Source organism: Litorisediminivivens sp. KMU-197 (assembly GCF_056858395.1).
Window position 1 is genome coordinate 111252 of the sequence record NZ_JBXEQG010000003.1, and the last position, 54313, is coordinate 165564.

Sequence of the window (54313 nt, forward strand, 5' to 3'; positions counted from 1 at the left end):
CCTGATCAAACCACCATGTGCCGGCCGCGTCGCAGCCGTCGGTGACATGCACCCCGTGCAACCACAGCCCGAGATGGTCCTTGGGCAGGCAGACCGTGGCGATCCGCCGGTGCACCTCCGGCTCATGCCGGGCCAGCCATGCGATCTTCGGTGCGGTGAACCCCGGCGCCGGTCGCACGCCCGCAATGGTGGCCAGTTCGGGGTATTTGCTCTCCAGCTGCTGGCACTCCGCCGCGGCGCGGCTGTCGTTCCACAGCATCGCCGGGCGCAACAGGCTCTGCCCGGCATCCAGCAGCACCGCGCCATGCATCTGCCCCGAAAGGCCCAGCCCCCGCACCCCGCTCAGGTCCTGCGACTCGGCCAGGGTGCGCACCGCCTGGACGGTCGCCGCCTGCCAGTCCGCCGGGTTCTGCTCGCTCCACCCCGGTCGCGGGCTTTGCGTGGTCAGGCGGATCAAGGCGCTGCCCACCAGCCCAAGGTCGTCGCCCACGAGCGACGCCTTGACCGCCGAGGTGCCGAGATCGATACCGAGATACATGGAGGGCCCTGCGCAACCTATCGAGCCACCTTAGCGGCCTGCGCCGGCCCTTCGCAACCGGGCCTCCGGCGGTCGCTGCGGACGCGCCGGACTACTTCCGCAAAGCGTTCGTCTCACCAACCGTCCGGGCAGGCCTGCATCATGGTCTGCAAGTCCAGTTCCGAGCTGAAGGCTTCGGGCGCACGATCCAGAACGTCGCTGATGAAGTCGCGGCGGCACCGCGCGTCCTCGGCATCCTCCGCCGGGGCAGGGGCATCGTGTGTTTGCAGGATCGCGCCGAGGCGCGTCCAGATCGTCGGGGTGAGTGTCAGGGTGGTCATTGCGGGTCCTCCTCAGCCAGGTGCCCTGAAAGCTTACGCTAGGTCACATAATTCTGGAATTCACTGGCGCGTTGTGCTGGTCTTCATGAATGAAGAGCGATTTCGCCAACTGGTCGGACGTGCGGGTGTTTCTGGCCGTGGCCCGCCACGGCTCGACACTGGCCGCGTCGAAGGTGCTCAACATGGCGCAACCCACCGTGGCCAGAAGGATCGAGGCGCTGGAACAGGCGCTGAAGCTCGACCTGTTCGAACGCGACACCCGGGGGTTTCACCTCACAGCGCAGGGGCAACCCCTATTGGCGGCGGCCGAGGCAATGGAGCAGGCCGCGCGCCACCTGTGCGACATCGCCCAGAATGCGCGGCGCGTGGATTTCTGCCCGATCCGCATCACCTTTCCCGCGGCCAACCATTCCGCGAAATTCGCCCCGATCCTGTCGGAATTCAAAGCGCTGCGCCCGGGAACCGAGTTCGAGTTCATCTCGACACACGAGGTGGTCGACCTCTGCGCCGGCAAGGCCGACGTGGGCTTGCGCTTCGCCCGCGAAATCACCGACGAACGCCTGATCTGCACCAAGCTATCGCGCGTGGTTTCAACGCTTTATGCGTCACGGGCCTATGCCGTGGCCCACGGGCTGCCGAGAAATGTGTCGGAATTCGCCGGGCACCGTTTCGTGGTGCTGGATCATGCGAGCCTGACCCATGGCATCAGCGATTGGCTGAAAGACAGGATCGCGCCCGATCAGATTGTCTCTCGCAGCAGCGATCCCGAAAGCCTGGTCGGGCCGGTGCTTGCCGGGCTGGGCATCGGCCCCTTGCCGCTGTTGCTGGCTGCCGACCATTCCGACCTGGTGCCCTGTTTCGACCCGCCCGCTGAGACCGAGGTGTCCGCCTGGTTGGTGATCTCGCCCGAAGCCTACAAGCGCCCCGAGGTGAAGGCCTTTGCCAGGTTCTTCGCGCCGCGGTTCCGGGCCTTATTCGACCGCTCGGAATGAAAGGCCCCGGTCCGGCACTTCTCAGCGCCCTGAGACACGGCAATTGCAGTTCGCACGACCGTCCAGCAGTTCAGCGAGATTTTCTCCGTGTCACAGCCTGCGTACGCCCTGTCGGTCAAGCTCTTTGTGAATGGCACCAAGATCGGCGCCATCCAATTCCGATTTCGACTTCACGGCCTGGGCTGCCGCAATACCCGCACCTTGGCCCGCAACCGCACAGCACGCCATGTTGCGCGTGGCGGCGTGGGCGATGCGGTCCCCTCCGGTGGCACGTCCTGCCACCAGCAATCCCTTGATTTTCTTGGGCAGCAACGATCGATAGGGAATGTGCATGTAGCGCCCCGTCGTCGGCAAGATGAGGATCCCGTAGCCGTCGATGAACTCCGGGTAGATGCCGATACTATCCTCGAACCGCGCCTCATGACGCACATCGGTTTCCGTCATGTTGTAAGCCGCATCGATCTTGCGCGTATCCCGCACCCCCAGCGTCATGCCGAAGTTGCGCAGGCGGACGCCCTCGCATCCGGGTGCAAACCGGCGCAATGCCTCGATGGCCATCATCGCCTGCCGGCGACCTTCGATTTCGAAATGAGTAAGATCCTTGGGGTCGGTCCCATCGCAATTGTCCAGATGGACAAGGTTCATATAGGTCATCTCACCGCTATCGTGCACCGCACCCCAGGTGCCCGCGATGGTGGTCAGATCCGCTGGGATAACCCCGGCCTTGCGCGCGGCTTCAAACGGCTTCTTGAGGAAGGGCGAAAACATTTCGTCTTCCTTACCGTCGGTCTCGACCGTCCATTCGCCTGTTGACCAATCCGAATAGGTTTGCGGGTTCGCGCGCACGTCTTCCATGAACCTTGCCTTGTCCACCCCCGCGACGTGGAACATGACGCTCGCGGCTTGCAGCTCTTCCCGAGGAGGATGCGTCACCGGCGCCCCGGCGCGGTGGGCGATGTCTGCATCGCCTGTTGCGTCGATCACGACTTTGCCAAGGATGGCTTCGCGCCCCGCCTTGGATTCCGTGATGATGCCGATAACCCGGTCGCCCTCCATAATCGGCGCGACGAACAGGCGATGCAGCATCGGCGTTATGCCAGCTTCCTCGACCAGCCGATCTGCAACCACCTTGAACCCTTCGCTGTCGAGCTCGTAGCTCAGGGACTGCGCTTCAGGAACAGCGGCGCCCATCGCCTTGGCCCGCTCTTCGAATTCGCGCCCGATACCGTTTGCTTCCATGGTCTTTTCATGGCGGTACCAGGCAAAGCCCTCGACCCCGACGGTGGTGATGTTGCCACCAAAGCAACCGAAACGTTCCACCAGCGTGACATCCACCCCCGAGCGCGCCGCAGCCAGGGCTGCCGCCAGGCCTCCGGGGCCTGCGCCGACAACCAGGACATCCGTGCGATGTACGACATCAATCTGGCGGGAAGGCTCAGTGATCTGCATTTCTTGCCTCACTCACAAGGATAGGATTTCCGGCTATGCGCCGTGCTCGCGCTTCCCCCACCGTTTAGCAACACCCGGGGTAAGAAACAGCCAAGGAAAGCAGCTGTTTGTGCAGCAGCGGCGAACAGCCGCGTCGCCCCGTACAGTCGACCTCAAAGACAGATGGCTCCCGAAGAACCTTCGGGAGCCATCGTGGGATATGCCGTCGTCCCGACCAAAGGCTGACCAACCGTACGGGGCCCGTTTAAAGTCGGGGTCCTTGCCGTTGGTTGGCCGGTCTCAGGCCGCCACCGCGCCTTCGGGAACCTTGGCGCCGGTCATGTAGGCCACGGCATCCGACATCGTGTGCTCCTTCGGGTCGATCACGCAAAGCCGCTTGCCCAGCCGGTGGATGTGGATCCGGTCGGCCACTTCGAACACATGCGGCATGTTGTGGCTGATCAGGATGATCGGGATGCCGCGCGACTTCACGTCCTGGATCAGCTCCAGCACCTTGCGGCTTTCCTTGACCCCCAGCGCCGCCGTCGGTTCGTCGAGGATGATCACCTTCGATCCGAAGGCCGCCGCCCGCGCCACCGCCACACCCTGGCGCTGACCACCTGACAGCGTCTCGACCGCCTGGTTGATGTTCTGGATCGTCATCAGGCCCAGCTCGCTCAGCTTCTCGCGGGCAAAGCGCTCCATCTCCTTCTTGTCGAGCTTGCGGAACCACTTGCCCATGAAGTCCTTCCGCACGATCTCGCGGCCCATGAACATGTTGTCGGCAATCGACAGCGCGGGCGACATCGCCAGCGTTTGATAGACCGTCTCGATCCCGGCCTTGCGGGCGTCGATCGGCGACTGGAAGTGCACCGGCCTGCCGTCCAGTTCGACCTCGCCCTGGTCGGGGATCACTGCCCCCGACACCGCCTTGATCAGCGTCGACTTGCCGGCCCCGTTGTCGCCGATCACCGCGAGGATCTCGCCCGGATAGAGCTCGAAGTCGCAATGATCCAGCGCGGTCACCTTGCCATAGCGTTTGACGAGGTTCGTTCCCTTGAGAATAGGTTGCATCACGCGGTCACCTTTCTGATCCACTGGTCCACGGCCACGGCCGCGATGATGAGCGCGCCGATCAGCAGGAAGGTCCACTGCGGATTGGCCCCCGCCATGCGCAGCCCCAACTCGAACACCCCGACGATCAGCGCCCCGAAGAACGCGCCAAGGATCGAGCCGCGCCCGCCGAACAGTGAGATACCCCCGATCACCACGGCGGTAATCGCTTGGATGTTGCCGATCACTCCGGTCGTAGCCGAAGGCGAGACCGAACCGAACCGCCCGATCATCACCCAGCCCGCCAAGGCGCAGATGAAACCCACCAGCATGTAGACCGACATCAGCGTCCTGTGCACGTCGACACCGGCCAGTTGCGCGGCCTCGGGGTCATCGCCCACGGCATAGACGTGCCGGCCCCAGGCGGTGGAGCGCAGCGCATAGGCCAACGCCGCCACCAGCCCGATCATCAGGAAGACGCCCAGCGTGAAGCGCGCCCCGCCGACGTCGAAGGTGGTGCCGAGGAATTGCAGGAACGGTGCTTCGGCCTCGATATCCTGCGACCGGATCGTCTCGTTCGCGGAATAGAGATAGGTCGCCGCCAGCACGATCTGCCACATGCCCAGCGTCACGATGAAGGGCGGCAGTTTCATGCGGCTGACCAGCCAGCCGTTCGCCGCGCCGATCCCGGTGCCCACGACAAGGCCCACGATCACCGCGATGAAGGGCGGCATGCCATAGTCGAAGGACACCTTGCCCATCACCACCGTGCAGAGCACCGCGATGGCCCCCACCGACAGATCGATCCCCGCCGTCAGGATGATCAATGTCTGCGCTGCCGCCAGCACGCCCACGATCTGCACCTGTTGCAGGATCAGCGTCAGCGCGAAGGGCGAGAAGAACTTGGAGCCCAGCACCAGCCCGAAGATGACGGTGGCGGCAACCAGCACGATCAGCGGCACCAGCGCCGGGGTAGAGTGCAGGATGTCGTGGAACCGGCCCACGAAGCCCTTGTGCGGCGCATCGAACGAGGCGACGTCGCTCGACGCCCCGCTGGTGGCCGCTTCGTAATTGTCCGCATTGGACATGGATGCCTCCCGGAATGGAATGGAACGCTTGGCGTTCGGAAACAGAAACGGGGACGGGCAGGCAGCGCGCCCCCGGGTTGTGTCAGCTTGCGTGGAATGGTGCCGTTGCGTCAATCGCCGCGTGGCTGCGCCGCGTCCCGGACCTGATCCGGGCCCTCGTGGCCGGCTGCGGGCGATGGCCCCGGATCACGTCTGGGGCGGGTGGGGGTCCGGTGCCGGACCCCCGAACTGCCAGACCGCGCGTGGACGGCCCGGCGGTCCCGTATCAGCCCCAGCAGAGCTCCTTGCCCTCTTCGACCGAGATCGACTCGACGCCGTCCACCGCCTCATCGGTCACGAGCGCGACACCGGTGTCGAAGAAGTCCTTGCCTTCCGAGGCTTCCGGCTTCGCGCCGCTCTCGGCGAAAGCTGCAATCGCCTCGATACCCAGCGAGGCCATCTTAAGCGGATACTGCTGCGAGGTCGCGCCGATCACGCCGGCCTCAACGTTGTCCACACCGGGGCAACCACCATCGACCGAGACGATCAGCACGTCATTCTCACGACCAATCGCCTTCAGCGCCTCATAAGCGCCCGCGGCGGCGGGTTCGTTGATGGTATAGACCACGTTGATCGACGGATCGGTGGCCAGCAAGTTCTCCATAGCGCGGCGGCCGCCTTCTTCGTTGCCCTGGGTCACGTCGTTGCCGACAATGCGGGCGTCGTCCTCGTCACCCCATTTGTTGGGGTCCTTCAGGTCGATGCCGAAGCCCTGCAGGAAACCCTGGTCGCGGAGCACGCCCACGGTGGGCTGGCTGATGGCAAGGTCGAGCATCGCGATCTTGGCATTGGCGGCCTCGTCGCCCAGCTTGGCGGCGGCCCATTTGCCGATCAGCTCACCGGCAAGGAAGTTGTCGGTGGCAAAGGTCATGTCGGCAGCGTCGATCGGATCGAGCGGTGTGTCGAGTGCGATCACCAGAATACCCGCGTCACGCGCCTGCTGCACCGAAGGCACGATCCCCGAGGTGTCGGAGGCGGTGATCAGGATACCCTTGGCGCCGTTGGCGATGCAGGTCTCGATCGCCTGGACCTGGGTCTCGTTGTCGCCGTCGACCTTGCCGGCATATGAGTTCAGCTCGATGCCAAGTTCTTCGGCCTTCGCGGTGGCACCTTCGCGCATCTTCACGAAGAACGGGTTGGTGTCGGTCTTGGTAATCAGGCAGGCCGAGATCGAATGGCTGCCGGCGGATGCCGCGCCGGCAAAGCCCGCACACGTAATGGCTGTACCAATAAGAAGCTTTTTCATTCTGTCCTCCCAAAGACATAATATAGTACCGATCACTGGACCGGTTCTCCCAACTCGCCCATGGTGAGCGAGTACAATGATAAAACACGATTCGCGACGCGGCGTCAATTAATAAGTCAGGTTGATTTATTAATTGACGCGTGTAAAATTTGAGGCAGGAGGACCGGGCATATGACGCAGGAACACAACCGAAGCTTCAGCAGCGGCGTGAACCAAAGCGGGGTGCGGGACTACAACGAGCGCCTGCTTCTCAGCATGATCCAGCGCATGGGGGCCCTGCCGGGAAGCGACATCGCACGGCAGGCGGGTCTCTCGGCACAGACGGTTTCTGTGATCCTGCGCTCGCTGGAAGCCGACGGTGTCCTTATCAAGGGCGATCCGCAGCGCGGTCGCGTCGGCAAGCCCCGCATCCCGATGCAACTCAACCCCGCCGGTGCCTTCTCGGTCGGGCTCAAGATCGGACGCCGCACGGCGGACCTCGCGCTGATGGACCTGACCGGCAAGGTCCGCGCCCAGAAGCAGCTGTTCTACAGGTTCCCCAATGCCACCGCGGTCTTCGATTTCCTCCGCGACGGTCTGGCCGAGATGGTCGATGCTCTGCCATCCGTCCAGCAGACCCGGATCTCCGGCATCGGCATTGCCGCGCCCTCGGAGCTTTGGAAAAGCTACGATGTGATCGGCGCCGACGCCCGCGACTACCAATCGTGGAAGGGCATCGACATGGCGCAGGAAACCGCCCGCTTCTCCGACCTTCCGGTTTCGGTCATCAATGACGCCACCTCGGCCTGCTATGCCGAAAACACCTTCGGCCGCGGCCGCGACTTCCGCGACTACGCGTATTTCTTCATCGGTGCCTTCGCCGGCGGCGGCGTGGTGATGAACCACACGGTCTTCGAAGGCCATCGCGGCAACGCCGGCGCGCTCGGCTCGCTGATGAGCCGCAATGCCAAGGGCGCGGCAACCCAGCTGCTCGACGTTGCCTCGATCTTCCGCCTCGAAAACGCGATCCGCGATGCCGGTGGCGATCCTCGGCAGCTCTGGGCGCAGGGCGCCGACTGGTCCGACTTCGAAGACCAGCTCGGGCCGTGGATCGAAACCGCCTCGCAGGATCTTGCGATGGCGGCGCTCAGCTGCTGTGCCGTCATCGACTTCGAGGCCGTCCTGATCGACGGCGCCTTCCCCGAGGCGGTCCGCGACCGCCTCACCCGGCGCACCGCCGAAAAGGCCGATCAGATCGGCACCGTCGGGGTTCTGCGCCCGATCATCGCCGAGGGACAGGTGGGCGCCAACGCCCGCGTTCTGGGCGCCGCCTACCGACCCATCGCATCGCGATATTTCCTCGGCTCCGGCGGTCTCAGCGGCGCGGCCTGACCCGCGCAAAAGGCTGCCAATACGACATTGGTACATATCGCAAGTTTTCGCGCACCCCTGTAACCTAAGTGCTTTTAAGGGTATTGTTTCGGAACAGGGTATGGGGCGCCAGACTGCCTAGGGGGCACGAGTGCAGGTTGACAATTGGCTGCGCGAGCACGGACTGGAAACCTACGGTCCCCGCTTCGCCGCGCACGACATCGGCCCCGACATCCTCGGGACGCTGACCGAAGACGACCTGCGTGAAATCGGCCTTCCGCTCGGCGCGCGCCGCCGCTTCCTCAAGGCCGCGGCCAACCTCCGCGTCGGCCCGCCGGTGCCCTCTCCCGACGATGGGGAACACCGCCAGATCACCGTCCTGTTTTGCGATATCGTCGGGTTCACCGGCCTGTCGACGATGATGGACCCCGAGGATCTGCAGGCGCTGGTGACCGGCTTCGTCGAAACGATCCGCGCCGAAGTCGGCACATGGGGCGGGGCGCTGGGCAATTACCTCGGCGACGGTGTGATGGTCTACTTCGGCTGGCCGCAGGCCTACGAGGATGCGCCCGAGCGCGCCGCACATGCCGCGCAGGCGCTGCTGTGCGCGGCCGCGAAGATAACCGGCCCATCGGGCAAGCCGCTTCAGGTGCGGGTGGGCATGGCCACCGGGGTGGTCTTCGTTGGCCGCAAGCTGGCTGCCGGCACCGGGTCGGTCGACACGGTCTTCGGCCGCACGCCGATCCTCGCCGCCCGGCTCGAGGAGATGGCTGCTCCCGGTGAGGTCCTGCTCGATGCCGCCACCGCCGCGCTGCTGCCCGCCTCGGGCTTCTCCAGCACCGATGCCGGCGCCCACCGCATCAAGGGCTTCGACGAGCGGATCGGCGTCTGGCGGCTCAACTCCGTTGGGCGTCAGCGCGCTCCGGGCGGGCTGACACCAAGGCAAGCGCCGGCCCTCCCGCTCGAGGGCCGCGAGGCGCAGATGGCGCAACTGGCGGACATCTGGCAGGACGCGGCCACGGGCAAGGGCATGCAGATGGTCAGGCTGGTCGGCGAGGCCGGTATCGGCAAGAGCCACCTTGCCGCCCACTTCCTGCACCAGTGCCGGGCCTCGGGGGCGGCGGCGCATGAACTGCACTGCTGGCCCTACAACGACAACGCCACGCTCTATCCCTTCGTGGCCTGGCTCTGCCAGCGGGCCGGCATGCTGCCAGAGGCGTCGCTCGACAGCCGCCGGGCGGCCTTTTCCGACCTCGCGCAGCGCGTCGGGCTGCCGCCGTCCACCTACCTGGAGGACTTGGGCGACCTGCTCGACCTCGCGCCGCTGCCCACCGGCGAAAGCGGTGCGCGCCGCCGCGCGGCCTGGTTCCGCGCGATCTCCGACGACCTGCGCGCGCTTTGCGCGCAGGGCCCGCAGTTGCTGCTGATCGAGGATGTGCACTGGTGCGATCCGCAGACCGACTGGCTGCTGGCGACGCTGGCCGAAACCTGCGCCGACCTGCCGCTGATGATCTTCGCCACCGCCCGTCCCGGCATCCGCCCGGCCTGGGAAGGATACGCCCAGGCCCGTGAACTGGCGCTCAGCCGCATCGAACGCCCCGCCGCCCTGCGCATGGTCGACCGGCTGGCCGAAGACGGCCTGCCCGATGCGCGGACGCGCGACAGGATCGTCGATACCACGGACGGCGTACCGCTGTTCATCACCGAACTGACCCGCGACGTCATCGAACGCGGCGTCACGGCATCCTCCTCGACCGACACCCTGCAAATTCCCGCCACACTCCAGGGCGTGCTTTCGGCCCGGCTCGATTCGGCTCGCAGCGCCCGGCACGTGGCCCAGGTCGCGGCCTGCATCGGACGGGTCTTCGATGCGGGGCTGCTGGCCGCGGTCATGCCCGCCGGTCCCGGTCGGCTGACGTCCGAACTGGCCGAACTGGTGGCGCTGCGCCTGATCGAACCGCAGGGCGACCGCGCCAACCGCTACATCTTCCGCCACGCCCTGATCCAGGAGGTCGCCTACCAGTCCCAGCCTCGTGCCCGCCGCCGCGAGGTGCACGGCCGCATCGCCGACCGGCTGGCGCAGGACGCGGCCACCGACCCGCGCGAACTGGCCCACCACCTGACCGAGGCCCACCGCTTTCCCGAAGCCATCGCCCGCTGGACCGAGGCCGGCGATCGCGCCGTGAACCGTGCCGCGCTGCGCGAGGCGATGGACCACTACCGCCGCGCGCTCGATCTGCTCGATCACCTGCCCGGCGTCGACCTGCAGGACCACCGGCGCCTGACGCTGCTGCGCGCGCTCGGCCCGGTGCTTTCGGCGCACGATGGCTACGGCGCCGAGGGCGTCGGCGCGCTCTATACCGAGGCCGCGACGCTGGCCGGCCGGGTCGGCGGCCCCGATGATCGTTTCGCGGCACGGCGCGGTCTCTGGCTGTTCCACCATATGAGCGCGCAATATGCCCATGCCGAACAGGACGCTCAGGCGATGCTGGCGTTGGCCCGCGATGCCGACGCGGCCTCAAGGCTCGAAGCCAGTCGCGCGCTTGGTGCCACCGCCTTCATGATCGGCAAGCTCGACACCGCGCGCACCCATCTCGAAACCGCCATCACCGGCTATGCCTCGGGCACCGGCAGCGGGAACGCGGCGCTCTACGGCGACGATCCCGGCCTCGCTTGCATGGCTTACCTCGGCGCGACGCTGTGGTATCTCGGCGATCCCGACGCCTCGCGCCGCTGCTGCGCCGACATGCTGCACACCGCGGCCGAGGTGGGGCACCCGTTCTCGATGGCGCGCTCGCTCACCTTCGCGTCCTTCACCTATCACCTGATGCAGGACTGGGACCTTCTGCTGCCCACCGCCCAGCGCGCCGCGATGCACGCCGACCGCTACGAGTTTCCGTTCCACGCCGGTGTCGGCCGCATCCTCTGGGGCTGGGCGCTCTGCCGTCAGGGCGCCGCCGGCGACGGCTGGAAGATCATCGAGGAAGGCCACCGCCAATATGCCTCCTCCGGCAGCCAGATGCTGCAACCCTTGTACTTCTCGCTGATGGCGGGGATCTGCCAGTCCCAGGGCCGCATGGACGACGCCTGGACCTATTCGCAGACCGCCATGGCCCATCTCGACCGCAGCCAGGAGGATCTCGTCCGCCCCGAGATCCTGCGCGTCCATGGCGAGCTTTTGGCCCATCGTGGCGACCGGACCGGCGCGCTGCGCCTGCTCGACGCCTCGGCCGCGCTGGCGCGGCTGCAAAGCTCACGCTTCTGCCTGCTGCGCACCCTCACCTCGGCCGCCCGGATCGACGCCGCGCGCAAACCGGCGCTCAAAGCGGCCTTGCGGAGCTTGCCCGCCAATCTGCGCGCGCCCGAGGTCGATCAGGCGCGCGCCGCTCTGGAAGAGGTCGTCCGGTCGCGTTAACCACCCCCATGGACAACCGCTTGACGCATGAGATCTGGAACGGCGAGGCCGGCCACGACTGGGCGCGGAATCACGCCGCGCTCGACCTGTTTCTTCGCGATGCCCGCGCCCGGTTGCGCGATCTGTTGCCACTCGCCCCCGGCGCGCGCGTGCTCGAGATCGGCTCCGGCGCCGGCACCTTCGGTCTCGAACTGGCGCAGGCGGTCGGTCCGCAGGGCAGGGTGCTCGGGCTCGATGTCTCGGACCCGCTGCTGGCGCTGGCCCGGCGTCGCGCGGCAGGGCAGGGCGCTCTGAGCTTCCGCAAGCTCGACATCCAGACCGATCCCCTCGACGAAACCCCTTTCGATGCCTGCGCCTCCCAGATCGGCATGATGTTCTTCGGCCAACCGGTGCAGGCGCTCTCCCGCATCCGCGCGGCCCTCAGGCCCGGTGGCGTGATCGCCTTCAACGGGTGGGGCACCGGCGACAATCCATGGTTCTCTCTGCCGATCGCCGTGGCCGAGCGGCACCTCGGCCCGCTGCCCCCGGCCCCGGCGGGCGATGCGCCGCCGCCCGGACCCATGGCCTTCGCGGATGTGACTTATGTTACAGGGATTTTGACCCGCGCAGGGTATACTATGGTGGAAGGATGGCAGGAGGACATCGCCATCCGGCACCCCGACGGTCTGGAGGCGCTCATGCAGTCCATTTCATATGTCGGCCCGATCTCGACCCTCTATCGGCTGAAGGGCCCGGATTCGGAAAGTCAACTTCAGATTGCGCGGGCCATCCGCGACGCCTTTGGCCGCTTCGCCCGCTCCGACGGCTCGGTCTGCCTGCCCGCGTCGATGACCTTCTACCGCGCCGTCGCGTCATGACCGGTGAGGCGCTCTGGCTGCTCGGCCTGTTGCTGGCACTCCAGTGCAAGCATCTCGCCGCCGACTTCCTGTTCCAGACCCGCAACATGCTGGCCCATAAGGGCACCTACGGGCACCCCGGCGGGCTGCTCCATGCCGGCCTGCACGGCGGGCTGAGCCTTGTCATCCTGCTGGCCCTCGGTCTTGGGGCTGTCGCGGCGCTGGCGCTGACGGCGGCCGAGACGCTGGTGCACTACCACGTCGACTGGGGCAAGGAACGCTGGAACCGCCGCCACGAAGCCACCCCGACAGACGCCCGCTACTGGTACGCCTTCGGCGCCGACCAGTGGCTGCATCAGGTGACCTACCTCGCCATGGCGCTGATCGCGGTCGGGCAGGCCGGCTGACGGGGCGACAGGCTTCCCCGAGGTCAAATCGCACTACCAACTGGCGGCGCGGCGTTGTAAAGCCGGGGCCATCCCGTTCCCAAACCCGAAAAGCCCATCATGTCAGACGAATTCTACCGCCTCAGCCTGCTGCCCCCCTATGTCATCGCCGAAGTCACCGCGATGCGCGCGGCCGCCCGGCGCGCCGGCAAGGACGTGATTGATCTGGGCATGGGCAATCCCGACCTGCCGCCGCCGCAGCACGTCATCGACAAGCTGATCGAAGTGGCGCAAAAGCCCGACGCCCACGGCTATTCCCAATCCAAGGGCATCCCGGGACTGCGCCGGGCACAGGCAAACTACTACGGCACAAGGTTCAACGTCGATCTCGACCCCGAGACCGAGGTCGTCGTCACCATGGGCTCGAAGGAAGGGCTGGCCAGCCTCGCCACCGCGATCACCGCGCCCGGGGACGTGGTGCTGGCGCCCGATCCCTCCTACCCGATCCACACCTTCGGTTTCATAATGGCCGGCGCCACCATCCACGCGGTGCCCACCACGCCCGACGACTACTACTTCGAATGCCTCGAACGCGCCGTCGCTGACTGCCGCCCGAAACCCAAGGTGCTGGTGGTCAACTACCCGTCGAACCCGACGGCCGAGACCGTGGACATCGCCTTTTACGAACGCCTCGTGGCCTTCGCCAAGGAAAACAGCCTCTACGTGATCTCCGATCTCGCCTATTCCGAGCTCTACTACGACGGCAAGCCGACCCGCTCGATCCTCGAAGTGCCCGGCGGCAAGGATGTCGCGGTCGAATTCACCTCGCTGTCGAAAAGCTATTCCATGGCCGGCTGGCGGATGGGCTTCGCGGTCGGCAACCCCAAGCTCATCGCCGCCATGACGCGGGTCAAATCCTACCTCGACTATGGGGCCTTCACGCCGATCCAGGCCGCCGCCTGCGCCGCGCTGAACGGCCCTCAGGACATCGTCGCCGAGAACCGCGCCCGCTATCAGAACCGCCGCGACGTGATGGTGGAAAGCTTCGCCCGGGCCGGGTGGGAAATCCCCGCGCCCGCCGCCTCGATGTTCGCCTGGGCACCGCTGCCGCCGGCGATGGCCCATCTGGGCTCGCTCGAGTTCTCCAAGCAGATGCTGAGCAATGCCAACGTCGCGGTCGCGGCCGGGGTCGGCTACGGCCCGCGCGGCGAAGGCTACGTCCGCATCGCCATGGTCGAGAACGAACAGCGCATTCGCCAGGCCGCGCGCAACGTCAAACGCTGGTTCCAGTCCGAGGGCATCAACGCGCCCGCGCAGGGCGGCTAGGGTCCGCAGCGAAGGGTCCGGCCCGCAGGGGGCCGGTCCCTCCTGTCTCAATAGGCGCAGAAGATATCCTGCGGATCGTCCACCGATTGCCAGCAGGCCTGATTGTCGGGCATGCGCTTGAACATGCCGCGCCGGAAGGTCTGGTCCATCTTCTCGTCGCGATAGAACATCTCGCCCAAGCCCGGGCTGTGGATCGACAGCATCATGATGCCATGGGTCTTCGACCGGGCGGTAAAGCTGCCGTCGTTGCCGTCGAACGTGAACTCGCAGTGGTAATCGCCGATAACGCCGGTAAAGCACGTGGCGGATTTCGCGGAAAGCGCGGTCGCCCCAAGCGCTGCGGCGGCGGCGATCAATGCGGTGCCCAGCGGGGCGCGCAGGGTAGTCAAGGCCATTCAGGTCTTCCTTATATGCTCAGACGAAATCAGGGGCGCGCCGCACAGGGCGGTCGGACCACCCCTGGCAGTGTCAGTAATCGATGAAATCGCAAAGGTGCCCGTCGTGGACCCAACCGAACACCTTGATCGGCGTGTTGCGATCCAGCCTTTTGCCTTCCGGCGAGAACGAGCGGTGGGCAGTTCTGACCCAGATCCAGTTACCTTGCCGTTTGTTGGTATCGACAACGACCAGCGCCAGCCGCTTCAGCTTGCGCTTGATCTTGGACTTGCTATTGGGCTTGCTGCGGATCGACAGGTAGCCATCCGGTCCATTGACATTGCAGACCATCGAATGGGCCGTGCCCGGCGCGTTGTAGGGCCAGGACATCTCCCGCGACAGGCCGGTCAATTCAATGCTGCCGTAATCGGCCTCCTCGGCCATTGCGCCACCGGTCAGCGCAAGGGCGAGCACGCCGCCCGCAATCACTTTCTTCAACATTGAAGTCTCGTCTCCCTTGAAATCATTCAGATAGTTCCGCCCTTCCCGACGCATGATTCTGGACAAGCCATTCCATGACAAGCAGTGACCTTGCGTCAGCTCGCGCCGAGGTGAGACCGCGCCGTGACGGTCGGAGCAGCGAACCAGCCGACACTCTGTGGGCTGTCAGCCGATATCTGATAAAGGGAAATGGTGGAGCCTAGGGGAGTCGAACCCCTGACCTCTACAATGCCATTGTAGCGCTCTACCAACTGAGCTAAGGCCCCGGACCGATGACGCATCGTCCTCGTGGCGTGCGTCATAGGCAAAGGCGCGGGGAGGTTCAAGCGAAAATCTGCCCCCCGGCACCAGATTTTGTCACATCACGAGTCGTCGTCTTCCGACGCCACATCCGCGATCTCGTCGAGCGACACGTTGTCGTCGTCATCGTCGTCTTCCAGCAGGTCGTCGTCGAGATCGACATCGACGTCATCGGCGTCATCCTCGATCACCGCGTCCTCTTCCTTGGCCTTCGACTTGGCCGTGACCGCGTCTTCGGCATCGGCTTCGATCATCCGGTTCTTGGAGGCGTCGAACTCCAGCGTCTCGCCGGTGTAGGGGCTGACGATCGGGTTGGCGTTCAGGTCGTAGAACCGTTTGCCGGTGGTCGGGCAAACACGTTTGGTTCCCCATTCTTCCTTGGGCATGGGCATCCTTTCAGAGCATTCCGTCTTGCGGGCAATTGCGGTCCCCTGCCATAACACGCATGCGGTGTCAAAGCCTTTGCCGCGGGCCGGGTTGAGAGGGTCATATGGGCCAGCACGTTCTTGCCGGCAACCCCCCGGTTGCCCTGCGTCTGCGCACCTCGGCGCGTGCGCGTCGGATCACGCTGCGGATCTCGGCGCTCGACGGCACCGTGACGCTGACCCGTCCGCGCAATATCCCCGAGCGCGAAGCACTGGAATTCGCCCGCGAGAAAGAGGCATGGCTGCGCGGTCACCTCGCCCGTCAGGACGACGGCTTCGATGTGGGCTACGGTGTGCCGCTTCCGGTCGAGGGCCGCCTGCTGACTGTCGCGCCTGGCCCTGGCCGCTCTGTCCGCATCGAAGAGGGGAGCCTCATGGTCCCCGGCACCCCCGACCGCTGCGCCGCCCGCGTCGCCGGGTTCCTCAAGGCCCGCGCCCGCGCCCGGCTGGCCGAGGCCTCCGACCGCTACGCCGCCCGGCTGGGCCGCCCCTACACAAAGCTCACCCTCCGCGACACACGCTCGCGCTGGGGCAGCTGCACGTCGCAGGGAGGGCTGATGTATTCATGGCGGCTGATCATGGCCCCGCCCGACGTGCTGGATTACGTCGCCGCGCACGAGGTCGCGCATCTGGCCGAGATGAACCACTCCGCCGCCTTCTGGGCCGTGGTGAAGCAGCTCTACGGTCCGTGGGAGGCGCAGCGCCGCTGGCTACAGGGCGAAGGCGCGGCGCTTCACCGCATCCGCTTCACCTGACGCCGGGCTTGCGGCTGCTTGCGTTTGTGATCACACTCGGCACCATGCTGGTCAATCCCAAGCCCGACACCGCGTCCTCGACCCACGACAGGGTCTACCGCCGCCTCAGGTCGCAGATCATGTATGGCGAAATCGCCCCCGGCGTGGCGCTGACCCTGCGCGGCATCGGCGCCGAATACGGCGTCTCGATGACACCCGCGCGCGAAGCGGTGCGCCGGCTGGTGGCCGAGGGCGCGCTGTCGCTGTCGTCATCGGGCCGCGTCTCCACGCCGGAGCTGTCGAACGACCGGATCGAGGAACTGGCCGCCCTGCGTTCGCTGATCGAGGTCGAACTGGCCAGCCGCGCCCTGCCGCGCGCGCACATCGCCCTGATCGAACGGCTGCAGAGCATCAACACGGTGATCGCGGACGTCATTTCAAACCGCGATGCGGTGGGCTACATCCGCGCCAACCTCGATTTCCACCGCACGCTCTACCTCCGCGCCCAGGCCCCGGCGATGCTGGCGATGGCGGAAACCGTCTGGCTGCAACTCGGTCCCACAATGCGGGCCCTCTATGGCCGGCTGCGGCGCACCGAAGCGCCACACTATCACCGCCTGATCATCGCCGCGCTGAAGGCCGGGGACGAACCCGGCCTGCGGCTTGCCGTGCGCTCGGACGTGACACAGGGTTTGCGGATGCTGACCAACTGAGGCGATTGCACTCCCTGCGCGGAATCAAGGGCGAAGCCCGCCGCGCAATCCCCGACCTCCCCCACGGGGAGGCGATATGGTGTGGGATGTGTGACGGTCAGAAGGTCTACGGCAACTGAGGTATCAAGTGGCTTTCACTGGTATCGGATCGCCTCCCCGGAGGTCGCCGACTGCGCGGCTCAGCGCCCGGCCCGAGATTGCGGTACCCCGCCCCGGACCCGATCCGGGGCCTCTCGCCCAGCCTGACCCGGAGGTCCCGGATCAGGTCCGGGACACGGGCGCTCTTACGCCGCCAGCCCCTTCGACCCCAGGTCCAGGAACTTCTGCCGCCGTTCGCGGCGCAGCGTATCGCCGTCCTTGCCCTGCAACTCGTCCAGCATCAGCCCGATCGTGCGGCCCACGCTCTTCATCGTTCCAGACCGGTCGCGCTGCGCACCGCCCAGCGGTTCGGGAATGATCCGGTCGCAGACCCCCAGCTTGTGCAGATCCTGCGCCGTCAGCCGCAGCGCCTGCGCCGCTTCGCGCATCTTCTCGGCATCCTTCCACAGGATCGAGGCGCAGCCCTCGGGCGAGATCACCGAATAGACCGAATGCTCCAGCATCGCCACCCGGTTGGCCGTGGCAAAGGCCACCGCCCCGCCCGAGCCGCCCTCGCCAATGATCACAGACACCAGCGGCACCCGCACCGCGAGGCAGGCCTCGGTCGACCGCGCAATGGCCTCGGACTGGCCGCGCTCTTCCGCGCCCTTGCCGGGATAAGCCCCGGCCGTGTCCACCAGCGTGATCACCGGCAGGCCGAAGCGGTCGGCCATGTCCATCAGCCGCGCCGCCTTGCGATAGCCCTCGGGCCGCGCCATGCCGAAATTGCGGTCCAGCCGCGACTGCGTGTCGTGGCCCTTCTCGTGGCCGATCACCATCACCGGCCTGTCGCCCAGCCGCGCCAGCCCGCCGATCACCGCAAGGTCCTCGCCGAACTGGCGGTCGCCGGCCAGCGGCGTGAACTCGGTGAAAAGCGTCTCGATGTAATCCTTGCAATGCGGCCGTTGCGGATGCCGCGCCACCTGGCATTTCCGCCACGGCGTCAGGTCCTTGTAGAGATCCTTGAGCATCGACGCGGCCTTGCGGTCCAGTGCGCCGGCCTCTTCGTCCACGTCCATCGGATCGTCGCTCTGCCGGGCGATGGCCCGCAACTCTTCGGCCTTGCCCTCGATCTCGGCCAGCGGTTTCTCAAAATCGAGATAATGCGCCATCCCACACTCCTTTGCTTGCGCCCGTATATGGCGCGGCGCGGGCGGGGATGCAATAATGCAGGCGTCAGGACCGGCTCAGGCCGCCGCCAGCAGTGCCGGCACCAGCGACGCCAGCAGCAGCGCCGCCATCGCCCGGTTGAACCATCGCAGATGCCCCGGATCGCGCAGGAAACGCCGCAGCTCGCGGCCCAGCACCACCCAGGTCGTGGTGCTGATCATCCCAACGGCGACATAGACGCCCGCGACCCAGAGCACCGATTGCAGATCGCGCCCGGCGGCGTAGAGCGTGATCGCGCTCAGCCCCATCGACCAGGCCTTGGGATTGACCCACTGAAAGCCCGCCGATTGCAGAAAGGTCAGCGGTCGCGCCCGCCTGCGGCCGGCGTCCTCCGGCACGTCGCCCGGCGGCGCGGCATGGGCGATCTTCCACGCCAGGAACAGCATGTAGAGGACCGAGCCCACCATCAGCACGCCGCGCAACGGCGGCCAGAGGTCGAACACCCGCATCACCCCCAGCCCCACCAGCAGCACCATTGCCGGGAAACCCAGGATGATGCCCAGCATGTGCGGCAGGCTCGGCCGGAACCCGAAATTCGCGCCCGAGGCCATCAGCATCAGGTTGTTCGGCCCCGGTGTGATGACGGTGACGAAGGCAAAGGCGGCCAGAGCGGTGAAGATCTCGACGGTCATGGCCGGAGATGTGACGCAAAACACCCGCAATGGAAATCGCAAAATGCGCGCCGGGACCGCGACACCAAAGGCCGCAGCCCCACGCAAACTCGGATCAGCCGCCCGCGATCATCTCGGATTGCTTCACGATCACCTCGGCCTGCTTGATCGACGCGATATCCACCAGACGCCCCTTGTAGACCGTGGCGCCTTCGCCCTTGGCCTTGGCCTCCTCCATCGCGGCGAGGATCTCGCGCGCCTCGCTCACCGCCTCCTCAGACGGGGTGAACACCTCGTTGGCCAGCGCGATCTGCTTGGGGTGGATGGCCCACTTGCCCACCATCCCCAGCGTCGCCGACCGCAGCGCCTGCGCGCGGAAGCCGTCGTCGTCGCTGAAATCGCCGAACGGCCCATCCACCGGCAGCACGCCATGGGTGCGGCAGGCCGCGACAATCGCCGCCTGCGCCCAGTGCCACGGGTCCGACCAGTGCTTTTCACCGTTCCGCGCCATGTAGTAGTTCTCTTGCGTGCCGCCGATGCCGGTCGTCGCCATGCCCATCGACGCCGCGAAATCCGCCGCGCCAAGGCTCATCGCCTGCAACCGGGGCGAGGCGGCGGCGATTTCCTCGACATGCGCGATCCCGGCGGCGCTTTCGATGATCACCTCGAAGGCGATCTTCTTCGACCGTCCCTTGGCCGCCTCGACCGCCGTCACCAGCGCGTCCACCGCATAGATATCGCCGGCGCAGCCGACCTTGGGGATCATGATCTGGTCCAGTCGCTCCGGCGCCTGCTCTAGCAGGTCCACAACGTCACGATACCAATAGGGCGTGTCCAGCCCGTTGATCCGCACGCTCAGCCACTTCTTGCCCCAGTCGATGTCGCCGATCGCCTGGATGATGTTCTGACGTGCGCTGTCCTTGTCCGACGGGGCCACCGAATCCTCGAGGTCGAGGTTGATGACATCCGCCTCCGACGCGGCCATCTTCTCGAAGATCGCCGGGCGCGAGCCGGGGCCGAACAGCTGGCAGCGATTCGGACGGGCGGCGGGCTGGGGCTGGATACGGAAGGACATGGCGGACCTCTTGAGTAAGGAAGTTGCGTCTTGCTGGCTTCAAGCGATATGAAATTGCGTGGCGCTCCGCAAGGTAATTTTGCAGGTGCAGCATTCGGCTGCCGCCGCGTCGCACCGCCCGCGCCCGCACCCCGATGCCGCGCACGATCCTTCGATAAAGCCGCCTCTCGGCGCAAGCCTCTGCGGAATAAGCCGATGGATGCGGTGAAATAGGCATGGCGCGCGGGGCGTGGGATGCTACGAGTCTGTGCAAATCTGCGACAGGAGCCTTCGATGATCGAAACCCCCTACCTGCTGTTTCTCGGCGACGCCCCCGATGGACTCGCCGCCAAGGTCGCGCAGGGCATCAAGGACTGGCGGCCCGAGAACGCCGTCGGCCAGTACCGGATGGCGGGCTGCGGCGCTGATCTCGGCCTTGCCGACATGACCCTCGCAGAGGCGCGCGAAGCCGGGGCGAAGACGCTCGTGGTCGGTGTCGCCAACCGCGGCGGGGTGATCTCGCCGGCATGGAAAGAGGTGCTCCTCGCGGCGCTGGATCAGGGCTTCGACCTCGCCTCCGGCCTGCACAACCTGCTGCGGGACGAGCCCGACCTTGTCGAAAAGGCCCGCGCCTGCGGCCGCGCACTGCACGACGTGCGCGTTCCCGACACCGCCTATCCCATCGCCAACGGCGTCAAACGCACCGGCAAAAGGGTGCTGGCGGTGGGCACCGATTGTTCGGTCGGCAAGATGTACACCGGGCTGGCGCTGGACCGCGCGATGCAGGCGAGGGGCCTGAAAAGCACCTTTCGCCCGACTGGCCAGACCGGCATCCTGATCACCGGCGAGGGCGTGCCGCTGGATGCGGTGGTCGCCGATTTCATGGCCGGCGCGGTGGAATGGCTGACGCCCGACAACGATGCCGACCATTGGGACATCATCGAAGGGCAGGGCAGCCTGTTCCACGTCTCCTTCTCCGGCGTGACCCTCGCGCTGATCCACGGCGGCCAGCCCGACGCGCTGATCCTGTCGCATGAACCCACCCGGAGCCACATGCGCGGCCTGCCGGACTATGGCCTGCCCTCGCTGGAGGCGCTGCGCGACATGGCGCTGCCGCTGGCGCGGATCGCCAATCCCGCGTGCCAGGTGGTGGGCGTTTCGATCAACACCGCCAACATGGCCGAGGACGCGGCGCTCCGCTACCTCGCGGAGGTCGAAGACCGCATGGGCCTGCCCACCGTCGATCCGTTCCGTCAGGGCGCGGACCGGCTGGCAGAGGCGCTGACGGCGCTGTAGCGTGCCGCAGCGGGCGGAGGCGCGCGCGGACGGGGCAGGAGCCTCCGGCGGGAGTTTATCGGGCAAGATGAAGGAGCGGGTGTGAGTATCACGGTGACACGCGACGTGTTTCGGCTGGCGGAGGTGTTCACCATCTCGCGCGGGTCGCGGACCGAGGCGCAGGTGCTGACGGTGACGGTGACGCGCGGCGGTGTGACGGGCCGGGGCGAATGCGTGCCCTATGCCCGCTACGGCGAAACGATGGACACGGTGGCGGCCGAGATCGCCGGACTGCCCGACGCGATCACCCGCGGCGAGTTGCAGCAGGCGCTGCCCGCCGGGGCCGCCCGCAACGCACTCGATTGCGCGCTGTGGGATCTCGAGGCGAAGCAGGCCGGCTGCCGGGTCTGGGACCTTGCCGGGCTGCCTGCACCGGGGCCCGAGATCACCGCCTACACGCTGTCGCTGGATACGCCAGAGGCGATGCGCGCACAGGCCGCGAAACACGCCCACCGCCCGCTGCTCAAGATCAAGCTCGGCACCCCCGACGACATGCCCCGGCTCGAGGCGGTCCGCACCGGGGCGCCCAAGGCCGGGATCATCGTCGACGCCAACGAGGGCTGGAGCGCCGAGGTCTACGCCGATCTCGCCCCGCACCTGCTGCGGCTGGGGGTGGAGCTGGTCGAGCAGCCCCTGCCCGCCGGCGAGGATGACGCGCTGCTGGGACTGGCGCGGCCGCTGCCGGTCTGCGCCGACGAAAGCTGCCATGACCGCGCCTCGCTGGCCGGCCTCAAGGGCAAGTACGATATGGTCAACATCAAGCTCGACAAGACCGGCGGCCTGACCGAGGCTCTGGCCCTGCGCGACGCCGCCCGCGCCGAAGGCTACGGCGTCATGGTGGGCTGCATGGTCGGCTCGTCGCTGGCGATGGCGCCCGCCGTGCTGCTGGCGCAGGGCGCCGCCGTGATCGACCTCGACGGGCCGCTGCTGCTGGCCGAGGACCGCGAGCCGCCACTGACATTCGACACCGCCGGGGTGCATCCGCCCGCCGCGGCGCTCTGGGGGTGACGATGGCCCACGCGGTGATCTGGGATTGCGAGTTCCTGACCGACGCCGGCGCGCCGCAGCGCTTCTGGTGCGGACCGCAGGACCCCGACCCGATCCTCGTGCAACTGGGCGCGGTCCGGCTGTCGCTGGAAAGCGATTTCGCGCTGGACGAGCAGTTCGAGGCGCTGGTGACCCCCATCGACCGCCATGGCGCCCGGGTGCCGCTGTCGGCGCTGTTCACCCGGCTGACCGGGTTGACCGAGGACCGCCTGACGGACGAGGGCCAGCCATTGCGCGACGCATTGGCCGCTTTCGACGCCTTCGCCGGTGCCGCCCCGTTCTGGGCCTGGGGCAAGGACGAATTTAACGCCGTGGCGATCAGCTGCTACGTCGCCGGAATCACGCCGCCGATCCCTGCCGACCGGTTCGGCAACGCCCCGGTCCTCTTGCAAGGCGCCGGTGTCCCCCTAAAGGACATCCACGCGCTGCGCTCCAACACCATGACCGCCCACTTCGGCATCGACTGTCCCGACCTGCGCGGCCATGACGCTGTCGGCGACGCGGTCTCGGTCGCGCTTGTCCTGCAACACCTGCTGCGGCAGGGACGGCTTCTGCCCGACGATTTCACCCTGCATCCCTGACCCGCACCCACGCGCAACCGGAGACCCGCCATGACCCGCACCGTCTACGTCAACGGAGACTACCTGCACGAAACCGAAGCCAAGGTCTCGATCTTCGACCGTGGCTTCCTGATGGCCGATGGCGTCTACGAGGTGACCTCGGTGCTGGACGGCAAGCTGATCGACTTTGCCGGCCACGCGCGGCGGCTGCGCCGGTCGCTGGCGGAACTGGACATGGAGATGCCGATGGAGGACGACACCCTGCTGGCGATCCACCGCGAGCTGATCACCCGCAATGACATCGACGAGGGCCTCGTCTACCTCCAGATCACCCGCGGCGCGCCCGCAGACCGGGACTTTTCCTTCCCCGATCCCGAGACGACACCGCAGACCGTGGTGCTCTTCACCCAGTCGAAGCCCGGCCTCGCCGACAGCCCGGCGGCGCGGCGCGGTATCAGCGTGATCTCGATCGAGGACATCCGCTGGGGCCGCCGCGACATCAAGACGGTGCAGCTACTCTATCCCTCGATGGGCAAGATGATGGCCAAGGCCGCCGGCGCCGACGACGCCTGGATGGTCGAGGACGGCCATGTCACCGAAGGCACCTCGAACAACGCCTATATCGTCAAGGACGGCCGCATCATCACCCGCGCGCTGTCGACCGACATCCTGCACGGAATCACCCGCGCCGCCGTGCTGCGGTTCGCCGAAGAGGCGCAGATGCAGGTCGAGGAACGCAGCTTCACGCTGGACGAGGCGCTTCAGGCCGACGAGGCCTTCATCACCTCGGCGTCGACCTTCGTCATGCCGGTGGTGCGCCTCGACGGGCAGGACCTGGGCGACGGCACGCCCGGCCCGGTTGCGACCCGCCTGCGCCAAATCTACATAGACGAGAGCCGCAAGGCCGCCACCTGACCCGCGCCCCGGCTGTTACCGCCAAACCGGGACGCAAATGCCACGCTCTGTCGCAGATATGCCGCGGTCCGGGCGATGTCCCTTGAGCGCACCCCCTCGGCTGGTGTTTTCCTCGCTACGTGGCCGACGGGTATCCGGTCACGTCACCGGGCAGGCGCGCTGCCGATGTGCGCCACGCGAGGCTCCCGCTTACGGCGGATGCAGGCCTTGCCACCCAGCGACGTGCTACCATCCCGCGGCGAACGTATTTGCGTCTGTGGGGAAGCGTATGTTCGATAATTGGGTTTTGATCACGGTGATTTCTGTCTGCATGGGCCTCGGTCTCGGCTGGATGCTGCGCGGCCGCATCCGCGCCTGCACACCCCAGAAGGCCGAGCTGGAACGGCTGCGGGCCGAACTGCGCACCGCCGTGGGCCTTCAGGCCGACAAGGACGCCCGCATCGCCACGCTCGAAGCCGATCTCGAAGCCGAACGCACCGGCATCATGCGCTTCGACACCGATCACCGCGGCGCGCAACTCGCCCGCCGCCAGTTCGGCTGATCTCCGCCCGGAATACCGCAGCCCCGTCCCGGACCTGATCCGGGACCTCACCGTTCGCCGTGCCGCCCCGGTCAGCCCTCGCCGACGTTCTTGGCGAAGGCCTCCTTGAAGGCCGCCTGCTTGTCCGCCCCGGCCTCGGTCTGGTGCTTGTCGCGCCACTCGTCGTAGGGCATCCCGTAAAAGATCTCGCGGGCCTCGGCCTTGTCCATCTCGATGCCGCGCGCATTGGCGGCCTCCTGGTACCAGCGCGACAGGCAGTTGCGGCAGAACCCGGCCAGGTTCATCAGGTCGATGTTCTGCACGTCGGTGCGCTTTTCCATCAGGTGGTCACGCAGGGTGCGGAAGGCCGCGGCCTCCAGTTCGATGCGGGTCTGGTCGTCCATCTCTGTCTCCCTTGGCTTGTCAGGGGCTATATGGGGCAGGGCGGGGACCGGGGAAACCCCCGCCGGTCGCGCGCCCGCCACATCCGGCCGGCTGTCGAACGCCAACCCGGGCCGGCGTCAGGTCCGCCGGCAGGTCGCCAGCTGCACCTGATAGGTCAGCGCCCGGGTGCCGATCTCGCTGGCGACGCGCATCAGCCAGGGTTTCTGGTTGAACGACCCGCGGGAATAGCCGGTGTGACCCTCATGATAGGCCAGGTACTGGTTGCGCGCGTCCTGCAACGAGATGCCGTTGCGGTCGCGGGTCTTGTTCATGTACCAGCCCATGAAATCGGTTGCGTCGGTGATCTTGTCGCGCTTGGCGCGGCGGTTTCCCGTCTCCTGCTTGTACTCATCCCAGGTGGCGTCCAGCGCCTGCGCATAGCCGTAGGCCGAACTCTGCCGGCCCATCGGAATGACCCCCAGCGTATAGCGCAGCGGCGTGCGTGCGTTGCCGATGAACTTGCTCTCCTGGTAGATGGTGGCCATCTGCACGTGCACCGGCACGCCCCAGCGCCGCTCGGTGGCGCGCAGCGCCTTGAAGTACTTCGGACGCTGATCGAGGATCGAACATGCGTCGTCAAGATTGCGCGGCGCGCTGTGATTGCCTCCGCCGCAGGACGCGACGGCCAGCACGATCACCATGGCGCGAAGGACTCTGCTCATGGGCCTCTCGCTCGTTATTGTCGTGACGTCTTTTGCGTTATCCTAGCCGAAACCGCGTGCCAGTAAAATCACGTTTTCCGGCAACGGCGGTTTACTGTCGGGCGGCGGTTCACAGACTGTTTCCTTGAAAATTCCGGCGGTAAAATGGACATTTCCCCCTTGATGACGCTATTCTGCCGCAATAGAGGTCACTCCGGTATGCAGACATCACGGGCAAAATATCACTTGGGCCAGGTCGTCCGGCACCGGAAACACCCCTTCCGCGGGGTGGTCTTCGATGTGGACCCTGAATTCAACAACACCGAGGAATGGTACAACGCCATCCCCGAGGACGCGCGCCCGCTGCGCGACCAGCCGTTCTATCACCTGCTGGCGGAAAACGATCAGAGCTTCTACGTGGCCTATGTGTCCGAGCAGAACCTCGTCGCGGACTACTCCGGCCGCCCGGTGGACCACCCCGACATCCCCGACCTGTTCGGCGAGTTCGAGGATGGCTCCTACCCGCTGCACTTCCAGTTGAACTGACGGGCGATGGGTGCCGAGCACCCATCCTACCGCTGCCATAGACGTCGGCCCCGGGCATCACCCTGTCACGCACCCCTGTCCCGGACCCGATCCGGGATCTCTGCGCCCGGCCGCGAGGCATTGCCCTCGGCATCGACACGCCGGCGCCCCGGACCCTGATCCGGGACCTCCTGCTCGCTCATGCCGGTCCCGCAAGATCAGTACCCCAGCGCGCAGCCGTCCTTGCGCGGGTCCGAGGCGCCCTCCAGCACCCCGCTGTCATGGATGCGAATCGCCTGCGCTCCTCCGATCGGCTCGTCCGGGACGACCACATCATGCCCCAGCGCCTCAAGTTCGGCCCGCACCGCGTCGGAATACCCGCGCTCCAGCTTCAGCACGCCGCCTTCGGCAAAGGCGCGCGGCGCGTCGATGGCCGCCTGCGGATCCATGCCGAAATCCACGAGGTTGGTGACGAACCGCGCGTGCCCGCAGGCTTGATACTGGCCGCCCATGACGCCGAAGGGCATGTCGATCCGCCCGCCGGCGCCAAGCATCCCCGGGATGATCGTGTGCAACGGCCGCTTGCCCGGTCCGAATTCGTTCGGATGACCGGCGTCCAGCGAAAACCCGCACCCCCGGTTGTGCAGCAGAAGGCCGAACTTCGGGCTGGCGATCCCCGAACCGAAGCCGTGGAAGATCGAATAGATCAGCGACACCGCCATGCCGTCACGGTCCACCGCGGTGATATAGATCGTATCGCGGTGCACCCCCTCGGAAATCCGCGTGGTTTCGGCCTGCGCCCGCCCGGGATCGATCAGCGCGGCAAGGTCGCGCGCCAGCCCGGGGTCGAGCATCCGCTCGGTGGCGTCCCGCACTGCGGGGTCCGAAACCATCCGGTTCCTCGCATCATAGGCCAGCTTGCTGGCCTCGGCCTCGATATGGGTGCGCGCGGTCCCGAACGGCGCCATCCCCGCAAGGTCGAAATGCGACAGGATGTTGAGCAGCAGGATCGCCGCCGCGCCCTGGCCGTTGGGCGGATGCTCCAGCAACTCGCGGCCCCCGTAACTGCCCTGGATCGGAACGGTGTCGTCGCCCCGGACCGCGGCGAAATCCTCTGCCGTGTGACACCCGCCGGCCGCTTGCAAGGCCGCCAGCATGTCCTCGGCCACCTCGCCCTCGTAGAATCCCTTGGCGCCCTGCCGCGCGATCCGGCGCAGCACCTCGACCTGGCCGGGCGCGCGAAAGATGTCGCCCAGGGCCAGCGGCTTGCCATCCTTCAGGTAATGCTCCCGCGCCGCGCCCTTGAGGCGCACCGCCTTGATCGGCCAGTCGAACGCCACCCGCGCCGCCACCGGCACACCCTCTTCGGCATAGCGGATCGCCGGCGCGAACACCCGCTCCAGCCCGATCCGCCCGTGTGCCTCGGACAGCCGGCACATCGCCTCGACCGCGCCCGGCACCGTCACCGCCTGCGCCGCGCCGTCGGGCATCACCGCGTGTCCCCGCGCGCGCAGTGCCTCGGCATCGCTGCCCGCCGGCGCCCGGCCCGAACCGTTGAACCCCAGCACCTTCTCGCTCCCCGCCGGGCGCACCAGCGCAAACAGGTCGCCCGCCAGCCCGCACATGTGCGGCTCGCAGATCGCCAGCATCGCCGCCCCGCACAGCGCCGCGTCCATCGCGCTGCCGCCCTCCTTCAGGCAGGTCAGCGCCTCCTGCGCCGCCAGCGGGTGAGAGGTCGCCACCATGCCGTTGCCGGCCAGCACCGGCGAACGTCCGGGAAAGTGAAAATCACGCATCGTCAACTCCTTGTCTGGCGGCAGAGGCTAACGCCCCGCGGCCGGGAAAGGAATGGTGACTTGCTGAAAGGAGGGGGGGGAAGAACCTCGGCGCCACGTACTGGGTGGGGGCTATAAACACGCGGCACCGAGGTGAAGCTATATGCAGCTACCCGTCCCTTATGACGTGGCAATCGGGCACCGGTGCGATGGGATTGAGGCCGTTTTGCGTCTTTCGCGCTGCCAGAGTGACCCTGATCACCTTCGGCCCCAAATCAGCGCCGAATCCATGCTGTCACGCGCCCGAAGCCCAGCGGCATCGTGCCGGCGAAATCACATCTGACACTCGGGCGAAACGCCGGATGATGCGCCGGGCACCGCCTGCGGCCCTCGCCCGGACCGGGATCACCCGATCCGGAAATGCAACGTCAAGACGTTGCTGTCGCCGCGGCGCTCATAGCCCAGCCGATCGGTCAACTCGCGGATCATGTACCAGCCGAAACCACCCTCCGGCAATGCATCCAGCGGCAGGTCCAAACTCGCGGCCTTGCCGTCGGGCAGTGTCAAGTCGGGAAAGGGGCGGCCCTGATCGGTCACCCGGCAGCACAGCCGCCCGTCCTCGAGCGCGAGGTCCAGCGCAAGCGGTTCGCCGTCGCGCGCGCCATAGGCATGTTCGACCACGTTGTTGAGAACCTCCGCCAGCGCGATCTGCACGTGGCCCGCGGTCTCTGCCGGCACCTCCCACTCAGCCAGCCGCGCCACGGTTCGAGCAAGCATCTCACGCGCCATGGTGTCGGCGCTCAGCGCCTCGATCCGGAGGCTGCGGTCGGCGGTGCGGGTCATCGGGGACGTGTCCTCCCGTGGCGTGGCCCCGCCATGCCGCGCACGGCACGGCCGGGCCTGCATCGTGCAGGGTCAGTCGGCGCCGGCCATCAGCGCCGCGTCCAGCGTCGGATACAGCGAAAAGACGCTGTCCATCCGGGTCAGCCGGAACACGCTTTCGACGTTCGGCGTCAACCCCGCAAGGTCGAGCTTGCGCTTTGCACCCAGTTGCTTCATCGCCGCCACGATGGCGCCCAGCCCGCTGGAGTCGATGAACTCGACCCGCCCGAGGTCGAGGATCACCCGGCCTCCGGAGGCTTCGGTCTCGACCCGCATCATGTCCTTGAACTGGATCGCCACCGCGGCGTCGATCCGGTCGGCGTCGACCGTGACGACCTGGAAATCGTCGGCGGTCCTGCTGCTTATGTGCATGCCTGTCACCTTGCGTTACGTTATCATGGTACGCTAGACGGCAAACCTTACCATTCGGTATGCATGGACCGGCAACTTGGGGAGGCCAATATGAAAGACGTGATGATCCTGGGCGCAGCGCGCACGCCGATGGGCGGGTTCCAGGGCGAATTCGATGGCGTCCCCGCCGCCACGCTGGGTGGCGTGGCGATCTCCGCTGCGCTGCGCGATGCCGGCAAACCCGCCGTCGACGAGGTGCTGATGGGCTGCGTGCTGCCCGCGGGCCAGGGCCAGGCCCCGGCGCGTCAGGCCGGGTTCAAGGCCGGGCTCGGCGAAGAGACACCCGCCACCACGATCAACAAGATGTGCGGGTCCGGCATGAAGGCCGCAATGATGGGCTTCGACCGCATCGCGCTGGGCGACGCCGCGGCCATGGTCGCCGGCGGCATGGAAAGCATGTCCGAAGCCCCCTACCTCCTGCCCAAGATGCGCGGCGGCGCCCGCATCGGCCACGGCCAGGTGATCGATCACATGTTCCTCGACGGGCTGGAAGACGCCTACGACAAGGGTCGCCTGATGGGCACCTTCGCCGAGGATTGTGCCGATCACTACCAGTTCACCCGTGAAGCGCAGGACCAGTATGCGCTGGCCTCTCTCGATAACGCTTTGGAGGCCGAACGCACCGGCGCCTTCGATGACGAGATCGCGCCGGTTACGCTCCACACCCGCTCGGGCGAGGCGATCATCACCCGCGACGAACAGCCCGGCAAGGCCCGCCCCGGCAAGATCCCGACGCTGAAGCCCGCCTTCCGCAAGGACGGTACGGTCACTGCCGCCAATGCCTCGTCGATCTCTGACGGTGCCGCCGCCATGGTGCTGGGCACGCAAGAGACCGCCGAGGCACAGGGCGTCGCCCCCCGCGCCCGCATCCTCGGTCACGCGTCGCACGCGCAGGCACCGGGATGGTTCACCACCGCGCCGGTGCCGGCGGCGAAGAAGCTGCTCGACCGCATCGGCTGGAAGGTCTCGGACGTCGACCTGTGGGAGGTCAACGAGGCCTTCGCGGTCGTCCCCATGGCCTTCATGCAGGAAATGGGCCTGCCGCGCGACGTGGTCAACGTCAACGGCGGCGCCTGCGCTTTGGGCCACCCCATCGGCGCGTCGGGAGCCCGCATCATGGTGACGCTGCTCAACGCGTTGGAAAAGCGCGGGCTGAAACGCGGCGTCGCGGCGATCTGCATCGGCGGCGGCGAAGGCACCGCCATCGCCATCGAGCGCTGCTGATGAAAGGGCAGCTGTGCGGGACGGAGCGCCATTTCGCTGTGCTTGCTCCAGTGGCTGCTCCCGCAAACTGTCAGCTTTCAGAAACGGTGGTTATTGCCTGTGCCAGAAACAGATCGGGTTTGTCACTCGAAGCCTAATTGCGCCGCCGGGCGAGTTCACGATAGAGCGCCTCGCGCGATACACCGAGAACGCGTGCTAAATCTTGTATCTCACCCCTCTGCGGCAAAGCATTTCGCAACCCGAGCCATGCGTCCAATCGTTCAGCCACTGTTTTGAGCGACCGAATTTCGGACTGCATTCGCGCGTTCTGCAATTCGCGAGCCAACTGGGCAGCCCAAGAGCGCGCAATGTCTGCGGAGTTGTGAAGGCGTTCAAGGAAATGCGAAACCGGAAGCGATTTTAGCTGGGTCTTCGTGCTGGCCAGACCGTCGCAATGGTATTGCGCTGAATAGGCCGAAGCCTCGGCCAAAACGTTGCCCGGGCTGACACGGTTCAATATCAACGAAGTGCCGCTCGCTGTATAGCGCACAAGATCGACCCCACCTTCGACGACCAAATACATCAACAGCACGCGATCACCTGTCCGGAAGACTGTCTTCCCGGCCTCAAGCGGCACGATCTGCTCTTTTTCAAAAAGCCGAGATACGACACTAAACATGATAATGATCATATGGGCGAATTTAGTCCGATGCTACAAGTTGTTCGACACGTGACCTGGAAGGACTTCAAAATGACTCTGCATCCTAAGAAATCTTTGGTCTTGGTGATCGCCATATTGCCCTTGGCTGCGTTCGCCCAAGACCACGGGCATGGGGGAAACAGCGCGCCGTATTCTGGGTTTGAAACGCGCGAAATCAAGAGCCTCTCAGAACAAGACATCGAAGAGTTGCGGCGCGGCGGAGGCTGGGGCCTGGCCTTGCCGGCCGAATTGAACGGCCGACCCGGGCCTGCCCATCTTCTTGCGCTTGGGGAAGAACTGGACCTTTCAGCGAGCCAAATAGAAGCGATCTCGGCAATCTATGAGCAGATGCGCACGGATGCCGTCGCTGCCGGGGAGAGTTTCATTGCTGCTGAGGCAGCATTGAACGACGCCTTCGTCGGTTCGGACCTTTCGGAAGAGAGGCTTCGCGAACTGCTCGCAGAGGTTGGCGAGGCGCGTGCCAGGTTGCGGTTCATCCATCTTTCCAGGCATCTGTCTACGCCCGAACTTCTAAGCGACGCGCAAATTCAGAAGTACAACGTCCTGCGCGGGTATGAGGATGATCCGTGTGAAAACGTGCCGCATGGATACGATCCAGAGATGTGGCGCCGTCACAACGGGTGTGGGTAACCGCGCAGACTGCCAAATACACCGTGCCAAAACCAATCGGCCAAAATTGGTCGTTCCTGTCACTGGCGCGTCCCCAGCCGGAACAACTGAAGAAACTGTGCCTCAAACCCTTTGCGAAGCTCCGTTTACCTTGAGTACGTTCTTGGCGCCCCCCTAATTGCGGATATTGGTGCATAGTGCAGCATTGGCGAAAGAGGGCTCAGAGCGGACAACTGTGTGTTTTGATATGAGCCCACATCCAATGCTGGCAAGGCGAATGTCGCAGCGGTTGCTGCATATCTCGGGACAGCGGGCGTCAAGTTGCAGACTCTTGCCGCGCGTAAAGGAAGCTATGTGCTTCCCGGTCTTTTCCCAAAACATGGATAGAGCCCGGCGGCCTTGGGGGGCATTTGTACAAAACAGGGGGTGGTTTTGTACAAATTGTACAAAACGCAGGCTGAGTTGCGCCCGTCCGTGCAGCCCGCTAAACCCCGCCTCCATGACCGACAAACACCCCTCCGGCGCCCCCTGGCGCAACTTCTACGGCCGCTTCAAAGGCAAGGGCCTGCGCAAAAGCCAAGAGCGCTACCTCGACGAGGATCTGGCGACGCTCTCGCCCGGCACAGTGTCTTGGGAGGAGAACCCGGACCGCAAACCCCTTGATATCGCGTCGATTTTTGGTGGACGCGAGCTCTGGGTCGAAATCGGCTTCGGCGGCGGCGAACACCTCGTTCATCAGGCGCGAAGCAACCCGCAAGCCGGAATCATCGGCGCGGAGCCCTATATCAACGGCGTCGCCATGCTGCTCGGCAAGGTCCGCGAAGCAGGTGTCTCGAACCTCCGCATCCACCCCGGAGACGCCCGCGATCTCTTTGACGTCCTGCCAAGCCATTCAATTTCCAGAGCTTTTCTGCTCTATCCGGACCCCTGGCCGAAGAAACGGCACCATCGTCGCCGCTTCGTCACCCCCGAACATCTCGCGCCATTGTCCGCCCTTATGAAGCCCGGCGCCGAGTTCCGCGTCGCCACCGACATCCCCGATTACGTCCGCCAGACTCTCGAACAGGTGCCGCGACACGGGTTCGAATGGCTCGCCGACGGCCCCGAGGATTGGCGAAACCCCTGGAAAGACTGGATTTCCACCCGCTACGAGCAGAAGGCCCTGCGCGAAGGCCGAACCCCGCACTACCTGACGTTCCGCAAGCGGTGAGCGGTAGGATGGGTGCTGAGCACCCATCCTACGAGAGGCCCGCATGGACGCGCCCGCGCCGCCTTGCTAAGAGGACTGCGAGCGATAACGAAGGATCTCCGACCATGTCCGGCCACGGCACCCCTATCCCAATGGTTTCAAAGGCTTGCGGGCCTCTCACGGGCACGGCCGAAGTGCCCGGCGACAAGTCGATCTCGCACCGCTCGCTGATCTTCGGCGCCATGGCGGTGGGCGAAACCGTGGTGACCGGGCTGCTCGAAGGCGAGGACGTGCTCGACACCGCCAAGGCCATGCGCGCCTTCGGGGCCGAGGTGACACGCGACGACGATGGCACATGGCGAGTGCGCGGCGTCGGTGTCGGCGGATTTTCCGAGCCGGATCAAGTGGTTGACTGCGGCAACTCGGGCACCAGCGTGCGTCTGATCATGGGCTCGATGGCGACCACGCCGATCACCGTGACCTTCACTGGTGACGCCAGCCTCAACAAACGCCCGATGGCACGTGTCACCGATCCGCTGGCGCTGTTCGGCTGTCAGTCCGTGGGCCGCTCCGGCGGCCGCCTGCCGATGACCCTTGTCGGCGCAAAGGACGCGATACCAGTGCGTTACACGGTGCCTGTCCCCTCGGCGCAGGTGAAATCGGCGGTGCTGCTTGCCGGTCTCAACGCCCCCGGCCAGACCGTGGTGATCGAGAAAGAGGCCACCCGCGACCACACCGAGCGCATGCTCGCGGGCTTCGGTGCCGAGATCATCACCGAAGAGACCGACGAAGGCCGCGTCATCACCCTCACCGGCCAGCCCGAACTGAAGCCCCAGACCATCGCGGTGCCGCGCGATCCCTCGTCGGCGGCCTTCCCGGTCTGCGCGGCGCTGATCACGCCGGGCTCGGACGTGCTGGTGCCGGGCATCGGCCTCAACCCGACGCGCGCCGGCCTGTTCACCACCCTGCGCGACATGGGCGCGGACCTCGAATACGAAAACATGCGCGAAGAGGGTGGCGAACCGGTGGCCGACCTGCGCGCAAAATATTCACCTGACATGAAGGGGATAGAGGTTCCGGCCGAGCGGGCCGCCAGCATGATCGACGAATACCCGGTGCTGTCGGTGGTGGCCGCCAACGCCACTGGCGTCACCGAGATGCCCGGCGTCAAGGAACTGCGCGTCAAGGAAAGCGACCGGATCGAGGCGATGGCGTCGGGCCTTCGCGCCTGCGGCGTTTCGGTCGAGGATGGCCCGGACTGGTGGCGCGTCACGGGGCAGGGGCCGGGCGGCGTCAGGGGCGGCGCGACCTGCGCCAGCCACCTCGACCACCGGATCGCCATGTCCTTCATGGTGCTGGGCATGTCGGCGCAACAGCCGGTGCGGGTCGACGACGGCACGCCCATTGCGACCTCCTTCCCGATCTTCGAGCCGTTGATGGCCGGGCTTGGCGCCGACATCAGCCGCGAGACCTGAGGATGTCGCGCCCGGTTGTCCTGTTCTGGGTCCTGTTCGGGCTGACCGGCCTTTTGTACCTGATCATGGTGGTCTGGTCCCTGCCTCGGATCGTCGAGGCAGCAGGCGGCGCCATGCCGTTCGATCTCCAGCCCACGGGCTACGACCTCGCCACGGCGCGGGGCTTTCTGATGGCGCTCGGGGACGAGGGCCGCGCCTTCTATCTCCAGACGCAACACATGCTCGACGCGGCCTATCCCCCGATGCTGGCGGTCACGGTGGCGTTGGGGGTTCACCTTGCCTACGGGCGTCGGGTGGCGCGCATGCTCTCGCTGATCGCGGTGCTGGGCATGCTGGCGGACCTTTACGAGAATCACACCGTCGCCGCGCTGCTGTCGGGCGATCCGGCGCAGCCTGACGCAGGCCTCGTGCTGCGCGCGAGCACCGCCACGCTGATCAAGTCGGCCGCGGCCACCGTCGGCCTGTCGGCCCTGCTGGCGGGTGGGGTGCGGGCGCTCTGGCGGCGCCGGACGGCGCGCCGGACCCTGCCTTGACGGGCGGCGTTTACATCCGCCGGCGTTTGGCTCACCTTCACGGGGACACCGCCGGCAAGGCGCGGAAAGGACGAGACATTCATGGCATTCACGATTGCGGTCGACGGGCCCGCGGCCTCGGGTAAGGGCACGATTTCCAAGGCGCTGGCGCGAGAACTGGGATTCGCGCATCTCGACACCGGGCTGCTCTATCGCGCGGTCGGGCGGCGGGTGCTGGACGGGCAAGAGCCGCTGGCGGCGGCGCGGGCGCTGGTGGCGGCCGATCTCGAAGATGAGCGGCTGCGCACGCCCGAGGTGGCGCAGGCGGCCTCCAAGGTAGCTGTGCTGGCCGAGGTGCGGGCGGCGCTGGTGGATTTCCAGCGCGCCTTTGCGCGGCGCGACGGGGGCGCGGTGCTGGACGGGCGCGACATCGGCACGGTGATCTGCCCCGATGCCGAGGCCAAACTTTTCGTCACCGCCAGTGCCGAGGCACGGGCGACGCGGCGGTTCGAGGAGTTGCGCGGCAAGGGGCTCGAAACCAGCTTCGAGGAGGTCTTCGCCGATGTCCGAACACGAGATGCGCGGGACATGGGGCGGGCCGAGGCGCCGTTGAAACCGGCCCGGGATGCGGTGCACCTCGACACCACCGAGATGTCGATCCCGGATGCGTTCGCCGCGGCACTGAAGTCCGTGAAGGAACGGATGGACCGGGCATGAAGACGCGAGAGATCGGCGGGCAGGCGGTGTCGGCCATCGGCGTCGGCGCGATGTCCTTTGCCGAGTTCTACGGCCCGACGACGGACGAGAATTCCTGGGCGATACTCGATGCGGCGATGGAGCTTGGGGTGACGCATGTCGACACCTCGAACGTCTATGGCATGGGCCGGTCGGAGAATGCCATCGGCGCCTACCTGCGGCGCAACCGGGCAGCACGCGACACGTTTCACATCGCCACCAAGGCAGGCATTTCCCGTGACGATGACGGCAATCGGGTGTTCCGCAACAGCGCGGAACACCTCGAAAGCGAGCTGGACGGCTCCCTGAAACGGATGGGTCTGGAGACGGTCGATCTGTTCTATGTGCACCGGCGCGATCCGCAGGTGCCGATCGAGGAGGTGACGGACAGCCTCGTGCGGTTGCGCGACAAGGGCAAGATCAGGGCCTTCGGGTTCTCCGAGATCGCGCCGTCCTCGCTGCGGCGGGCCGCTGCGGTGGCGCCGGTGGCGGCGGTGCAGAACGAGTATTCGCTGGCCACGCGGGCGCCGGAGCTGGGTCTGGTACAGGAATGCGCGCGGCAGGGGACGGCGCTGGTGGCGTTTTCTCCGGTGGGGCGGGCGTTTCTGACCGACAGTCCGATCGAGGCGGAGCGGGTGCCGCACCTGGAGTTCCTGAAGGACAATCCGCGTTTCGCAAGCCCCAACTACGAGGCCAACATCGCCGCCACGAACCGGCTGCGCGCCCTGGCGGCGGAGGTGGGAGAGCCCACGGCGGCGCTGGCGATTGCCTGGCTGCTGACGCGCGGCGATCACGTGATCCCGATCCCCGGCACGCGGTCGGTGCGGCATTTCCGGGAATGCGTGCGGGGCACCGAACTGACCTTGGCCGAGGCCGATCTGGCCCGCATCGACGCGGCCTTGCCGGTGGGCTGGGCGCATGGTGCGCGGTATTCGCCGGGCCAGTACGTCGGGCCGGAGCGGTATTGCTGAGCCATGGCCGAGCGCTTCCATCCCCTGGCCTTGCCCGAACATCTGCGGCGCAAGTCGGTGCTGAAGCCTCAGTTCCGGCCGGAGGGATACCTTGATGCGCTCGACCGCGAGACGCTGTGGTACGATGCCTTCTGGCGCGACGGCAAGGTGACGGTGATCGGGCCGCCTTTGAACAACCTGCGGGCGGTGTTCCGGCGGGCGGAGTTTGCGCTGGACGGTGTCCCGGCGAAGCTCTGGCGGATGCGGCGCTACAAGCGTCATTTCGTAGCGCAGGTTCTGGCCGAGGATATGCCGAAACGGATGGCAGTCACGCTGGACGGCTGGACCGGAGACAGCACGGTGGCCGCCGATGGATCGGGGCAGTTCGCGGGGCTCAACACCGCATTCTATGTCAACAAGAACAACGACCTGCAGTGGATGCGCGACCATGCGGCCTGGCACGTGCAGGAGCACGGGTTGCAGGCGCTGATCGTGGTGGACAACGGCTCGGACGCCTACGCGCCCAAGGACATCCGGGCCGCGCTGAAGCCCGTGGGGTTGAAGCGGGTGCTGGTTCTGCCGGCCCCGTTCAAATACGGGCCGGTGGGGCTGAAGCCGTTTCGACGGACCGAGAAATACATGCAGACGGCTTTGTTCAATGTGTTGCGGATGCGGTTTCTGGGCGCGGCGGCGGCGATACTGAACTGCGACGTCGACGAGCTGATCGTCCGGCGTGGCACGCGCGGGGTTTTCGAGGCGGCGAAGGACAGCCGGATCGGTTTCGTGCAGGTGGGTGGCATCTGGGTCTACGGCGCGCCGGGCAGCGACGGGCCCTACCTGCACCGCGACCACGTCTTTGCGCATCAGCCGCCGCGCCAGGCGCCCCCGAAGTTCTGCATCGCGCCCTCGGGGCCGCTGGGGCGCAGCAGTTGGGACATTCACGGGATCGAACGGCTGCCGTTCCTGCGCCAGAGGCTGCATCCGGAGTTCGTCTTCCTGCATTGCCGGGGGGTATCGACCGGGTGGAAGGGGGCGGGACGGCTGAGCATGCCCGACGATACGGTTCGCCACGAAGAGGCAGAGGCGGCGCTGGCGCGGATGCCGTGAGGGCGCGGCACAAACCGCAAGGCGAAACCGCTTGAAACACCCAGCCTTAGCGCGTATAGACGCCCCCGTCGAGAAGGCGTCAACGCCGCCGAACAGCAGAGCGAGCAGGGTCGGACAACCACCGGCCCTCTTTGTTTTGCGGTCAGCCGATCCGACCAAATGCCACCAAGACCGGCGGAGACAACCGCCCGGCCGGAATACGATGAAACGAAGGAACTGAACGCCACATGGCTCAAAACACATCGATGGAGGAATTCGAAGCCCTCCTGAATGAAAGCTTCGAAATGGACACCCCCGAAGAGGGCTCTGTCGTCAAAGGCAAGGTCATCGCGATCGAAGCGGGACAAGCCATCATCGACGTCGGCTACAAGATGGAAGGCCGAGTCGAGCTGAAAGAATTCGCGAATCCCGGCGAACAACCCGACATCAGCGTCGGCGACGAAGTCGAGGTCTTCCTCCGCTCAGCCGAGAACGCCCGTGGCGAAGCCGTCATCTCGCGCGAGATGGCCCGCCGCGAGGAAGCCTGGGACCGCCTCGAAAAAGCCTACGCAGACGATCAGCGCGTCGAAGGCGCGATCTTCGGCCGCGTCAAGGGTGGCTTCACCGTCGATCTCGGCGGCGCCGTGGCCTTCCTGCCCGGCTCGCAAGTCGATGTCCGCCCCGTGCGTGACGCCGGCCCGCTGATGGGTCTGAAGCAGCCGTTCCAGATCCTGAAGATGGACCGTCGCCGTGGCAACATCGTTGTCTCGCGTCGTGCGATCCTTGAAGAATCGCGTGCCGAACAGCGTGCGGAAGTCATCGCCAACCTGGCCGAAGGCCAAGCGGTCGACGGCGTGGTCAAGAACATCACCGAATACGGCGCCTTCGTCGATCTCGGCGGTGTCGACGGCCTGCTGCACGTGACCGACATGGCCTGGCGCCGCGTCAACCACCCCTCGGAGATCCTGTCGATCGGCGAGACCGTGAAGGTCCAGGTCATCAAGATCAACAAGGAAACCCACCGCATCAGCCTCGGCATGAAACAGCTGCAGGAAGACCCGTGGGATCTGGTGGCTGCCAAGTACCCGCTGGAATCGACCCACACCGGCCGCGTCACCAACATCACCGACTACGGTGCCTTTGTTGAGCTGGAGCCGGGTGTCGAGGGCCTCGTTCACGTCTCGGAAATGTCCTGGACCAAGAAGAACGTGCACCCCGGCAAGATCGTTTCGACCTCGCAGGAAGTCGAAGTCATGGTGCTGGAAATCGATCAGGCGAAACGTCGTGTGTCGCTTGGCCTCAAGCAGACCATGCGCAACCCGTGGGAAGTCTTTGCCGAAACCCACCCCGAGGGCACTCAGGTGGAAGGCGAAGTCAAGAACATCACCGAATTCGGTCTGTTCGTCGGCCTTCCGGGCGAAATCGACGGTATGGTGCACCTCTCGGACCTCAGCTGGGACGAGCGTGGCGAAGATGCCATCCAGAACTACCGCAAGGGCGACATGGTCGAAGCGGTCGTGTCCGAAGTCGACACCGAGAAAGAGCGCATCTCGCTCTCGATCAAGGCGGTCGGCGGCGACAAGTTCGCCGAAGCCGTTGGCGGCGTGAAGCGCGGCTCGGTCATCACCGTCGAAGTGACGGCGATCGAGGATGGCGGCATCGAGGTGGAATACGAAGGCATGAAGTCTTTCATCCGCCGCTCCGACCTGTCGCGTGACCGTGCCGAGCAACGCCCCGAGCGCTTCTCGGTCGGCAACAAGGTCGACGTCCGCGTCACCAACGTCGACAGCAAGACCCGCCGTCTGGGCCTGTCGATCAAGGCACGCGAGATCGCCGAAGAGAAAGAGGCCGTGCAGCAGTATGGCTCCTCCGACTCGGGTGCATCGCTGGGCGACATCCTTGGCGCGGCGCTGAAGGGCGGCGACGAGTAAATCGTCCCTGCGTTGAAATCGAAGGGCCCCGGTGCATCGCGCCGGGGCCTTTTTCATGCCACGAATGACCCTCATCAGCGGTCTTGGGCGGACCCGGCAGGGCATTGCCCAGCCCGCTGACGGCGTGTCCCCACGGGCGATTCGTGACCCCGGGCGGCATCCAGATTCCCCAACCCGGTAGGCCGCCAAACCCGGCAGGCAATCCTTAATTCACTGCGCGACCGCTAAAAAATCGCGAATTTTCAGGCGGTTTGCCCTATCTTGCCCCGTATCGGATGTTTCGGAATGCGCGCATTGTTTCTATAGTCCTAGACAGCGAAACACAGCGCGAACCGTTACCAGGGGGGATGGCGCAGATGATCAGATCGGAACTGATCCAGAAACTTGCAGACGAAAACCCGCATCTTTATCAACGTGATGTGGAGCGTATCGTGAATACGATCTTCGAAGAGGTCACCAGCGCCATGTCGCGCGGAGACCGTGTCGAACTTCGGGGCTTCGGTGCGTTCTCGGTAAAGAAACGTGACTCGCGCACCGGGCGGAACCCGCGCACCGGTGAGGCGGTTGAGGTCGAAGAGAAGCACGTGCCGTTCTTCAAGACCGGCAAGCTGCTGCGCGATCGGTTGAACGGAAAGTAAAGCGACACCATGCGGTATATCAAATACGCCTTCCTGGCGATCGTGGCTCTGGCGCTGGTCGCCGTCGCGGTTGCCAATCGCGACATCGTCACGTTGGAGCTGCTGCCCTCCGGACTGGCGGCGCTTGCGGGGACGAACGAATCCATTCAGCTGCCCTTGTTCATGGTGATCCTCGCCGGTGTTGCGCTGGGCCTTCTGATCGGTTTCGTCTGGGAATGGCTGCGCGAATTCAAGCAGCGCGCCGAGAGCGCCCGCAAGGATGCCGAGATCAAGCGTCTCAAGCGCGAGGTACGGCGGCTGAAGGCGGACAAGCACGAAGGCAAGGACGAGGTCTTTGCCCTGCTGGACGAAGCCAGCTAAGCTTTCCGGGTGACCGACATTCGCACCAAGATCTGCGGGCTCAGCCGGCCCGAAGACGTGTCTGCCGCCGCAGCGGCGGGTGCGGCTTACGTAGGCTTCGTGTTCTTTCCGAAATCGCCCCGCAACGTCGATATCGCGACCGCGCGGGCATTGTCGCTCGAGGTGCCTGCGGGCGTCGCCAAGGTGGCGCTGATGGTAGACCCCGACGATGCGCTGCTTCAGGCGGTCACCGACGAGGTGCCGCTGGACATGCTCCAACTGCACGGCAAGGAAAGCCCGGAGCGGGTGGTCGCGGTGCGTGCGGCCTTTGGCCTGCCGGTGATGAAGGCGGTGGGCGTGGCAGACCGAGAGGATCTGGACGCGCTGACAACCTATGGCCGGGTGGCGGACCAGTTGCTGGTGGACGCGAAGCCGCCGAAACACGCCGATCTGCCGGGCGGCAACGGGCTGGCGTTCGACTGGCGGCTGATCGCCGGGCGGCGCTGGCCGGTGCCCTGGATGCTGGCGGGCGGGCTGACGCCGGAGAACGTGGCCGAGGCCATCGCCATGACCGGCGCCAGGCAAGTGGATGTGTCTTCGGGCGTGGAAAGCGCGCCGGGGGTGAAGGATGCGGCAAAGATCGCGGCCTTCGTGGATGCGGCGCGTCAGGCCAAGGCCGCGCCGCCATCGCTGCGCAGCGTCTGAAGGGCAGGCACGTCCAAGGAAGTCCCGACGCGGCGGCCGGGACCCGCGCGGGATCAGCCGCCGGTGTACATGCCCTCGTAGATCGGCTCCAACGTCTCGTGCTCGAAGAGCGACGATACCGATGTTCCGTTCCAGATGTTCAGGATCGCCTGCGCAAAGATCGGCGCGGTGGGCACGATGCGAATGTTCTCGGTCGCCTTCACCGCGTCGGTGGCCTCAATGGAATCGGTGATGACCAGCGATTTCATCACCGACTTCGAGATACGCTCGACCGCCGGGCCCGACAGCACCCCGTGCGAGATGTAGGAGTGCACCTCGGTCGCGCCGGCCTCGATCAGAACCTCGGCGGCCTTGCAGAGCGTGCCGGCGGTGTCGCAGATGTCGTCCACGATGATGCATTTCTTGCCGGTCACGTCGCCGATCACCGTCATCTCGGCGACTTCGCCGGCCTTCTCGCGGCGTTTGTCGACGATCGCCAGCGGCGCGTGAATGCGTTTCGCCAGTTCGCGGGCACGGGCCACGCCGCCGACGTCGGGCGAGATCACCATGATGTCGTCCATCGCACCCTTGAAGGCGTGACGGATGTCCAGCGCGAAGACCGGGCTGGCATAAAGGTTATCCACCGGGATGTCGAAGAAGCCCTGAATCTGCGCGGCGTGCAGATCCATGGTCAGCACCCGTTCGATCCCCGCCTCGACGATCATGTTCGACACCAGCTTGGCGCTGATTGGCGTGCGCGCCTTGGCGCGGCGGTCCTGACGGGCGTAGCCGAAATAGGGGATTACGGCGGTGATACGCGCCGCCGACGACCGGCGCAGCGCGTCGGCCATGATCAGCAGCTCCATCAGGTTGTCGTTCGCTGGGTTCGACGTCGGCTGGACGATGAACATGTCCTCGCCGCGGACGTTTTCAAAGACCTCGACGAAGATCTCTTGGTCGTTGAACCGTTCAACACGGGCGTCGACCAGCCCGACGTTCATGCCGCGATGCATCGACATGCGCCGGGCAATGGATTTCGCCAACGGCAGGTTGGCATTTCCGGCCATGAGTTTCGGTTCGATGATCTGAGGCATTGCGCGCGGTCCCGGACAGGAAAGTAAAGGATTCGTGACGTTGACTTCGCTTAGCACGCGTCTACGGTGCGCAAAAGTCGGCACGCAGGGGAACCAAGGACTTGGCACAAATTGATTACTACTTCGCGACAATCTCGCCCTTCACCTATCTCGCGGGCACCCGGCTGGAAGAGATCGCGGCGAAACATGACGCGTCCATCACCTACAAGCCCTTCGATATCGCCGCGCTGTTTGGCCGGACCGGGGGTCAGCCGCCCAAGGACCGCCACCCCAGCCGGCAGGAATACCGCCTGCAGGAGATGGTGCGGCAGGCCAAGAAGTTGGGGGTGCCGATCAACCTGAAGCCGGCGTTCTTTCCCACCAACCCGGCACCCTCGTCCTATGCGTTCATCGCGGCACAAGAGGCGGGCGGCGGCGATCTTGGCAAGCTGGCACACAGTTTCACGCGGGCCGTCTGGGTCGAGGAAAAGGACATCGCGCAGGATGAAGTGATCCGCGACCTGCTGGCTCAGGCCGGTTTCGATCCCTCGCTGGCGGACAGTGGCCTGCTGAGCGGTGCAGTGGCCTATGCCGCAAATCTGGAAGAGGCGGTAGATCGGGGCGTCTTCGGCGCGCCGTTCTATATCGTCGGCGATCAGAGGTTTTGGGGGCAGGACCGGTTGGAAGACCTCGACCTGCACCTTTCCGGACGCATCTAGAGGGCTTTGGATTCGGCGGGCGGCACCACGCGATGTGAGGCCCCGGATCAGCTCCGGGGCGCGCGTCTCATCGGTTCGGGGGTGTTTCGAACCTCGTGCTTCACGCGGCCGGACGGTGACCGTAGGCGCAGGGGCTGAGTTCGAAGATGCAGCGGTATCCGGCCGGGACACCGTCGTCAGAGCGCAGCACCTGCCCGTGCAGGTAGTTGCTTTCGACCGAGCCGTCCTCGTCTTCAAGACGGGTCTTGGCGCAGCGGTCGATCAGGGTGATCGCATGGTCCGAGGCGTCGTGGAAGGTGGGGCCCAGCACGTCGACGTAGACGAAACCTTCACTCGCACGCGACACCGACAGGCGGGTCTCGTCGGGGGCCTCGGACGAGGCTGCGGTGACGTGGGCTTCGAAAGCGCTGAACAGGCACATGGGGCGATCCTTCCTCGTGGGGGCCGGGCTGGCCGGCGCGTGATGTGCAAGGTCAACATCACGACGCAAGGATCGGTTCCCACCGCCCAGAGGTTACGCGGGCGGTGGTAGATTTGTCACAGGGCCGGGCCGCTCAGGGCTGTTCGTCTTCGTCGTCGTCGCTGCCGGGCAGGTTGAAGAAGCTGTCCGCGTCGTGGATGTCGCGGTTGTCCTCTTCCTCCTCATCATCGTCGCTGTCAGACAGCGAGAAGGTCTCGAGCCCCTCGATGGCCGTCGGGATGCGCGGCTCTGCCGGCATTTCGAGGCTCTGTTCGGTGGACAGCAGCTTGCGGCGTTCGTCGTCGGACATTGCGGCGCCTTCGGCGGCCTTCTTCGAGGCGGCCTTCTGCACGGCGGCGTCCAGCTCGGTCTGTTTGCACAGGCCCAGCGCGACCGGGTCGATCGGCTGCATGTTGGCGATGTTCCAGTGGGTGCGTTCGCGGATCGACTGGATGGTGGGCTTAGTGGTGCCGACCAGCTTGGCGATCTGGCTGTCGGCCAGCTCGGGGTGGAACTTGACCAGCCAGAGGATCGCGTTCGGGCGGTCCTGACGCTTGGAGAGCGGAGTGTAGCGCGGGCCGCGGCGCTTTTCCTCGTCGCGGGCGGCGGCGTTGAACTTCAGCTTGAGCTTGTTCAGCGGGTCCTTCTCGGCGCGGTCGATATCATCCTGCGTCAGCTGGTTGTTGGCGATCGGGTCGAAGCCCTTGACGCCGGCCGCCACGTCGCCGTCGGCGATGCCCTGCACCTCGAGCTCGTGCATACCGGTGAAATCGGCGATCTGCTTGAAGGTCAGCGTGGTGTTGTCCACCAGCCAGACGGCGGTCGCCTTGGGGTGCAGCAGTTTGGCCATGGTGTATCTCCTTGAAACATATCTTTCCCGTCGCCTGGAAGGGCGGTCCCGGGGGCGGGACGGTTTCCGTTGTCGGGGAACTTCGGCGCTATATAGTGGCTGAAGCGGTGAAATGGAAGTGAAAATGCGTGTGATCAGCCTGTGGCTGTTGCTCTGCCTGCCCTTCGCGGCCCGGGCAGAGGGCGAAACATCCGGAAACTTCGATTATTGGGTCATGGCGCTGTCATGGTCGCCCAACTGGTGCGAGATCGAGGGCGACGCCAAGGGATCGGAGCAATGCGACCCGCGCCACGACTTCGGCTGGACGTTGCACGGCCTCTGGCCGCAGTATCACCGCGGCTGGCCCTCTTATTGCCCGACGGTCGAACGCGCGCCGTCGCGTGCCATGACGGCGGACATGGCGGACATCATGGGCACCTCCGGGCTGGCCTGGCACCAGTGGAAGAAGCACGGCACCTGCTCGGGCCTGTCGGCGTCAGGCTATTACGCGGCCTCGCGCGCGGCCTATGACAGCGTCACCCGCCCCGAGGTGTTCCGGAAGCTCGACAAGGCGGTGACGTTGCCGGCGTCGGTGGTGGAAGAGGCTTTCGTGAAGGCCAATCCGGGGCTGGAGCCGGACATGATCACCATCACCTGCCGCGACGGGCATATCCAAGAGGCGCGGGTCTGCCTGTCGCTCGATCTTGAGCCGGTGCCTTGCGGGCGCGACGTGATCCGCGATTGCGGCATGACGGACGCGCTGTTCACGCCGGTGCGCTGAGGGCCGGCCTTGCGTTTGGGGCGCTGCCCCCGGCGTCGGCCACCCCACAGTACGCTCAACCAGTTGAAGGGCCGGGCCGCGACAGCGGCGGGTCAGGTATTCCGGACTTACGTTGCGGCAGCTTTGCAGCGATGCTGTATCCGAGGGCGTCGCGTCGTCTGTCCCTTCCTGCGGCTGGTCATTAAGCAGTCGTTCCGGCGCGTCGCCCGCAATTTCAGCAGGTGAGCCATGCATTATACATCTCGCACGACTGCCACACCCCGGGACCGGCTGACCATCGAGCGCCGGCTGCTGGCGGCGGATTGTTCCGGCCTGCAGGTCACCTCAGGCGATATCACGCGGCACAGCCAAGGCTGGGTGCGGATGTGGGTGGATGGGTCATACCTTGTGTTTTCCGACTGCGGTTCGCTTTACGCGCGGCGCGGTGTGACCGATGACGGACAACTGGTCTGGTTTATACGGGACAAGGCCGGGACGCGGGTCTTTCACGCGACGGGGCACGATCCGCACGCGGCCTTCATGCTGGCACGCGATACATGGCGGCGGTGCGAGGCAATGAAGGCCCACCGGCAGGAGATCGGCAGGCTGGTGCGGTCGCTGCTTCTGGGCCGGGAAACATGCGATGTCACGGTCGAGGACGCTGCGGCCGCGCCGCTTTCGCCGGTAGCCGTTCGGTCGTTCATGGCGCGCATGGGGCTGTCGCGGCGGCGGCGGATTTCGGGGCGGCTGGCGGCGCTGATCAGCCTGATCGAACCGGCGGTGGGCGTGGTGATCTGGGTCGCCATGCAACGCCGCAATGTGCGCCAGAGGCCGGAGAGGGAAAGCCGCCGACCGCGCCAGACAGGCGCGATCGGCGGGGTCAGGGGCGGTACGTCCTAGTCGACGATGGCGCGGATGCGGCGCACGCCGGCGGAGGAGGATTGCTCCTTCTTGATCTTGAACTTGCCGATCTCGTTGGTGTTGGCCACGTGCGGGCCGCCGCAGAATTCCATCGACACGTCCCCGATCGAGTAGACCGACACCACGTCGTCGTACTTGTCCGAGAACAGGCCGATGGCACCCTTTTCACGGGCCTCATCGGCGCCCATGGTGGCCTGTTCCACGGGCATCCCGGCGTCGATCCATTCCTGCACCCGCTGCTCGACCTCGCGGACCTCGTCCTTGGTCAGGGCGCGCTCGAAGGAAAAGTCGAAGCGCATGCGTTCGCTGGTGATGTTCGAGCCGCGCTGCATCACCGTGGGGCCGAATTTTTCACGAAGCGCCGCGTGCAGCAGGTGGGTCGCGGTATGGTAGCGGACGCTTTCCTCGCTGTCGTCGGCAAGACCGCTTTTCGCGGCCTCGGCAGCGCGCGAGGTTTCGCGGTGCTTTTCGCCCGCAACCTGAAAGCCTTCCATGTCGACGGTGACGCCGGATTCGGCGGCGATCTCCTGGGTGAACTCGACGGGATAGCCGTAGGTGTCGAACAGGCGGAAGGCGACGTCGCCCGTAAGCTCGGATTTGCCCTCGGCCTTCAGCTCCTCAAGGCTCTGCTCCAGCACTTTCTGGCCCTTCTGGACGGTCTTCATGAAGCGGCCCACTTCGTTGGACAGCTCGGTGCCGATGTCGAGGCTGCCCGACGTCAGCTCGGGGTAGGCGTCGGAATACTGGTCGAGCACGATCCTGTGCGCGGCGACCCAGTTTTCGGGCGCGAGGTCGAGGTGTTCGCAGTAGCGCACGGCGCGGCGGATCAGCCGGCGCAGCACGTAGCCCTGACCGGTGTTCGACGGCAGCACTGGCTGCTGGTCGCCCATCATGAAGGTCGCGGTCCGCAAGTGGTCCGACACCACGCGGAGCGCGAACAGCTTCTTCTCGTCGCCGTAGATATCTTCGCGCGAATGCGGAGTGTGCGAGATCAGCTCCTTGATGGTGGGCTGGAAGGAGTGGGTCTCGTAGACGCTTTCGACGCCGTTGATCGCCGCCAGCACGCGCTCCAGCCCCATGCCGGTGTCGACGTTCTGCTGTGGCAGCGGCTCGATACCCTCGGCGGTGCGGTTGAACGCCATGAAGACGTTATTCCAGATCTCGAAGAACCGGCCGCAGTCGCAGAGCGAGGGCAGGCACTTGTCGCCGTTCTCGCAAGGGGTCTGAGTCATGTCCATGAAAATCTCGGTGTCCGGGCCGCAGGGGCCGGTCGGGCCCATGGCCCACCAGTTGTCTTCCATACCGAGGAACAGGATGCGCTCGTCCGGGACGCCCAGATCGCGCCAGACGGCGGCCGCTTCCTCGTCGCGGGGGGCGACTTCGTTGCCTTCGAAGCAGGTCACCCAAAGCAGGTCGTGCGGGATGGCGAGGCAGTCTTCGCGGGTCAGAAATTCATAGGACCAGCGGATCGATTCATTCTTGTAGTAGTCGCCCAGCGACCAGTTGCCGAGCATTTCGAACATGGTCAGGTGGGTCAGGTCGCCCACTTCTTCCAGGTCGTTGGTGCGGACACATTTCTGCACCCCGGTAAGGCGCTTTCCGGCGGGATGGTCGCGGCCCATCAGGTAGGGCACCAGCGGCTGCATGCCGGCGGTGGTGAACAGCACCGAAGCGTCGCCATCGGGGATCAGCGAGGCCGAGGGGATCACCGCGTGATCCTGCTCCTTGAAGAAGCCGAGGTATTTTGAGCGCAGCTCGTCCGAGCTGAGCGGCCGGTTCCAGGCCTGGCTTGTGGAGCTTGATTGAGTGTTCATGGTGCCATCCTGACTGGTGCTTGCGTGTTCGGTGCCCGGCGCAACGGGCGCCCGCCCCCCTACGGGTTTCGACCGGGTCACATATCAGCGCTGCGGGAGGCAGATCAAGCCCCTTGTAGCCACGACCGGCGCGGCCTTCAACACGGGCGCGGACGGGGCGGTGCCCATGCCTACGATAAGGCGAGTTCGGCAGTATAAATACATCAAATCGTAGACTGGCGACGGGCGCTGTGGCATCCTGTCGAAACCGATTGAAACCATACATTTTGCCCTGACATGTTCAATGATGACGACCTGATCACCCGAAAGTCGCGCGCGCTGCGCCTGTTGGAAGACGTGCTCATCACCTTCGGCGCCACCGGGGCGACGCAGCATTTTTCGGACAATCCGATCCGGATGTCGGTGTGGCTGGCCTTTGCCGCGGATTCAGAGAAGCGGCGCCCCCTGCTGATCGATCTGAACTACAAGGTGCGGGCCGATGTGGCGCTGGCGCGGATCCGCGCGGCGTTCAAAAAATATGACCAAGAGAACCCGCCGCCGCTGAATTCCTTCGGAACGATCGTTTTGGCCTCGGCCGATATGGACGACATGCTGATGGCCATCCTGCCCCAGACCTACTGGTTTCGCGCGCTCGACCCCGAGGATGTTGCCAAATGGCGCAAGTCGGTCGATCAGGCCTCGCGGGCGCGCAGCTTCGGCACCTTCTACAGGTACGTGATCGGGTCGCCGCTGCCGACGTTGTGGCGGTTCCTGGTGGCCTGGACGATCATTCGCGAGGCACAGGCCGTGCAGAAGGCGCGCGACGCTCACAAGGCGAAGATCGGCGCTGAGGCGGGGGGCGAGGTCGCTGAAAATCCGCAGGACGAGCCGGAAGATCGCTGGGCCTATATCCATCGCGTCTGCACGATCCTTCTGAGCATCTTCAGACAGGATCCTGATGGTGCCTCGGCCGAAGACCTGCACCCCCAGGTCACCCGGTTCCTGCGTGAGATCCTCAGGGAGTACGGCGACCGTTTGGACCAGATGGTCGCGATCCAGGCCGATCTGGCGGACGATCCCAAGCAGGCGCCGGTCTGGTCCATCGACCTCAACCGCCCGGCCGATCTGGCGTCTATGCGGTCGCGTCAGACGCTGAAGGTCGACGCGGCTGAGAACCTGTTCAGCGTCGACACCAAGAGCATCTGCTGGGCCGTGGTGGACAGCGGCATCGACGCCGAGCATCCCTGTTTCGTGAGGCCGGAAAAGGGCGCGAAAACCCCTGAGATCGAGCGCAGCCGCGTGGTGGCGAGCTACGATTTCAACCGTCTCAAAAGCCTTGCCGAAGGCAGGTACGACAAGTTGCTGCCGCCCGAGCAGATCGAAACCCACCTCGGCAAGAGCAAGGCAGAGGCCCGCAACCTGTCGGAAAAAGAGCGCGACACGGTGCTGCAACTGCTGTTCGCGATGAATTCCGACGATACCGAAAAGGTCTCCGTTGCCAACCTCGCCGACCGTATGAAGGACAAAGCGACGCTCCAAAGAGCCAGCGAATACGTCGAGGACGTCAAGCGTCGGCTGACGTCGGGCGAATTCCTCGACTGGCCATTGCTGGAGCCGATCCTGCAAATCCCGCATGTGGCCGGGTTTTACACCGTGCCGAAGAACAAGCACGGCACCCATGTCGCAGGCACCCTTGGGGGCCGTTTGAAAAAGGGCGCGTTGAACGACAAGCGAAGCGCGCGCGACAAGCGCCTTAACAGCGACCTGCCGGAAGAAGACCTGATGGGCATGTGTCCGGGCATCCGGCTTTACGACCTGCGGGTCTGCGATGCCGAAGGCCAGTCCGAGGAATTCCTCGTGATGGCCGCCTTCCAGTTCATTGCCTATCTCAACCGCACGCGGGAGCTTCCGATCGTGCACGGTGCAAATGTCAGCCTGCAGATCAAGCACGACGTGCGCAACTATGGCTGCGGCCAGACCCCAGTGTGCAAAGAGGCCAACCGGCTGGTCGATGCCGGCGTCTGCGTGATTGCCGCTGCCGGCAACCGGGGCTTTCACACCGTGCTGACCGACAAGGCGCTGGCCGACAGCTATGCCTGGTGCTCGATCATGGATCCGGGCAACGCCGAGAAGGTCATCACCGTCGGCTCGACGCACAGGATCAGTCCGCATACCTTCGGGGTCAGCTACTTTTCGTCGCGCGGGCCCACGGCCGATGGACGCGCCAAACCCGACCTCGTGGCGCCGGGAGAGAAGATCCTGTCTGCCGCGCCCGGATCGGCGCTGGCGCAGGACACCGGCACCAGCATGTCCGCGCCGCATGTCAGCGGTGCGGCCGCCATGCTGATGGCGCGCCACCCCGAGATGCAGGGCAAGCCGGCCTGGATCAAGAAGGTCCTGCTGTCCACCGCCACGGACTTGGGCCGGCGCACGGAATTTCAAGGCGCGGGTCTCGTCGACGTGCTGCGCGCGCTCGAATCCATCTGAAAGGGAGGCGCCCATGTTTCAGATCGACGTTCTCGGATCGCGCCACGGCGATTGCCTGGTGATCCACTACGGCGCGTCGTCGCCGCCCCGACGCATCCTTGTCGATGGCGGCCCGCACCGTGTCTATCGCCAGTTCCTGCGTCCCTACCTGCGCGAATTGCGCGATGCCGAAAACCCCGGCAAGCCGGTGAATTTCGAACTGGCGATGCTGAGCCATATCGATCAGGACCACATCATCGGGCTGATTGAACTGACCGACGAGATGATTGAGGAAGAGGACAACTTCCGCGATCCGGCGCGCATCAAGCGCTTCTGGCACAATTCGTTCAGCGACATCACCGGCGGCGCCACGCCCGCTGCATTGCAGCCCACCATCGACGCGGTTGTCGCCTCGGCACTGGTCGGCGGCACCATGCCCTTTCCCGCGCTTGAGGGCGATCACCGCGCGATGGACGTGCTGGCCAGCGTCAACCAGGGACGGGCGCTGCGCGACAACCTCGTCAAGCTGGGGCTGGACGGCAACCGGCCCTTCCTGAACACGCTGGTGATGTCGGGCAAGGAGGCCACGCTGCCGGAGGGCATGACGCTGACGGTGATCGGGCCGGACAAGGATCGGCTGGAGGACCTGCAGCAGAAATGGAACCCGCGGCTCGACCCCGCCGAGATCGCCTCGCTGACCGACACCAGCGTATCGAACCTGTCGTCGCTGGTGATCCTTGCCCGGCATGGCGGCAAGACGGTTCTGCTGACCGGCGACGCGCGGGGCGACGACATCGTGGATTGGCTGGAAAAGCAGGGGCAGAAGCAGGCGGGGCAGCCCTTCAAGGTCGATGTGCTCAAGGTCCCGCACCATGGTTCGGACCACAACGTCGACGAGGCATTCTTTCGCGCGGTGCCAGCGGACACCTACATCTTTTGCGGCGACGGCAAGCACGACAACCCCGAACCCAATGCCCTGCGCATGATGCGCGCGGCGCGGCAGGGGGCCGCCTATACCGTGGTCCTGTCCGGCACCGTCGTAATGGAGCATCCCGAGAAACAACCGCTGTTCGACGCTGAACTGGCGGCGTTGCAGGCTGCGGGAGTGACGGTGGAAATTCGCGAAGACGACGAACTGTTTATCCCGGTGGTTTTGTAAGGAGGGCGTGCGATGCCGTTGAAAAACTACGTGGTGCTGAAAGGCCGGCCGACAGCGCTGGCACTGGACGACGACGAAAGCCCGCATATCGAGGTGCGCCTCGACGTGGACGGCACCGATTTTCGCCTCGCCATCAACGCCCGCTCCAAGATCAGCCCGCACGACCTGCTGTATCGGAAACAGGACCCCTTCGCACATCCGATCACCGCCGAACTGGCGGCGCTGCCCCTGGGCGTCACGGCGATCCAGAACGGACGCAGCGATCTGGCGCTGGACTATGTGCGCGGCGATTTCGTCGAGCGCGATGCCATGTCGATCGCCCCGTTCCAGTTGGCTGGCCCCGAGAATGACCTGCGCGACTTCCTCGAGCCGACCATCGAGGCGGGGATCGCCTCGGGCGCGCTCATGCTCTATGCCTTCGGCGAGCGCTGGGGGCCGGAGCAGGACAAGCCTGACAAGTACTTCGGGTTCCTGCCGGGCAACGGCGTGCATGACATCCACATGAACCAGGGGTCGGTCGGGCAATTTGCAAAGTACAACGGCCCTGATCAGGACGGTGCGCTGGTGCTGCATGACACCGCCCGAAACCACTGGAGCGCCGTCTACCTCGCCTTCCAGAGCCAGAGCTGGCAGACCGATCCGATCACCGGCCACCCCAAGGGCTCGCAGGCCGAGCATCCGGTGGCGGGCGCTGTCCGCAAGCCTTCGCTCAGCATCGTCGCCGCCTTGATCAACGCCGCCAGCCCGGAAGAGGAGGGCGAGAGCGTGACCCTGCTCAACCGGTCGGACGTGGCCATCACGTTGGACGGCTGGACCCTGCGCGATGGCGAGGATCGCAGCCACCCGTTGACGGGCATACTGGCGCCGGGCGAAACCTTGCGCGTGTCGCTTGCAGGCAGTCCGATGCGGCTGCGCAACAAGGCGGGGGAAATCACGCTGGTCGATGCCGAGGGCGCCGAAGCGCATCAGGTGGCCTACACCAAGTCCGAGGTCGCCCGCGAGGCCTGGACCACGGTGTTCTGACGCGGCGGCCGCCCGACCCTGCGCAGAGCCACGTGACCGACGCCGGCAGGCGTCGGCTGACCAATCACGTAAACCTGAAATTTTTCAGTTTCGAAAATCTGCAAAACGCTTTATAACACCTTGGCACCGTACGAACTTTCGCTGAGGGAGAGGGCTTGGATCGCGGTGCAGGCCAGAGGGGTGCCTAAGGGTGACAATATCTACGGAAGAGATCGACCGCCATGTTGGGGCGCGTCTGCGCATGATCCGAAATCATTCGGGCATGTCCCAGGCGGTGCTTGCCCGGAAGGTCGGGCTGACCTTTCAGCAAATCCAGAAATACGAGACGGGGGTCAACCGCATCTCGGCCAGCAAGCTCTGGCAGTTCTGCAACGTGCTCGACGTGGTGCCGAACGATTTCTATCTCGGCATGGACAATCATCTGGTCAACCGTACCAATCTGCTGGACCTCGACACTGTCGAACGCGCCGGCAAGGTGCCGCACACACGCGCAGCGCCGACGATCTGACAGGTCGTCGCGGTCTTCGCACGGCAAACGCGGCTGATCTTTGCGGGAAAATGGCAGGGGCAGCAGGGTTCGAACCCGCGACCTACGGTTTTGGAGACCGTCGCTCTACCAGCTGAGCTATACCCCTAAGGCCGGGTGTCCGGATACAACCCGGTCCGGTCGAAATCAACCCCGTTTTTCCCCCAACCCTTCACGAGCCCTGTCTTTTTCCTCGCGCCGGAAAGAGCCGGGCGGCGTTGTGCGTCACCGAGCCGTGAAATTTGGTTTCAATTGGTGATGTGCGTGAATGCACAGCGCCTGTGATCCCCGCATGGCGTATGACCGGGGGGGCGAATATTCACGTCGCTCTCGCCGTAACGCGCGTGAAACCTTGCTGAAAGGCGATTGCTCGGGCCCACAAGGAAGCATCCCATGCACGTTCAAGTCCACATTTGCGGGACCCTGCGTGAGCCAGAGCGTGATTTGAGAATGTGTCGCGGCCGGCGCAACCTGTCAGGGGTCAGAGACACTTGCCTGACGACACCCCCGCCCGACCGGGCCACATCAATCGAAAGGAAGCAGCATGAAAACGCTCGTTGCAGTCACCGCGCTCGCCCTTGCCGGAGTTTCCACTTCCGCGTCGGCCATGACGATGGACACGCCGGCCAATACCCGCGCGATCCAGCAGTACGCCCCGAATGCCGACCTCTCGACGCTCAGCGACCGCGAGATCGCGGTTCTGCTCATGGCGATCAGCAGTACCGACGGCGAAACCAACACGCGCTATTACGTGGAAGGTCTTCTCAGGGCCGCGCAATAAACCTCGCCACTCACCATTGCTCCGCCGCCATTCCGCGCGGCGGAGCGATGCTTCTATAATTCAGGAAATCTTGTCTTAATGTCGCGCGACTTCGTCGCGACAGCAGGCCCAGCCTATCGCGCGGATGCCCGGCTGACAACTGACCCCCGCAATCTCCCGTAAATCGGAAAACATATTGAAATTCAGATCGATAGTAAGCCTGTGATGGAAGGCCCGCCCCTATGAGGGCAGGTAAGGCACCCGCGCGCGCTTAGTTTGATCTAGCAACCTGCCAACCCCAGAAAAACTTGTCCGATATCAGATTATCGTGATGGAAACATTCTCAGGTACCGCAGTTGGTGTCTTGTGCCGGTCAGCGACGGCCGGAACGAATTTTCCCTGTCCCCCAAGGGGCCAACGTAGGAGACACAAATGAAACGTCTTATGACAGCAAGCGCACTCGTTATTGCAACTGCAACTGCCGGTCTCGCGGCAACCGAATCCGATCTCATCCAGATCAAGCGGTACGTGCCTGGCGCCACCATGTCCGAACTGAACGCCATGGGCGATGCACGTGTCAACGCGATCCTCAACGAGATCTCGGATGGCGGCAGCGAGGAAGACATCCGCGGCACCGTCGAAGCGCTGTATCGTGATGC

57 protein-coding genes and 2 tRNA genes (2 of these 59 only partly in view) are annotated in these 54313 nt (G+C 65.5%); 35 read left to right on the forward strand and 24 right to left on the reverse strand.

Features of this window, described 5'->3' with window-relative positions:
• Together xylB and AC04PT_RS08370 are read right to left on the reverse strand one after the other, a co-directional pair.
• Positions 1-538 carry the 5' portion of a xylulokinase gene (gene xylB, locus AC04PT_RS08365; protein ID WP_482873196.1) on the reverse strand. Its footprint begins 929 nt before the window's first position, so the window shows 538 of its 1467 coding nt (coding positions 1-538); its start codon is at positions 536-538; its stop codon lies beyond the left edge, outside the window.
• A 113-nt stretch (positions 539-651) separates the two neighbouring features.
• On the reverse strand, positions 652-858 hold the full coding sequence (locus AC04PT_RS08370; RefSeq protein WP_482873197.1) for a hypothetical protein: 207 nt from the start codon (positions 856-858) through the stop codon (positions 652-654).
• 89 nt (positions 859-947) lie between these two features.
• Here AC04PT_RS08370 and AC04PT_RS08375 point away from each other — a divergent pair, with 89 nt between their 5' ends.
• Positions 948-1850 (forward strand): LysR family transcriptional regulator, encoded by a 903-nt coding sequence (locus tag AC04PT_RS08375; RefSeq protein ID WP_482873198.1) that lies wholly within the window; start codon positions 948-950, stop codon positions 1848-1850.
• Positions 1851-1940: 90 nt separating this feature from the next.
• Here AC04PT_RS08375 and AC04PT_RS08380 read toward each other — a convergent pair whose 3' ends face one another.
• The 4 genes from AC04PT_RS08380 to AC04PT_RS08395 form a co-directional block, all read right to left on the reverse strand.
• Positions 1941-3299 (reverse strand): FAD-dependent oxidoreductase, encoded by a 1359-nt coding sequence (locus AC04PT_RS08380; protein ID WP_482873199.1) that lies wholly within the window; start codon positions 3297-3299, stop codon positions 1941-1943.
• 279 nt (positions 3300-3578) lie between these two features.
• Entirely contained in the window at positions 3579-4352 is a 774-nt protein-coding gene (locus tag AC04PT_RS08385; RefSeq protein ID WP_482873200.1) for an ATP-binding cassette domain-containing protein, read from the reverse strand.
• Positions 4352-5419: an ABC transporter permease gene (locus AC04PT_RS08390; RefSeq protein ID WP_482873201.1), complete on the reverse strand. Its 1068-nt coding sequence runs from the start codon at positions 5417-5419 to the stop codon at positions 4352-4354. Before AC04PT_RS08390 ends, AC04PT_RS08385 begins: the two co-directional genes overlap by 1 nt.
• Positions 5420-5684: 265 nt before the next feature.
• On the reverse strand, positions 5685-6704 hold the full coding sequence (locus tag AC04PT_RS08395; protein WP_482873202.1) for a substrate-binding domain-containing protein: 1020 nt from the start codon (positions 6702-6704) through the stop codon (positions 5685-5687).
• Between the two features lie 171 nt (positions 6705-6875).
• Between AC04PT_RS08395 and AC04PT_RS08400 the strand changes: the two genes are divergently transcribed.
• The 5 genes from AC04PT_RS08400 (at position 6876) to AC04PT_RS08420 (ending at position 14017) form a co-directional block, all read left to right on the forward strand.
• The gene (locus tag AC04PT_RS08400; RefSeq protein WP_482873203.1) at positions 6876-8075 is read left to right on the forward strand and encodes an ROK family protein; all 1200 of its coding nucleotides are present in this window, start codon (positions 6876-6878) and stop codon (positions 8073-8075) included.
• A gap of 130 nt (positions 8076-8205) precedes the next feature.
• Positions 8206-11469, forward strand: coding sequence for an adenylate/guanylate cyclase domain-containing protein (locus tag AC04PT_RS08405; RefSeq protein ID WP_482873204.1), 3264 nt, complete (start codon positions 8206-8208; stop codon positions 11467-11469).
• Between the two features lie 8 nt (positions 11470-11477).
• Positions 11478-12326, forward strand: coding sequence for a class I SAM-dependent methyltransferase (locus AC04PT_RS08410; RefSeq protein ID WP_482873205.1), 849 nt, complete (start codon positions 11478-11480; stop codon positions 12324-12326).
• Positions 12323-12712 carry a DUF3307 domain-containing protein gene (locus AC04PT_RS08415; protein WP_482873206.1) on the forward strand — a complete coding sequence of 130 codons (390 nt, stop codon included), beginning with the start codon at positions 12323-12325 and terminating at the stop codon, positions 12710-12712. The genes AC04PT_RS08410 and AC04PT_RS08415 overlap by 4 nt, the downstream gene beginning before the upstream one ends.
• A gap of 99 nt (positions 12713-12811) precedes the next feature.
• Positions 12812-14017 carry an LL-diaminopimelate aminotransferase gene (locus AC04PT_RS08420; RefSeq protein WP_482873207.1) on the forward strand — a complete coding sequence of 402 codons (1206 nt, stop codon included), beginning with the start codon at positions 12812-12814 and terminating at the stop codon, positions 14015-14017.
• Positions 14018-14064: 47 nt separating this feature from the next.
• On the opposite strand, the gene AC04PT_RS08425 is transcribed toward AC04PT_RS08420, so the two are convergent.
• The 4 genes from AC04PT_RS08425 to AC04PT_RS08440 all read right to left on the reverse strand — a co-directional run bounded on the left by AC04PT_RS08425 (position 14065) and on the right by AC04PT_RS08440 (position 15579).
• A complete protein-coding gene (locus AC04PT_RS08425; protein WP_482873208.1) occupies positions 14065-14412 on the reverse strand; it encodes a hypothetical protein in 348 nt (115 codons plus the stop codon).
• Positions 14413-14485: 73 nt separating this feature from the next.
• Positions 14486-14959 carry a hypothetical protein gene (locus AC04PT_RS08430; RefSeq protein WP_482873209.1) on the reverse strand — a complete coding sequence of 158 codons (474 nt, stop codon included), beginning with the start codon at positions 14957-14959 and terminating at the stop codon, positions 14486-14488.
• Between the two features lie 124 nt (positions 14960-15083).
• Positions 15084-15159: transfer RNA gene (locus AC04PT_RS08435), tRNA-Ala, on the reverse strand.
• A gap of 96 nt (positions 15160-15255) precedes the next feature.
• A complete protein-coding gene (locus tag AC04PT_RS08440) occupies positions 15256-15579 on the reverse strand; it encodes a TIGR02300 family protein (RefSeq protein WP_482873210.1) in 324 nt (107 codons plus the stop codon).
• Between the two features lie 104 nt (positions 15580-15683).
• Here AC04PT_RS08440 and AC04PT_RS08445 point away from each other — a divergent pair, with 104 nt between their 5' ends.
• Together AC04PT_RS08445 and AC04PT_RS08450 are read left to right on the forward strand one after the other, a co-directional pair.
• A complete protein-coding gene (locus AC04PT_RS08445) occupies positions 15684-16373 on the forward strand; it encodes a M48 family metallopeptidase (RefSeq protein ID WP_482873211.1) in 690 nt (229 codons plus the stop codon).
• A 44-nt stretch (positions 16374-16417) separates the two neighbouring features.
• Complete coding sequence (locus AC04PT_RS08450) at positions 16418-17065, forward strand: GntR family transcriptional regulator (protein ID WP_482873212.1); 648 nt, start codon at positions 16418-16420, stop codon at positions 17063-17065.
• Between the two features lie 284 nt (positions 17066-17349).
• On the opposite strand, the gene AC04PT_RS08455 is transcribed toward AC04PT_RS08450, so the two are convergent.
• From AC04PT_RS08455 to AC04PT_RS08465, 3 genes are all read right to left on the reverse strand, one after another.
• The gene (locus AC04PT_RS08455; RefSeq protein ID WP_482873213.1) at positions 17350-18315 is read right to left on the reverse strand and encodes an acetyl-CoA carboxylase carboxyltransferase subunit alpha; all 966 of its coding nucleotides are present in this window, start codon (positions 18313-18315) and stop codon (positions 17350-17352) included.
• Positions 18316-18390: 75 nt separating this feature from the next.
• On the reverse strand, positions 18391-19005 hold the full coding sequence (locus AC04PT_RS08460; protein WP_482873214.1) for a LysE family translocator: 615 nt from the start codon (positions 19003-19005) through the stop codon (positions 18391-18393).
• Positions 19006-19099: 94 nt separating this feature from the next.
• Entirely contained in the window at positions 19100-20059 is a 960-nt protein-coding gene (locus tag AC04PT_RS08465; protein ID WP_482873215.1) for an L-malyl-CoA/beta-methylmalyl-CoA lyase, read from the reverse strand.
• 273 nt (positions 20060-20332) lie between these two features.
• On the opposite strand from AC04PT_RS08465, the gene dgcN reads away from it, so the two are divergent.
• The 5 genes from dgcN (at position 20333) to AC04PT_RS08490 (ending at position 24436) form a co-directional block, all read left to right on the forward strand.
• Positions 20333-21334, forward strand: coding sequence for an N-acetyltransferase DgcN (dgcN, locus tag AC04PT_RS08470; RefSeq protein WP_482873216.1), 1002 nt, complete (start codon positions 20333-20335; stop codon positions 21332-21334).
• An 81-nt stretch (positions 21335-21415) separates the two neighbouring features.
• On the forward strand, positions 21416-22381 hold the full coding sequence (dgcA, locus tag AC04PT_RS08475) for an N-acetyl-D-Glu racemase DgcA (RefSeq protein ID WP_482873217.1): 966 nt from the start codon (positions 21416-21418) through the stop codon (positions 22379-22381).
• 2 nt (positions 22382-22383) lie between these two features.
• On the forward strand, positions 22384-23001 hold the full coding sequence (locus AC04PT_RS08480; protein WP_482873218.1) for a 3'-5' exonuclease family protein: 618 nt from the start codon (positions 22384-22386) through the stop codon (positions 22999-23001).
• A gap of 30 nt (positions 23002-23031) precedes the next feature.
• Positions 23032-23895 carry a D-amino-acid transaminase gene (locus AC04PT_RS08485; RefSeq protein ID WP_482873219.1) on the forward strand — a complete coding sequence of 288 codons (864 nt, stop codon included), beginning with the start codon at positions 23032-23034 and terminating at the stop codon, positions 23893-23895.
• Positions 23896-24163: 268 nt separating this feature from the next.
• Positions 24164-24436 (forward strand): hypothetical protein, encoded by a 273-nt coding sequence (locus AC04PT_RS08490; protein WP_482873220.1) that lies wholly within the window; start codon positions 24164-24166, stop codon positions 24434-24436.
• Positions 24437-24507: 71 nt separating this feature from the next.
• On the opposite strand, the gene AC04PT_RS08495 is transcribed toward AC04PT_RS08490, so the two are convergent.
• Positions 24508-24819 carry a DUF1244 domain-containing protein gene (locus AC04PT_RS08495; protein ID WP_482873221.1) on the reverse strand — a complete coding sequence of 104 codons (312 nt, stop codon included), beginning with the start codon at positions 24817-24819 and terminating at the stop codon, positions 24508-24510.
• A gap of 117 nt (positions 24820-24936) precedes the next feature.
• Positions 24937-25521, reverse strand: coding sequence for a transglycosylase SLT domain-containing protein (locus AC04PT_RS08500; RefSeq protein ID WP_482873222.1), 585 nt, complete (start codon positions 25519-25521; stop codon positions 24937-24939).
• Positions 25522-25719: 198 nt separating this feature from the next.
• Between AC04PT_RS08500 and hspQ the strand changes: the two genes are divergently transcribed.
• Complete coding sequence (gene hspQ, locus AC04PT_RS08505; RefSeq protein ID WP_482873223.1) at positions 25720-26046, forward strand: heat shock protein HspQ; 327 nt, start codon at positions 25720-25722, stop codon at positions 26044-26046.
• Between the two features lie 197 nt (positions 26047-26243).
• On the opposite strand, the gene AC04PT_RS08510 is transcribed toward hspQ, so the two are convergent.
• From AC04PT_RS08510 to AC04PT_RS08520, 3 genes are all read right to left on the reverse strand, one after another.
• Positions 26244-27821, reverse strand: coding sequence for a gamma-glutamyltransferase family protein (locus tag AC04PT_RS08510; RefSeq protein ID WP_482873224.1), 1578 nt, complete (start codon positions 27819-27821; stop codon positions 26244-26246).
• A 384-nt stretch (positions 27822-28205) separates the two neighbouring features.
• On the reverse strand, positions 28206-28643 hold the full coding sequence (locus AC04PT_RS08515; RefSeq protein WP_482873225.1) for an ATP-binding protein: 438 nt from the start codon (positions 28641-28643) through the stop codon (positions 28206-28208).
• 72 nt (positions 28644-28715) lie between these two features.
• Positions 28716-29054: an STAS domain-containing protein gene (locus AC04PT_RS08520; protein ID WP_482873226.1), complete on the reverse strand. Its 339-nt coding sequence runs from the start codon at positions 29052-29054 to the stop codon at positions 28716-28718.
• A gap of 90 nt (positions 29055-29144) precedes the next feature.
• On the opposite strand from AC04PT_RS08520, the gene AC04PT_RS08525 reads away from it, so the two are divergent.
• On the forward strand, positions 29145-30317 hold the full coding sequence (locus tag AC04PT_RS08525) for an acetyl-CoA C-acyltransferase (RefSeq protein ID WP_482873227.1): 1173 nt from the start codon (positions 29145-29147) through the stop codon (positions 30315-30317).
• 133 nt (positions 30318-30450) lie between these two features.
• On the opposite strand, the gene AC04PT_RS08530 is transcribed toward AC04PT_RS08525, so the two are convergent.
• Positions 30451-30987: a Crp/Fnr family transcriptional regulator gene (locus AC04PT_RS08530; RefSeq protein WP_482873228.1), complete on the reverse strand. Its 537-nt coding sequence runs from the start codon at positions 30985-30987 to the stop codon at positions 30451-30453.
• Positions 30988-31026: 39 nt separating this feature from the next.
• On the opposite strand from AC04PT_RS08530, the gene AC04PT_RS08535 reads away from it, so the two are divergent.
• From AC04PT_RS08535 to AC04PT_RS08585, 11 genes are all read left to right on the forward strand, one after another.
• Complete coding sequence (locus tag AC04PT_RS08535) at positions 31027-31647, forward strand: hypothetical protein (RefSeq protein WP_482873229.1); 621 nt, start codon at positions 31027-31029, stop codon at positions 31645-31647.
• 478 nt (positions 31648-32125) lie between these two features.
• Entirely contained in the window at positions 32126-32836 is a 711-nt protein-coding gene (trmB, locus tag AC04PT_RS08540) for a tRNA (guanosine(46)-N7)-methyltransferase TrmB (RefSeq protein WP_482873230.1), read from the forward strand.
• Between the two features lie 104 nt (positions 32837-32940).
• Entirely contained in the window at positions 32941-34290 is a 1350-nt protein-coding gene (gene aroA, locus AC04PT_RS08545; RefSeq protein WP_482873231.1) for a 3-phosphoshikimate 1-carboxyvinyltransferase, read from the forward strand.
• A gap of 2 nt (positions 34291-34292) precedes the next feature.
• Positions 34293-34823, forward strand: a complete 531-nt coding sequence (locus tag AC04PT_RS08550; protein ID WP_482873232.1) for a hypothetical protein — start codon at positions 34293-34295, stop codon at positions 34821-34823.
• 81 nt (positions 34824-34904) lie between these two features.
• A complete protein-coding gene (locus AC04PT_RS08555; protein WP_482873233.1) occupies positions 34905-35519 on the forward strand; it encodes a (d)CMP kinase in 615 nt (204 codons plus the stop codon).
• Positions 35516-36508 (forward strand): aldo/keto reductase, encoded by a 993-nt coding sequence (locus tag AC04PT_RS08560; protein ID WP_482873234.1) that lies wholly within the window; start codon positions 35516-35518, stop codon positions 36506-36508. The genes AC04PT_RS08555 and AC04PT_RS08560 overlap by 4 nt, the downstream gene beginning before the upstream one ends.
• Positions 36509-36511: 3 nt before the next feature.
• The gene (locus AC04PT_RS08565; protein ID WP_482873235.1) at positions 36512-37594 is read left to right on the forward strand and encodes a hypothetical protein; all 1083 of its coding nucleotides are present in this window, start codon (positions 36512-36514) and stop codon (positions 37592-37594) included.
• Between the two features lie 227 nt (positions 37595-37821).
• Positions 37822-39504, forward strand: a complete 1683-nt coding sequence (rpsA, locus tag AC04PT_RS08570) for a 30S ribosomal protein S1 (RefSeq protein ID WP_482873236.1) — start codon at positions 37822-37824, stop codon at positions 39502-39504.
• A 356-nt stretch (positions 39505-39860) separates the two neighbouring features.
• A complete protein-coding gene (gene ihfB, locus AC04PT_RS08575; RefSeq protein WP_482873237.1) occupies positions 39861-40142 on the forward strand; it encodes an integration host factor subunit beta in 282 nt (93 codons plus the stop codon).
• Positions 40143-40151: 9 nt separating this feature from the next.
• Entirely contained in the window at positions 40152-40502 is a 351-nt protein-coding gene (locus AC04PT_RS08580) for a LapA family protein (protein WP_482873238.1), read from the forward strand.
• 9 nt (positions 40503-40511) lie between these two features.
• Positions 40512-41186, forward strand: coding sequence for a phosphoribosylanthranilate isomerase (locus tag AC04PT_RS08585; RefSeq protein ID WP_482873239.1), 675 nt, complete (start codon positions 40512-40514; stop codon positions 41184-41186).
• A 53-nt stretch (positions 41187-41239) separates the two neighbouring features.
• On the opposite strand, the gene AC04PT_RS08590 is transcribed toward AC04PT_RS08585, so the two are convergent.
• Entirely contained in the window at positions 41240-42259 is a 1020-nt protein-coding gene (locus tag AC04PT_RS08590; RefSeq protein ID WP_482873240.1) for a ribose-phosphate pyrophosphokinase, read from the reverse strand.
• Between the two features lie 101 nt (positions 42260-42360).
• On the opposite strand from AC04PT_RS08590, the gene AC04PT_RS08595 reads away from it, so the two are divergent.
• A complete protein-coding gene (locus AC04PT_RS08595; protein WP_482873241.1) occupies positions 42361-42957 on the forward strand; it encodes a DsbA family protein in 597 nt (198 codons plus the stop codon).
• Between the two features lie 100 nt (positions 42958-43057).
• Here the strand turns inward: AC04PT_RS08595 and AC04PT_RS08600 are convergent, their stop codons facing one another.
• Together AC04PT_RS08600 and AC04PT_RS08605 are read right to left on the reverse strand one after the other, a co-directional pair.
• Positions 43058-43378 carry a hypothetical protein gene (locus tag AC04PT_RS08600; RefSeq protein WP_482873242.1) on the reverse strand — a complete coding sequence of 107 codons (321 nt, stop codon included), beginning with the start codon at positions 43376-43378 and terminating at the stop codon, positions 43058-43060.
• A 133-nt stretch (positions 43379-43511) separates the two neighbouring features.
• On the reverse strand, positions 43512-44267 hold the full coding sequence (locus AC04PT_RS08605) for a DUF1013 domain-containing protein (RefSeq protein ID WP_482873243.1): 756 nt from the start codon (positions 44265-44267) through the stop codon (positions 43512-43514).
• Positions 44268-44391: 124 nt separating this feature from the next.
• On the opposite strand from AC04PT_RS08605, the gene AC04PT_RS08610 reads away from it, so the two are divergent.
• Positions 44392-45027: a ribonuclease T2 family protein gene (locus tag AC04PT_RS08610; protein ID WP_482873244.1), complete on the forward strand. Its 636-nt coding sequence runs from the start codon at positions 44392-44394 to the stop codon at positions 45025-45027.
• Between the two features lie 228 nt (positions 45028-45255).
• Positions 45256-45906 (forward strand): hypothetical protein, encoded by a 651-nt coding sequence (locus AC04PT_RS08615; RefSeq protein WP_482873245.1) that lies wholly within the window; start codon positions 45256-45258, stop codon positions 45904-45906.
• Here the strand turns inward: AC04PT_RS08615 and AC04PT_RS08620 are convergent.
• Positions 45903-47741: an alanine--tRNA ligase gene (locus tag AC04PT_RS08620; protein ID WP_482873246.1), complete on the reverse strand. Its 1839-nt coding sequence runs from the start codon at positions 47739-47741 to the stop codon at positions 45903-45905. The genes AC04PT_RS08615 and AC04PT_RS08620 overlap by 4 nt on opposite strands.
• Positions 47742-48017: 276 nt before the next feature.
• On the opposite strand from AC04PT_RS08620, the gene AC04PT_RS08625 reads away from it, so the two are divergent.
• The 4 genes from AC04PT_RS08625 to AC04PT_RS08640 all read left to right on the forward strand — a co-directional run bounded on the left by AC04PT_RS08625 (position 48018) and on the right by AC04PT_RS08640 (position 52876).
• The gene (locus AC04PT_RS08625; protein ID WP_482873247.1) at positions 48018-50207 is read left to right on the forward strand and encodes a S8 family peptidase; all 2190 of its coding nucleotides are present in this window, start codon (positions 48018-48020) and stop codon (positions 50205-50207) included.
• A gap of 13 nt (positions 50208-50220) precedes the next feature.
• Positions 50221-51345 carry a ComEC/Rec2 family competence protein gene (locus AC04PT_RS08630; RefSeq protein ID WP_482873248.1) on the forward strand — a complete coding sequence of 375 codons (1125 nt, stop codon included), beginning with the start codon at positions 50221-50223 and terminating at the stop codon, positions 51343-51345.
• A 12-nt stretch (positions 51346-51357) separates the two neighbouring features.
• On the forward strand, positions 51358-52368 hold the full coding sequence (locus tag AC04PT_RS08635; protein WP_482873249.1) for a DUF2278 family protein: 1011 nt from the start codon (positions 51358-51360) through the stop codon (positions 52366-52368).
• Between the two features lie 262 nt (positions 52369-52630).
• Positions 52631-52876, forward strand: a complete 246-nt coding sequence (locus AC04PT_RS08640; protein ID WP_482873250.1) for a helix-turn-helix domain-containing protein — start codon at positions 52631-52633, stop codon at positions 52874-52876.
• Between the two features lie 51 nt (positions 52877-52927).
• On the opposite strand, the gene AC04PT_RS08645 is transcribed toward AC04PT_RS08640, so the two are convergent.
• A tRNA-Trp gene (locus AC04PT_RS08645) sits at positions 52928-53003 on the reverse strand.
• Between the two features lie 435 nt (positions 53004-53438).
• Here AC04PT_RS08645 and AC04PT_RS08650 point away from each other — a divergent pair.
• Positions 53439-53675, forward strand: coding sequence for a hypothetical protein (locus tag AC04PT_RS08650; protein ID WP_482873251.1), 237 nt, complete (start codon positions 53439-53441; stop codon positions 53673-53675).
• Between the two features lie 411 nt (positions 53676-54086).
• Positions 54087-54313, forward strand: the 5' portion of a protein-coding gene (locus AC04PT_RS08655; RefSeq protein WP_482873252.1) for a hypothetical protein. The gene runs 415 nt beyond the window's last position; the window shows 227 of its 642 coding nt (coding positions 1-227); its start codon is at positions 54087-54089; its stop codon lies beyond the right edge, outside the window.

What these genes read in the sequence shown, in the direction of transcription:
- AC04PT_RS08370 (WP_482873197.1), bottom strand. Translation starts at nt 858, where the DNA reads ATGACCACCCTGACACTCACCCCGACGATCTGGACGCGCCTCGGCGCG.
- AC04PT_RS08375 (WP_482873198.1), top strand. Translation starts at nt 948, where the DNA reads ATGAAGAGCGATTTCGCCAACTGGTCGGACGTGCGGGTGTTTCTGGCC.
- AC04PT_RS08380 (WP_482873199.1), bottom strand. Translation starts at nt 3,299, where the DNA reads ATGCAGATCACTGAGCCTTCCCGCCAGATTGATGTCGTACATCGCACG.
- AC04PT_RS08385 (WP_482873200.1), bottom strand. Translation starts at nt 4,352, where the DNA reads ATGCAACCTATTCTCAAGGGAACGAACCTCGTCAAACGCTATGGCAAG.
- AC04PT_RS08390 (WP_482873201.1), bottom strand. Translation starts at nt 5,419, where the DNA reads ATGTCCAATGCGGACAATTACGAAGCGGCCACCAGCGGGGCGTCGAGC.
- AC04PT_RS08395 (WP_482873202.1), bottom strand. Translation starts at nt 6,704, where the DNA reads ATGAAAAAGCTTCTTATTGGTACAGCCATTACGTGTGCGGGCTTTGCC.
- AC04PT_RS08400 (WP_482873203.1), top strand. Translation starts at nt 6,876, where the DNA reads ATGACGCAGGAACACAACCGAAGCTTCAGCAGCGGCGTGAACCAAAGC.
- AC04PT_RS08410 (WP_482873205.1), top strand. Translation starts at nt 11,478, where the DNA reads ATGGACAACCGCTTGACGCATGAGATCTGGAACGGCGAGGCCGGCCAC.
- AC04PT_RS08415 (WP_482873206.1), top strand. Translation starts at nt 12,323, where the DNA reads ATGACCGGTGAGGCGCTCTGGCTGCTCGGCCTGTTGCTGGCACTCCAG.
- AC04PT_RS08420 (WP_482873207.1), top strand. Translation starts at nt 12,812, where the DNA reads ATGTCAGACGAATTCTACCGCCTCAGCCTGCTGCCCCCCTATGTCATC.
- AC04PT_RS08425 (WP_482873208.1), bottom strand. Translation starts at nt 14,412, where the DNA reads ATGGCCTTGACTACCCTGCGCGCCCCGCTGGGCACCGCATTGATCGCC.
- AC04PT_RS08440 (WP_482873210.1), bottom strand. Translation starts at nt 15,579, where the DNA reads ATGCCCAAGGAAGAATGGGGAACCAAACGTGTTTGCCCGACCACCGGC.
- AC04PT_RS08445 (WP_482873211.1), top strand. Translation starts at nt 15,684, where the DNA reads ATGGGCCAGCACGTTCTTGCCGGCAACCCCCCGGTTGCCCTGCGTCTG.
- AC04PT_RS08450 (WP_482873212.1), top strand. Translation starts at nt 16,418, where the DNA reads ATGCTGGTCAATCCCAAGCCCGACACCGCGTCCTCGACCCACGACAGG.
- AC04PT_RS08455 (WP_482873213.1), bottom strand. Translation starts at nt 18,315, where the DNA reads ATGGCGCATTATCTCGATTTTGAGAAACCGCTGGCCGAGATCGAGGGC.
- AC04PT_RS08460 (WP_482873214.1), bottom strand. Translation starts at nt 19,005, where the DNA reads ATGACCGTCGAGATCTTCACCGCTCTGGCCGCCTTTGCCTTCGTCACC.
- AC04PT_RS08465 (WP_482873215.1), bottom strand. Translation starts at nt 20,059, where the DNA reads ATGTCCTTCCGTATCCAGCCCCAGCCCGCCGCCCGTCCGAATCGCTGC.
- dgcN (WP_482873216.1), top strand. Translation starts at nt 20,333, where the DNA reads ATGATCGAAACCCCCTACCTGCTGTTTCTCGGCGACGCCCCCGATGGA.
- AC04PT_RS08480 (WP_482873218.1), top strand. Translation starts at nt 22,384, where the DNA reads ATGGCCCACGCGGTGATCTGGGATTGCGAGTTCCTGACCGACGCCGGC.
- AC04PT_RS08485 (WP_482873219.1), top strand. Translation starts at nt 23,032, where the DNA reads ATGACCCGCACCGTCTACGTCAACGGAGACTACCTGCACGAAACCGAA.
- AC04PT_RS08490 (WP_482873220.1), top strand. Translation starts at nt 24,164, where the DNA reads ATGTTCGATAATTGGGTTTTGATCACGGTGATTTCTGTCTGCATGGGC.
- AC04PT_RS08495 (WP_482873221.1), bottom strand. Translation starts at nt 24,819, where the DNA reads ATGGACGACCAGACCCGCATCGAACTGGAGGCCGCGGCCTTCCGCACC.
- AC04PT_RS08500 (WP_482873222.1), bottom strand. Translation starts at nt 25,521, where the DNA reads ATGAGCAGAGTCCTTCGCGCCATGGTGATCGTGCTGGCCGTCGCGTCC.
- hspQ (WP_482873223.1), top strand. Translation starts at nt 25,720, where the DNA reads ATGCAGACATCACGGGCAAAATATCACTTGGGCCAGGTCGTCCGGCAC.
- AC04PT_RS08510 (WP_482873224.1), bottom strand. Translation starts at nt 27,821, where the DNA reads ATGCGTGATTTTCACTTTCCCGGACGTTCGCCGGTGCTGGCCGGCAAC.
- AC04PT_RS08515 (WP_482873225.1), bottom strand. Translation starts at nt 28,643, where the DNA reads ATGACCCGCACCGCCGACCGCAGCCTCCGGATCGAGGCGCTGAGCGCC.
- AC04PT_RS08520 (WP_482873226.1), bottom strand. Translation starts at nt 29,054, where the DNA reads ATGCACATAAGCAGCAGGACCGCCGACGATTTCCAGGTCGTCACGGTC.
- AC04PT_RS08525 (WP_482873227.1), top strand. Translation starts at nt 29,145, where the DNA reads ATGAAAGACGTGATGATCCTGGGCGCAGCGCGCACGCCGATGGGCGGG.
- AC04PT_RS08530 (WP_482873228.1), bottom strand. Translation starts at nt 30,987, where the DNA reads ATGATCATTATCATGTTTAGTGTCGTATCTCGGCTTTTTGAAAAAGAG.
- trmB (WP_482873230.1), top strand. Translation starts at nt 32,126, where the DNA reads ATGACCGACAAACACCCCTCCGGCGCCCCCTGGCGCAACTTCTACGGC.
- aroA (WP_482873231.1), top strand. Translation starts at nt 32,941, where the DNA reads ATGTCCGGCCACGGCACCCCTATCCCAATGGTTTCAAAGGCTTGCGGG.
- AC04PT_RS08550 (WP_482873232.1), top strand. Translation starts at nt 34,293, where the DNA reads ATGTCGCGCCCGGTTGTCCTGTTCTGGGTCCTGTTCGGGCTGACCGGC.
- AC04PT_RS08555 (WP_482873233.1), top strand. Translation starts at nt 34,905, where the DNA reads ATGGCATTCACGATTGCGGTCGACGGGCCCGCGGCCTCGGGTAAGGGC.
- AC04PT_RS08560 (WP_482873234.1), top strand. Translation starts at nt 35,516, where the DNA reads ATGAAGACGCGAGAGATCGGCGGGCAGGCGGTGTCGGCCATCGGCGTC.
- AC04PT_RS08565 (WP_482873235.1), top strand. Translation starts at nt 36,512, where the DNA reads ATGGCCGAGCGCTTCCATCCCCTGGCCTTGCCCGAACATCTGCGGCGC.
- rpsA (WP_482873236.1), top strand. Translation starts at nt 37,822, where the DNA reads ATGGCTCAAAACACATCGATGGAGGAATTCGAAGCCCTCCTGAATGAA.
- ihfB (WP_482873237.1), top strand. Translation starts at nt 39,861, where the DNA reads ATGATCAGATCGGAACTGATCCAGAAACTTGCAGACGAAAACCCGCAT.
- AC04PT_RS08580 (WP_482873238.1), top strand. Translation starts at nt 40,152, where the DNA reads ATGCGGTATATCAAATACGCCTTCCTGGCGATCGTGGCTCTGGCGCTG.
- AC04PT_RS08590 (WP_482873240.1), bottom strand. Translation starts at nt 42,259, where the DNA reads ATGCCTCAGATCATCGAACCGAAACTCATGGCCGGAAATGCCAACCTG.
- AC04PT_RS08600 (WP_482873242.1), bottom strand. Translation starts at nt 43,378, where the DNA reads ATGTGCCTGTTCAGCGCTTTCGAAGCCCACGTCACCGCAGCCTCGTCC.
- AC04PT_RS08605 (WP_482873243.1), bottom strand. Translation starts at nt 44,267, where the DNA reads ATGGCCAAACTGCTGCACCCCAAGGCGACCGCCGTCTGGCTGGTGGAC.
- AC04PT_RS08610 (WP_482873244.1), top strand. Translation starts at nt 44,392, where the DNA reads ATGCGTGTGATCAGCCTGTGGCTGTTGCTCTGCCTGCCCTTCGCGGCC.
- AC04PT_RS08615 (WP_482873245.1), top strand. Translation starts at nt 45,256, where the DNA reads ATGCATTATACATCTCGCACGACTGCCACACCCCGGGACCGGCTGACC.
- AC04PT_RS08620 (WP_482873246.1), bottom strand. Translation starts at nt 47,741, where the DNA reads ATGAACACTCAATCAAGCTCCACAAGCCAGGCCTGGAACCGGCCGCTC.
- AC04PT_RS08625 (WP_482873247.1), top strand. Translation starts at nt 48,018, where the DNA reads ATGTTCAATGATGACGACCTGATCACCCGAAAGTCGCGCGCGCTGCGC.
- AC04PT_RS08630 (WP_482873248.1), top strand. Translation starts at nt 50,221, where the DNA reads ATGTTTCAGATCGACGTTCTCGGATCGCGCCACGGCGATTGCCTGGTG.
- AC04PT_RS08635 (WP_482873249.1), top strand. Translation starts at nt 51,358, where the DNA reads ATGCCGTTGAAAAACTACGTGGTGCTGAAAGGCCGGCCGACAGCGCTG.
- AC04PT_RS08640 (WP_482873250.1), top strand. Translation starts at nt 52,631, where the DNA reads ATGTCCCAGGCGGTGCTTGCCCGGAAGGTCGGGCTGACCTTTCAGCAA.
- AC04PT_RS08650 (WP_482873251.1), top strand. Translation starts at nt 53,439, where the DNA reads ATGAAAACGCTCGTTGCAGTCACCGCGCTCGCCCTTGCCGGAGTTTCC.